At 74.6% G+C, this 57,671-nt stretch carries 26 protein-coding genes (1 of these 26 running past the window's edge); 16 read left to right on the top strand and 10 right to left on the bottom strand.

The features are described 5' to 3' along the window. Nucleotides 1–146 precede the first annotated feature (146 nt). From NUM_RS19565 to NUM_RS19590, 6 genes are read left to right on the top strand one after another with little or no spacing between them, the layout of a single operon-like run. Nucleotides 147–33,134, top strand: a complete 32,988-nt coding sequence (locus NUM_RS19565; RefSeq protein ID WP_207126344.1) for an NUDIX domain-containing protein — start codon at nucleotides 147–149, stop codon at nucleotides 33,132–33,134. Then, complete coding sequence (locus NUM_RS19570; protein ID WP_207126345.1) at nucleotides 33,131–33,637, top strand: hypothetical protein; 507 nt, start codon at nucleotides 33,131–33,133, stop codon at nucleotides 33,635–33,637. The genes NUM_RS19565 and NUM_RS19570 overlap by 4 nt, the downstream gene beginning before the upstream one ends. Nucleotides 33,638–33,684: 47 nt before the next feature. Next, on the top strand, nucleotides 33,685–34,233 hold the full coding sequence (locus NUM_RS19575) for a hypothetical protein (RefSeq protein ID WP_207126346.1): 549 nt from the start codon (nucleotides 33,685–33,687) through the stop codon (nucleotides 34,231–34,233). Continuing rightward, complete coding sequence (locus tag NUM_RS19580) at nucleotides 34,230–34,805, top strand: hypothetical protein (protein WP_207126347.1); 576 nt, start codon at nucleotides 34,230–34,232, stop codon at nucleotides 34,803–34,805. The genes NUM_RS19575 and NUM_RS19580 overlap by 4 nt, the downstream gene beginning before the upstream one ends. 2 nt (nucleotides 34,806–34,807) lie before the next feature. Then, complete coding sequence (locus NUM_RS19585; protein WP_207126348.1) at nucleotides 34,808–36,022, top strand: hypothetical protein; 1,215 nt, start codon at nucleotides 34,808–34,810, stop codon at nucleotides 36,020–36,022. Between the two features lie 33 nt (nucleotides 36,023–36,055). Continuing rightward, entirely contained in the window at nucleotides 36,056–36,703 is a 648-nt protein-coding gene (locus NUM_RS19590) for a hypothetical protein (RefSeq protein WP_207126349.1), read from the top strand. Between the two features lie 399 nt (nucleotides 36,704–37,102). On the opposite strand, the gene NUM_RS19595 is transcribed toward NUM_RS19590, so the two are convergent. Next, nucleotides 37,103–38,443: an MFS transporter gene (locus NUM_RS19595; RefSeq protein ID WP_207126350.1), complete on the bottom strand. Its 1,341-nt coding sequence runs from the start codon at nucleotides 38,441–38,443 to the stop codon at nucleotides 37,103–37,105. Between the two features lie 359 nt (nucleotides 38,444–38,802). Between NUM_RS19595 and NUM_RS19600 the strand changes: the two genes are divergently transcribed. From NUM_RS19600 to NUM_RS19615, 4 genes are all read left to right on the top strand, one after another. Further along, on the top strand, nucleotides 38,803–39,978 hold the full coding sequence (locus NUM_RS19600; RefSeq protein ID WP_207126351.1) for a metallophosphoesterase: 1,176 nt from the start codon (nucleotides 38,803–38,805) through the stop codon (nucleotides 39,976–39,978). Between the two features lie 13 nt (nucleotides 39,979–39,991). Then, the gene (locus NUM_RS19605; RefSeq protein WP_225918708.1) at nucleotides 39,992–40,945 is read left to right on the top strand and encodes a formylglycine-generating enzyme family protein; all 954 of its coding nucleotides are present in this window, start codon (nucleotides 39,992–39,994) and stop codon (nucleotides 40,943–40,945) included. A 160-nt stretch (nucleotides 40,946–41,105) separates the two neighbouring features. Then, complete coding sequence (locus NUM_RS19610; protein WP_207126352.1) at nucleotides 41,106–41,285, top strand: mersacidin/lichenicidin family type 2 lantibiotic; 180 nt, start codon at nucleotides 41,106–41,108, stop codon at nucleotides 41,283–41,285. 196 nt (nucleotides 41,286–41,481) lie between these two features. After that, nucleotides 41,482–44,787: a type 2 lanthipeptide synthetase LanM family protein gene (locus NUM_RS19615; RefSeq protein ID WP_207126353.1), complete on the top strand. Its 3,306-nt coding sequence runs from the start codon at nucleotides 41,482–41,484 to the stop codon at nucleotides 44,785–44,787. Nucleotides 44,788–44,830: 43 nt separating this feature from the next. Here NUM_RS19615 and NUM_RS19620 read toward each other — a convergent pair whose 3' ends face one another. The 3 genes from NUM_RS19620 to NUM_RS19630 form a co-directional block, all read right to left on the bottom strand. Next, the gene (locus NUM_RS19620) at nucleotides 44,831–45,829 is read right to left on the bottom strand and encodes a BTAD domain-containing putative transcriptional regulator (protein WP_207126354.1); all 999 of its coding nucleotides are present in this window, start codon (nucleotides 45,827–45,829) and stop codon (nucleotides 44,831–44,833) included. A gap of 125 nt (nucleotides 45,830–45,954) precedes the next feature. After that, nucleotides 45,955–46,857: an NADP-dependent oxidoreductase gene (locus NUM_RS19625; RefSeq protein WP_207126355.1), complete on the bottom strand. Its 903-nt coding sequence runs from the start codon at nucleotides 46,855–46,857 to the stop codon at nucleotides 45,955–45,957. Nucleotides 46,858–46,936: 79 nt separating this feature from the next. Further along, complete coding sequence (locus NUM_RS19630; protein ID WP_207126356.1) at nucleotides 46,937–48,160, bottom strand: L,D-transpeptidase; 1,224 nt, start codon at nucleotides 48,158–48,160, stop codon at nucleotides 46,937–46,939. 267 nt (nucleotides 48,161–48,427) lie between these two features. Here NUM_RS19630 and hpnH point away from each other — a divergent pair, with 267 nt between their 5' ends. Continuing rightward, a complete protein-coding gene (hpnH, locus tag NUM_RS19635) occupies nucleotides 48,428–49,426 on the top strand; it encodes an adenosyl-hopene transferase HpnH (RefSeq protein WP_207126357.1) in 999 nt (332 codons plus the stop codon). Nucleotides 49,427–49,975: 549 nt separating this feature from the next. On the opposite strand, the gene NUM_RS19640 is transcribed toward hpnH, so the two are convergent. Next, on the bottom strand, nucleotides 49,976–50,530 hold the full coding sequence (locus NUM_RS19640; protein ID WP_207126358.1) for a nucleoside/nucleotide kinase family protein: 555 nt from the start codon (nucleotides 50,528–50,530) through the stop codon (nucleotides 49,976–49,978). Then, nucleotides 50,527–50,925, bottom strand: coding sequence for a RidA family protein (locus tag NUM_RS19645; RefSeq protein WP_207126359.1), 399 nt, complete (start codon nucleotides 50,923–50,925; stop codon nucleotides 50,527–50,529). Before NUM_RS19645 ends, NUM_RS19640 begins: the two co-directional genes overlap by 4 nt. A gap of 129 nt (nucleotides 50,926–51,054) precedes the next feature. Here NUM_RS19645 and NUM_RS19650 point away from each other — a divergent pair, with 129 nt between their 5' ends. Then, nucleotides 51,055–52,164, top strand: coding sequence for an aminopeptidase P family protein (locus tag NUM_RS19650; protein WP_207126360.1), 1,110 nt, complete (start codon nucleotides 51,055–51,057; stop codon nucleotides 52,162–52,164). A 39-nt stretch (nucleotides 52,165–52,203) separates the two neighbouring features. Beyond that, nucleotides 52,204–52,644, top strand: coding sequence for a PPOX class F420-dependent oxidoreductase (locus NUM_RS19655; RefSeq protein ID WP_207126361.1), 441 nt, complete (start codon nucleotides 52,204–52,206; stop codon nucleotides 52,642–52,644). A gap of 91 nt (nucleotides 52,645–52,735) precedes the next feature. Here NUM_RS19655 and NUM_RS19660 read toward each other — a convergent pair whose 3' ends face one another. Next, nucleotides 52,736–53,404, bottom strand: coding sequence for a hypothetical protein (locus NUM_RS19660; RefSeq protein WP_207126362.1), 669 nt, complete (start codon nucleotides 53,402–53,404; stop codon nucleotides 52,736–52,738). A 92-nt stretch (nucleotides 53,405–53,496) separates the two neighbouring features. Here NUM_RS19660 and NUM_RS19665 point away from each other — a divergent pair, with 92 nt between their 5' ends. Continuing rightward, entirely contained in the window at nucleotides 53,497–53,958 is a 462-nt protein-coding gene (locus tag NUM_RS19665) for a MarR family winged helix-turn-helix transcriptional regulator (protein ID WP_207126363.1), read from the top strand. Between the two features lie 145 nt (nucleotides 53,959–54,103). On the opposite strand, the gene NUM_RS19670 is transcribed toward NUM_RS19665, so the two are convergent. Continuing rightward, on the bottom strand, nucleotides 54,104–55,099 hold the full coding sequence (locus tag NUM_RS19670) for a sigma-70 family RNA polymerase sigma factor (protein ID WP_207126364.1): 996 nt from the start codon (nucleotides 55,097–55,099) through the stop codon (nucleotides 54,104–54,106). A 175-nt stretch (nucleotides 55,100–55,274) separates the two neighbouring features. On the opposite strand from NUM_RS19670, the gene NUM_RS19675 reads away from it, so the two are divergent. Further along, the gene (locus NUM_RS19675; protein WP_207126365.1) at nucleotides 55,275–55,838 is read left to right on the top strand and encodes a dihydrofolate reductase family protein; all 564 of its coding nucleotides are present in this window, start codon (nucleotides 55,275–55,277) and stop codon (nucleotides 55,836–55,838) included. Between the two features lie 41 nt (nucleotides 55,839–55,879). Here the strand turns inward: NUM_RS19675 and NUM_RS19680 are convergent, their stop codons facing one another. Continuing rightward, on the bottom strand, nucleotides 55,880–56,251 hold the full coding sequence (locus NUM_RS19680) for a DUF4267 domain-containing protein (protein ID WP_207126366.1): 372 nt from the start codon (nucleotides 56,249–56,251) through the stop codon (nucleotides 55,880–55,882). Nucleotides 56,252–56,370: 119 nt separating this feature from the next. Here NUM_RS19680 and NUM_RS19685 point away from each other — a divergent pair, with 119 nt between their 5' ends. Next, nucleotides 56,371–56,946: a TetR/AcrR family transcriptional regulator gene (locus NUM_RS19685; RefSeq protein WP_207126367.1), complete on the top strand. Its 576-nt coding sequence runs from the start codon at nucleotides 56,371–56,373 to the stop codon at nucleotides 56,944–56,946. A gap of 42 nt (nucleotides 56,947–56,988) precedes the next feature. Here NUM_RS19685 and NUM_RS19690 read toward each other — a convergent pair whose 3' ends face one another. Further along, a protein-coding gene (locus NUM_RS19690) for a CASTOR/POLLUX-related putative ion channel (protein WP_207126368.1) crosses the window boundary here: on the bottom strand, nucleotides 56,989–57,671 show its 3' portion. The gene runs 1,219 nt beyond the window's last position; only the last 683 of its 1,902 coding nucleotides appear in the window; the start codon falls outside the window, past its right edge — the gene reads right to left on this strand; its stop codon occupies nucleotides 56,989–56,991.

Below are 57,671 nucleotides of genomic sequence, written 5' to 3' on the forward strand. Positions count from 1 at the left end.
CGGTGCGCCCGCAGGATGCGGACCCGGCGCACCGGCGGGCCAGCACGCTGTCCGCGCTGGCCGAGACCGCCGGCCGCGGTGAGCTGCCGGCGGAGGTACGGGACGCGGCCCGGCAGCGGTTCGCCGAGGTGGCGGCGGAGGGCGCGGTGGACCGCGGCGAGCTGCCGGCGGCCGCCCGCCGGCTGCTGGCCGACGGCGCCGATCGCGGCGCCACCGTCGAGGAGATCAGCCTGGCCGCCGAGGGGCTGACGGCGAACGAGGCCGCGTTCTTCGGCACCGTCCGCGAGCTGCTGCCGGATCTGGTCGGGCCGGACCGGCACGAGCTTGCCGCCGGGCTGCGGCTGAACGCCGACGGGTCGCTGGAGGTCACCCGGCATCGGGGCCGCACGACCCGGGTCGAGCTGTTCGACCGGGCCAACCGGGAACTGCCGGCCGACGACGCCGGGCGACGGGTCGCGGTCACCAGGGTCCTCGCCGAGGCGGTGGCCGAGGCCAGGCAGCGCCCACCGCGACTGTTCTCCCGGGTGGTCCACCCGGACCGGCGGCACGACCACATCCTGTGGAACGAGCCGTCGAAGGGCTGGCTGCCGCGTACCGTGCAGCGGCTGAAGTTCACCACCCCGCACGACGCGGTGCGGCTGGCCGAGCTGCGCGCCCTCGGCCGGCTGCACGAGACCGCCGACGCGGCGACCCGGGACCGCATCGAGGAGGCGCTGCGGGACCGGGCGCTGACCGAGGGCACCGACGGCGCCGACCCGCGGCGGGAGTGGGTGGCCGACCGGGTCAGCGACGAGACCTGGCGGCTGCTCGCCGAGGTGAACGACGGCCACGACCTGCCACCGCAGTACGAGGTCGTCCGGGTTCTCGGCGAGGGCATCGACGGCCTGCGGATCGCGCCGCGCACCGAGCGGGACCCGTCGCTGCCGCACTTGGCGGACGTCCGCGGCCCGCACGACCTGCTGCCCCAGCGCGCGGTGAACAGCCTGTTCAGCGTCCGACCCGAGCAGCACGGGATGAGCCGCCTGCTGGCGTCCATCGACCCCGGCATCGAGGTACGGGTCGAGATCGGGCACGTCGAGTCCGACGCGCTGTTCCACGGCGAGCTGGTCCGGTTCGACAGCGCGGAACGCGACGTGCCGGAGGCGCTCGCCGACGCCCGCCAGGTCTCTCCCGGGTACTTCAAGCTGACGGTGCGGGAGGACTGGCCGGGCGGCATCTCCGCCGAGCACATTCGGCGGGAGCTCAACCGGCAGCTCGCGGACATGCTCGCCACCGAGCGCACCCCGAGCCGGCTGCCGTCGGTCCGCAAGATGCTCGCGACCGAGATCGCCGGGCCGCTGGCCAAGGTGTCCGTGATGACCGGCGCGCTGCTGTCCGGCTATCTTCCGCTGGCCCAGGGCACCGGTTCGTTCACCGCGGGTCTGCTGGGCCTGTTCGTCAGCGGCCCGGTGCTGGTGCACTACCTGCGGCACACCATCGACAACGTGCAGACCATGCTGCGCGAGCAGCGCACCGGCTGGAGCGACCAGGACCCTCGGACCCACCTGCACCGTGACCTCGCCGCCCTGCGCGACGTCGCGGATCCCCGGCTGGCCGCCCGGGGGATGCGGGCCGAGCTGCCGGCCGGGACCGAGTCGGGCCGGCCGGAGCTGGCCGGAGCACGCCCGGACGGCGAGGCGCCGCAGCGTCCGGCGGCCGAAGCACGCCCCGACGGCGAGACCCGTCCGGATGGCGAGGCGCGGCCCGACGGCGAGACCCGTCCGGATGGCGAGGCGCGGCCGGATGGCGAGGCGCGGCCCGATGGCGAGGCGCGGCCGGACGGTGAGGCGCGGCCGGACGGCGAGGCGCGGCCCGACGGTGCCGCACATCGTCCGGATCCCGGCACCGACGTCGCACGACGGCCGGACGGCGAGCTGCTCACCCCGCAGGAACGCGAACGGCTCGTCGAGGCCGGCCGTACCGCCGCCGTCACGGCACTCGACGAGCACCGGGTGGAGCACGTTCGCGCGCACGCCGACCGGGACGGGACGCTCGTCCTGCGCCGCGACCCGGTCCGGTCGGACGAGCCGCGCCCGGCTGATGGCTGGGTGGACGCGAACACCGTCCGACCGCACGACCCCGCATCGGCGGAAGGCGGCTCCCGGCCGGACACCGCGGCCCACCCGGACGGTGCGGCCGGCCCGGACGGTGCGGCTCACCCGGACACCGCCGCGCGGCCGGACGGTGCGACGCACCAGGACGGGTGGCGGCATCGGCTGGTCAGCCGGGTGTCCCCGCGAGTGAAGGTGCGGTTCGAGGTGGCCGGGCCGGGCGATCCGGCGACCCGGCGGATCGGTACCAACGAACACGTCGTCTTCGTGCCGCGCGAGCTGCCGGCCGGCAAGACGATGGAAGACGTCATGCGCGACCGGCTGGCCGAGGTCATGTCGTCCGAGCGGCAGCTCGTGCAGAAGTTCCAGACCCTGCGCACGAAGCTCACCGTCAACTCGTTGTGGGGCGGGATCACCGGCGGTGCGCTGGCCGCTCTGCTGGTGCACGCGAACGCGCCGCAGCTCGGCTTCAGCCTGCTCGCGGCCGAGTTCGCCGGCCGGTGGGTCGGTACCACGGTCAAGCACTGGTCGGAGCGGATGTTCGAGGCGGCGGACATGTCCGCGGGCGCCCGCGAGGGCGAGCTGAGCCGCGCGGTCTCCCCGGAGGAGACGTCGAACGGCGCCACCGAACTGCGCGAGTACATCGAGAAGCTGGCCTGGAAGGCGGGCCTGGACGAGGACGCCATCCGGGTGCACACCGGCGCCGCGAGCGAGGCGTCGCTGCGTGGCCGCCCCGGTACCGACGTCGTGCAGGAGGCGAGCGACGCCTTCCGGCGCAACCTGGAGGAGCTGCCGGCCGGGGTGAAGCTGTCCGGTCCGCAGGTGCATCCGGAGCATCGCGACATCGTCAAGTACACGCTGTCCACCACGCGGTTGCGCAACCGCATCCCGGGGCTGCGCGGGTTCGTCCGGGCCGAGCGGCACATCGACGTCTACATCGTCCCCGAGGACTACCCGGGTACCGCCGCCGCGCGCGTGCTGGGCATGAGCGACGACGCGATGGTGGTCGGTGCGTCGCAGCAGGCGACCCTCAGCGAGATCCAGCACAGCTTCAGCGAGGCGCGCGACGTCGCCGCCCGCGCGCTCGCCCACAACAACCCCCGGGACCTGCGCAGCTACGTGTCGCGCAACCTGATCGGGCGGGCCACCGGTGCCGGCACCAAGTGGGCCGCCTCGGCGCTGGAGGGCTTCACCGAGAACTCCGCGATCGCGGTACGGATCGCGGCGGTCGACGCGTTCCCCGGCGTGCTGGCCGAGTACCACGCGAACCTGCACCGGCACTGGAACGACTTCTCCCGCGGGCCGGAGTCCGGCCTGGTCACCGACGCGGAGCAGCTCAAGAAGCTGAACACGCCGATCGGCCTGTCGATGTCCCGGCAGTGGGCGATGAACCGGCTGATGTCCAAGCACGACGCGGCACGCGAGCTGCTGCGCCCGCTGCTGGACCACCCGGAGGTGGGGGACGAGGCCCGTCGGCTGTGGACGGAGCTGGAGGCGCCGGACCCGATCGACACGGTGCACGACGTGTACCGGTCGCTGCTGGACCGCAACGCGACGCTGCCGGACGATCCGAACACGACCGTGCACGACCGGCTCGGCATCCGGCTGTTCAAGCAGACCGGGCCGCACATGTTCCGGATCGAGGCACGCCCGGACGCGGTGTCGGTGCTGCCGCGGCAGGAATTCACCATGGAGACCGTCCCCACCCGGTTCGATCACGACCCGGCGGCCGGCGACCCGGCCGACCGGCCGGCCGTGGACATGCGGGTCTCGGACGGCAAGCTGGTGGCGTTCGTCGACGTGACGCGGGATCCGGCCGAGATCACCCAGGCGATCTGGTCCGGGGTCGCCACCCACCTGACGGCGATCTACGGGATGTCGCCGCACGTCGCCGGCACCACCGACTACCTGCGCCAGCAGCTGATCAACTCGCTGCCCACGGTGGTCGGCCAGGGCGTCGGCGCACTCTACAACGGCCTGCACCCGGTCGAGGTGACCAAGCACCTGGCGAGCGGCGGTACGGCCAAGGTCATGCAGGCGCCGGGCTTCGACGCGAAGTCCATCAGCAACTACTCGCTGTGGGTCGTGGGTGGGCCGCTGCAGGGCGTCGCGGACGCCTATGGCGGGCACTACCACGACTTCGGCGCCGAGCTGAAGAAGGGCCGGGCCAAGGCGTACGTGTCCTGGCTGACCGGCGCGGCATCCCGTGACCTGGTCGGGAACATGGCGCAGAGCACCACCTCGCTGTACGAGTGGGACGGCCGCATCGACCGGGTGGTGTCCGAGGTGCTGGGGCTGCGCGGCGATCTCGGCCTCGGCGCCGGCGACTGGGCGGTGCCCGGCCGGCCGACCGAGCCGATCCGGCTGACCTGGAGCGGCGACGCGGACTCGCACCAGCCGGAGTCGGCCAGTACCGCCGCGCCGGAGGTCGGCCACGGCAGCGCCCGCGACCCGGACGTACCGCGGGATCCGGCGCTGCCGGAGCTGGACGAGACGGCGCTGCCGAGCAGCTTCTCGCCGACCGGGATCACCGCACTGGACCGCGGGGTGGCGCTGCTGACCGGCGGCGGGATCGGCGGTGACCAGGTCGGCGGCATCCCGGGCGCGATCGAGCACGCCACCGGCGGCCGGTACGAGACGGTGCCGCATCCGGCGCAGTCCGACATGTTCGGCGATGCGGTGCGCCGGCTCGGCCACGGCGCCACCGCCATCGTGGCCACCGAGCACCCCGACGGCGGTACCGCGCACTGGGTCGTCGGCAACCACGACGGCACGATGCAGGCCGTGCAGGTCCGGCCGCCGGAGTCGCCGGGGCTGGAACCGGCCCCGGACGCGTCCGCCGGTGGCACCGAGCTCGGCGAGGTGCGCAACGGGGCCGAGATCGGGCCGGACGGCCGGCTGGTCCGGGACCCGTTGCGGTCGCTGCTGGCCGAGTACGAGGGCACGCACGGCCCGGCCACCCGGGTTCGCGCGGTGTTCGTCGATCCGGTCGGGCACGCCTGGCACAGCACCGATCCGCTGCCGAGTACGGTCGCGCACCCGGATCCGGCCGCCCCGCACGGCGCCGCCCCGCACGGCGCCGCCCCGCACGGCGCCGCCCCGGACGGTGCCAGCCCGCAGGGCGCGGACCCGCACGGCGGCGGCCCGCGGGCCGCGGACGATCCGGTCGGTGCGTTGCACCTGGGCGACGAGTCCGGCATCCCGTTGGGCCCCCGCCGCGCCGATCTGGACGGTCAGTGGGCCGACCTGCGGGCGCTCACCGGCCGGCCCCGCACCGACGTGGTGGGCAGCGCGTACGGCGACATCCGGGAGCAGGACGGCTACCTGCTGCTGAACCGGGACCGGGTCGACGCGCACGGCGTCGTGCACCGCGCGGACCCGGTGCAGGTTCTTCCGGTGTTTGCCGACCTGCCCGGCGATCTGCGGGCGACCACCGTGCCGTCGGCGTTGCGGCACCTCGGCGAGCCGGTGGACGTGATCGTGCTGTCCAACCGGCTGGACCGGCTCGGCATCGGCGAGGCGTTCCACCAGCAGGCCGGCGCGCTGCTCGCCGGCCGGGACGCCGGGCTGCTGGACCGGCTCGGCCGGCTGGTCGGCGGCACCCGATCGGACGTGCTCGCCATCGGGTCCGACGGGCACGGCCGGCTGTCCGACACCGACGCCGGCAACCTGCAGCGCCGCTGGTTCCTGGCCGAGCGGGCCGGCGCGGTCGACGACCCGCTGCGGGCAGAGGCGGCGAACCGGCTGCGTGACCTGGACGCCACGCTGGGCCTGCGTCCCGAGGACGCCGAGTCGGCGGCCCGCTGGCACGCGGTCGAGCGGCACTTCCGGGCCCGCCCGCAACGGGTGGCGCCGGACGAGCTGGATCCGACCGGCCCGCGTCACCGGGGCGCCGGCGGCGACGGCCGCATCCACGACCCGGAGCTGCCCGGTACCGCGCTGGTGAAGGACCCGGCCAACCCGGAGCTGACCGACGCGGACCTGCTCGCCTCCGACGATCAGCTGCGCCGCGGCGACTTCGGTGCGCTGGTCGACGGCTTCGGCCGGGACGAGCACGGGGCGTGGTTCGAACCGGCCGTGGCGGATCCGACCCAGCCGCGGCTGGACCGGCAGTACTTCGACTACCGGATCGGCCGGGTGGAGGGGGACAACCTCGCCGAGCTCGACCCGCGGTCCGGTACCGCGGACGACCCGCACCTCGTCACGATCGACCCGCACACCCCGGCGAGGGTGCTCGGCTCGATTCGCATCCACGAGTTCTCCCACGCCGTCGACGAACTGCGGGCCCAGGCGCGCGCCGAGGCGCAGGGCGTCGGTCGGGACGAGCTGGCGGCGGCCCGGCGCCGCGACCATGCCGTGGACCAGGAGTGCCTGGTCGCCCGGAGCCGCGAGTGGAACCACGTGTCCCGCCGTTGGGCCGAAGCGCGGGACAGCGAGCAGCGCGACGTCTGGGAGCGCACGCTGCGCGGGATGGCCGAGGCGCTGCGGCGAGGCGGGATCGAGCCGCCGGAGTTCCCCTGGCGCGGTGGCCGGTTCTTCGCGGCGGACGTGCGGCCGGAGCCGCTGCGGCACCGGACCGACATCGTCGTGTCGACCGACTCCACCCGGACGCCGGACGGGCTGCCGCTGGACGCCACCCGGATCGCCGAGGTGACCGCCGGGTACCAGCCCGACCTGCACGGCGCGCGGTCGCCGTTCGGCGCGATCGAGGCTCGCGCCGATGTCGCGGTGTTCACGCCCCGCGGCGGGGATGCCGAGCCGATCCGGCTCCGCCCGGTGCCGGCGCGGCTGCCGGAGGGTGTCGACGCCATCCTCGGCCGCGACCCGGTCCCCGGCGCCGACGGCGACACCTTCCACGTCTTCGTGGCCGAGGGGGTGCACGAGCTCGTCGCGGGTACCGCGTTGCACCGCTTCGCCGCCGACCTGGCCGAGGCGGGCGCCGGTACCGGGGACCGGCTGCGCGAGACGTTCCGGATGCCGGAGCAGCATGCGCTCACTGCCGACGCGGTGCACGCCACCGACCCGCGCCGGGTGCACCTCGGTGCGGCGGACCACCGGGACGTGGTGCAGCCGCTGCGGTACCTGGCCGGCCAGGTGGTCCGTGGCGGCGAGGTCGGCGACGCGGCCCGCACCGAGCTGCGCACCGTACTGGAACGGGCCGGGCTGATGGAGTGGCAGCCGGGCGGTGACGCCAAGTGGGCGCGGGTCGGGGAGCACCTGCGGGGCGACGTGCTCGACGCGGTCCGGGCGGAACGCGGGCTCGACGCCGCGCCGCCGGCCGACCGGCTGCGCGGCACGATCCACACGCACGTGGCCGGGTTCGACGCCGAGCAGGTGGTGGTGACGCCGCGCGCCGAGCACGTGTACGAGCTGACCTTCGACAAGGCGTTCCAGCGCACCGAGGGGCCGCGCCACCCGTGGGTGGTCGAGTTCGGCGCCGACGAGCGGGCCCGGGTCCCGGTGGAGGACGGCCAGCCGCGGCCGTTCGAACCGGGCGACCGGATCGCCGAGGGGGTCGTGGTCAAGCACGCCGACGGGGCGCTGCTGATCGCCCGCGCCGACCGCACCTACCGGGTGTTGTTCGACCCGGCCGCACCCGACCACGCGGCGGTGACCCGCGCGGTCGACGACCTGCTGCGCGAGACGCGGACGCTGGAGCGCGACCACCCCGGCGGCTACGTCTCCTGGCGCACCAACGCCAAGCGGGCGGTGTTCGGCGCGGCGTTGAAGCTGGGCCTGTTCGAGGCCGCGATGGGCGGCGCGGGGCATCCGCTCGACGGGTACTCGGCCAGCATGATCGAGGGTGCCACCGCGAACACCGGCGCGTACGGCGTGCGACAGCACACCCGGCTGGTACGCCAGGTCGAGGCGAAGCGGGCCGGCGAGGCGTGGGACATCGAGCGCCGCGCGTACATCCGGGTCGACGAGCTGACCACCCGGACCGCCGAGGTCCAGGGTCGGGCGCGGGCACTGACCGAGGAGACGGCGGCCGAGCGGTGGGCCGAGCTGGACCGCAAGGCCGCCGAGAAGGCGGCGGAGGCTGCCGAGGGTGAGTCCGGGAAGCCGGCGGAAGGTGAGTCGGGGAAGCCGGCCGAGGGTGAGTCCGGGAAGCCGGCGGGCGAGATCACCGTCGAGCACCGCCGCGAGGTGCGGCAGGCGGTCACCGACGCCGTCGACGCGCTGGCCAGGCACCACCGCGAGGCGCAGGAGGAGCAGAGCGCGGAGCGGAGCGAGGAGCGCGCCGAGGAGCCGGCGTTCGACGGCTACGACCGGCTCGACCTGCGCCCGAAGGACGTGAAGGTCGGTGGCATCCGGTACGGCGAGTTCCGGTACCGGATGGAGGGGCCGCTGGGCGACGAGCGGCCGACGTGGAGCGAGCGCTGGCACGGTGCGTTGCGGCTCGCGCCGTCGATGCTGCGGGCCGACGTGCACGTCCGGGTCGGCGAGCTCACCGGGTCCGACCGCACCCTGGAGGTACAGCCGATCTCCGGCCGCGGCGGCCACTACCGGATGACGGTGTCGCCGAAGTTCCACGAGCTCGGCGAGCGGGAGCGGCAGGAGGAGCTGGGCAAGGCGTTCGCGGCGATCGCCGACGCCGAGCGGGGCTCCCGGGTCCGGGAGCTGAACAGCCTGGGCGACTGGTTGCGCGGGATGGTCCGGCAGCCGCTGCGGCAGGGCCAGCGGGTCGGCACCACCGGTGCGGTCGAGGACGCCATCATCTCGACCAGCGACGCCACCGGCGCCCGCCGGACCTCCATGGTCGAGCACGCGCACTTCCGTGAGGCGGCGTCGCTGGAACGGTTCCTGTACAGCTGGACCGACAGCGCCTACCAGGTGCTGCTGAACCGCAGTTCGGAGAAGGCGGCGCTGCGGGCCAGCCAGGAGCACTTCGAGGATCACTACGAGTTCGAGAACAAGCTCGACAAGAACGTGCAGAAGTCCTCGGCGGCGGAGGTCGACCGGGCGTTCAGCGCACTTGCCGACGCGGCGCACGAGCAGCGCCGGCAGCTGGCCGAGGACCTCGGCGACGCCAGCCTGTCGACCGAGCGGGTCGAGTTCGACGCGTTCGTCGACGCGCGGCCGGGCGACGGCAGCATCCGCGGCTACCGGGGCCTGGAGGAGACGCTCCGCAGCCAGGAGGCGTTCGGCGCGGACGCGGTCAAGCGGACGACGTTCAAGGTCCCGGTGCGCGAGGAGAAGGCGGAGGAGGCGCGCCCGGACGACGGCACGCGCTCGCCGGACGAGCAGACCGCCGCGCCGGAGCACCGCCCCGACAACCAGGCCCGGCCCGACGCCGAAGCCCGACCCGAGGTCGAGGCCCGACCGGACGCCGAAGCCCGGACCGAGACCCGACCCGAGACCGAGGCCCGACCCGAGGCCGAGGTTCGGCCTGATGCCGAGGCGCGGAACGAGGCCGCGGCCCGCGAGGGGGACGCGGAGGGACGGCCGGACCCCGAAGGCCGGCAGGACGGCGAGGCGGAGCGGCCGGACGGAGCGGACGCCGACGCGTCGGCAGGCCCCAAGACCAGGGAGGTCACCGGCTTCCGGATCAAGACCGAGCGCGGTTCGGTGCGCATCTACCTGGAGCACGGCCGGGACGGCGAGACCGAGCCGCGCTGGGCGCGGGTCGGCCACGGCAAGGTGCGCATCACCGTGCCGACCCATGCGGGCCCGGACGGTACCCGCACCATCGATCCGGAGGAGGCGGGCCGGATCGCGGTCCGGGTGGCGGAGAAGGCCATCAACTGGCAGCAGACCGGACGCCCGCGGCTGTGGGTCCGGTTCACCCAACGGATGTCCGGCTACGGCGCGTACACCGTGGTCGGCGGCGCCGTCGCGGCGCTGACCGGCCACATCGACAGCGCCTGGCTGACCCTCGCCGGGCTGGCGGTGCAGGCGCCGGTGGCGGTGGGCGACTGGGCCCTCGCCCGGGTGCGGCAGGCGCATCGGGTGAACAACCAGTACGGCGGCACCGACCCGAGCCACGTGACCGCGGAGCTGCTGCGCGAGCACCAGACCCAGGCCCGGACCGAGCTCGAACGGTTCACCGAGACGGTGCTCGACTCGTACCGGTCGATCGCGGAGCACGAGAACGCCGAGGACCTCGACCGGGACCGGCTGACCGCGGTGCAGACCCGGCTGGGCGAGATGCTCGGTGACGAGCACTCCACCCTCGGCCGCCGGCTGGTCTCCGACATCACCGAGCGGGGGCTGCCGGGCCCGACCCGGGCCGAGCGGCTCGGCGGCTCCACGTTCCGGGTGAAGTTCCCGGAGGACGGCGACCCGCTGCGGCGCGGCCCGGTCTCCCGGTTCGATGCGCTGCACGCCCGCGTCACGGTGGTACCGGCGGCGACGCTGGACGGCGCGGCCGCACGCGGCGCCCGGTTCTTCTACGACGAGACGCACCTGCACGTGCAGGTCTCCGACGACCCGTCGGTGCCGTACGAGACGAAGCTGCGCGCCGCCCAGGACGTGCTCCGGGAGTTCGCCTACGACCTGCGGCACCGGCCGGACCCCGCGTCGTTCCGGGAGCACCTGAAGGACGCGGTACTGCCGTCCGCGGTGGGCGTCACCGCGCAGGTGATCACCGCCGCGTCGCACGGCGCGCTGAGCTCGCGGTTGCTGCACGGCACTCTCGGCCAGGTCGCGATGTGGCCGGTCCGGGCGTACGGGGCCGACTTCGCCACGCGGGAGGCCATCACCGACGCGATCGCGTTCGGCCAGCTCGGCGGCCGGCTGGTGGGGCGCCCGTCGGCCGAGCACATCTTCGCGTCGGCCCGGGTCGCGGACAGCTTCCTGGACCACTACGAGCGGCTGTCCGAGCTGCCCGCCGAGATCGAACGGCGCTGGTCGGAGCTGGAGGCCCGGTCCGGCCGGGTCGGCGACGCGCGCGACCGCATCCCGCTGGACCGGTCCGGGGACCCCGCCGGCCGGCCGGAGACCGGTCCGGCCTCGCCCGACGGGGCGGCGCGGCAGCGGCCGCGGCTGACGTTCCGGCCGGCCCGGCACGACGACGCGTGGTTCGACGCGTACCGGGACCGGACCCGCCCGGCGGGCGCGTTCGACTCGGCGCTGCCCGAGCCGGTCCGGGCGCACGACCCGGAGCTGCCCGGTACCGCGTTGCTGAAGCATCCGGACAACCCGCGGCTCACCGAGGCCGCGCTGGCCGGCGAGGACACCCGGCCCATCGCGGCCGACCTGGCCGCGCTGGTGCGCGACGACGGTACGGCGGCCGGCTGGGAGGGCAACCGGGCCTGGTTCGACCCGGCCGATCCCCGGCTGGACCGGCAACACTTCGAGTACCGCACCGGCACCGTCGTGGGACGGGATCTGGCCGAGATCGACGTGCGGGCCGGCACCGCGGACGAGCCGCACCTGGTCACGATCGACGAGCACACCCCGCTCGACGTGGTCGCGTCGGTGCGCATCCACGAGCTCTCGCACGCGATCGACAAGCTGACCGCGCAGGCCCGTGGGGAGTCGCAGGGCGTCGGGCGCGACATCCTGGCCGACCCCCGTCGCGCCGAGGACCGGCTCTCCGGTGAGTGCCTCGTCGCCCGGGTGCGCGAGTGGCCGCACTTCGCCCGCAAATGGGCGGAGGCGACGGAGCCCGGTCCGCGGGAGCGGTGGGAGACGACGCTGCGCGGAATCGCGGCCGCGCTGCGCCGCGGCGGGATCGAGCCGCCGGAGTTCCCCTGGGCCGCGGACGGGGCGCAGCGCTCCGGTGGTCTGCGGTTCCACGGCGCGGACGGCAGCTACGAGCTGCGGTTCGGGGTCGACCGTGGGCTGGCCGACCCGGGCCCGGCGCACGCCGCGCTGCCGGCCGACGTCGCCGATCGGGTCAGCGAGCTGACCGATCTGGACGCGGCGGCCCGCGTCGCGGCGCACGACCCGGCGTCGATCGAGCGCGACCTCGCCGACCTGCAGCAGACCGTACGCAGCCGGTGGGAGCAGCTCGCCGATCCGGACCGGCAGGCGGTCGTCGAGCGGGCGCCGGAGCTGGTCGGCAACCTCGACGGCATCCCGGTCGCGGACCGTACGGCGGCCAACGAGGTGGCGATCGACCGGCTGCACCGGCAGGCCTGGCAGGCCCGCGACGACCTGCGCCGGCACCTGTGGCCGCACCGGTACCGCCGGGCCGAGCAACTGCTCGAACACCCCCGCTACCGGGCGATCGACCGGCTGGTGCGCACCCTGGACGAGTTCCGCGCACCCGAGCAGCGGCTGGTTCGGGACGCCAACGGCGTCACCCGGGTGGTCGAGCAGCGGCCGCGGTTCGCCGCGTTCGAGGGCACCGTCGACGGGATCGACCGTGCCGTCCGGATCCGCGGCGACCTGACCGGCGCGGATGCGGTCGGTGTGCTGGCCGGCCCGATCGACCGCCGGGCCGAGACCGACCGGTGGGCCGAGAACCTGTTCGACGCCGCCGACCGCCCCGGCACGGCGATCGTCACCTCGTCGGCCGGGCACGGCGGTGAACGCTCCGGCGCACCGACCCGGGAGGCGGTCGCCGAGCTGCGTTCGTTGCTGCTGGCGCTGCGGCGGGAGGCCGGCGGCGCCGAGACGACCCTGTTCGTCCCCGCCGGCGAGCACGCCGCGCCGCGGCACCTCGACGGGTCGGGCGCCGACCGGGTGGTGCTGCTGGGTGACGCAGAGCATGCGTCGATCCGCGGCGCGCTGGACGAGGGCACCCCGGCGCTGCGGCAGGCGGTCGAGGCGGTGACCGGCCCCGACGCCGAACGCCCGAGGCCGGCGGAACCGGTCGCCCGCGCCGGCGAACCCGCCGATCCCGCCGCCGCCGAACCGTCGCCGACCCCGGTGCCCGTCGAACGGGAACGCCTGGTGGCCGAGCACGAGCGCGGCGCCGCGCCGACCGACCTCGCCCGGTTCGCGCACGAGCAGGGCGCGGAGCATCACCGGCTGGCCACGCTGTACGCCCAGCCGGAGATCCACGCGCGGCTGGCGGACCGGTACGAGCGGTTGACCGACGCGGCCCTGGACGGCCCGGCGGGCGCCGCCGAGGCGCGGCGGCTGCACGAGCAGATCCGCGGCCTCGAGTCCCGGCTGCCCGACGCCCCGGCCGAGCCCGGGCCGCGCTGGCGGGCGGCCGGCAGCGAGCCGGTCGGTTACCACGGCACGCACGATCCGCAGCACGCCATGAGCATCGACCCCGGCCGGGCGGAACGGGTCCGGCAGCTGGCTCGGCAGGAGGCCGGCGAGCTGCTGCCGGAAGCGCAGCGGGAGCTGGACGCGGCGCGCGACCGGCACGCCGAGGCGGTGCGCAGCCTCGACATCTGGCGCGACACCGGCCGGGGCAGGCCGAGCAGCGCCGACCTCGCCGAGGTGGACCGGTCGCTGGCCCGCGAGGTCGACGAGCGGTTGCGGGAGGTGGCGGTCGCCCGGGAACGGGTGCAGGTGCTGACCGACTGGACCCGGCCGTGGCCGGTGCGCACCACGACCGACCTGCGGTACACGCCCCGGGCGTACGCGGAGATGAACCGGCCGGACGGCGCGACCGTGGAACAGTTCCGCAACGGCGTCACCGACCTGACGAAGCGGGGCGTCGACCAGCAGACGATGCCGCCGACGCGGGCCCGGCAGGAGCGGCTGGAGGCGCAGCTGACCCGCGAGCCGGGCGGCGAGTTCGCGCGCAGCGACCCGCGCGGCTGGTTCCGGCACGTGTCGGACGGCCGGTCCAACTGCGTCGAGGTGTTGCGTGCCGCGGTGCAGACGCTGCGCGGGCGCCCGACGGTCGCGCCGGAGGACACCGTCGCGCTGGTCCGCGGCACCCTGGACGCGAGCATCCCGGCCGCCCGGTACGCGACGGCCGTCGAGACGCTCGGCGCGCACGCCAGCGAGCCGACCGGCGCGGACCCGCGGTACGAGCTGGGCGGGATCCGCAACCGGGTCGCGACCGCCGAGCGCACCCAGGCGCTGGTCGACCCGTACCGGCAGCTCGGCGTGACCGGCGACCGGGCCGCCGACGCGGCGCGCGGCTTCGACCGGATCGAGCAGACCCTGCGGCAGGCCGCCGACGAGACCGGCACGTCGTACGCGACCGTCGGGTACGTGCGGGTGGACGGCCGCGGCCACGTGCTCCTCGCGTACCACGACGGCACCCGGACCACCTACTACGACGCCGAGACGCCGTACGGCCGGTCCCGGCCGTTCGAGGTGGGCGAGGGCGCCATCGAGCGGCTCGACGCCCAGGTGTTCGACGCGAACGACCGGGTGCGGTTGATCGAGGACGCGCCGCCGAGCCAGCTGGACCACTACCGGCAGCGGTTCGGCACCGGGGACGCGCCGGTCAGCCACGTCGACCCGTCGCCGGAACTGCTGGCCCACGAGCAGCCCGGGCCGCTGCGCGATGCCTGGGCGACCGGGCTCGCGGAGCGGGCCGAGCACGGCTTCGCCACGCACCGCCTCGCCGAGCGGGCGTTCGCCGACCGGGCCGCGGACCCGCGCCTGACCGAGGCGGAGCGGGCCGACCTCGTCGACCGCGCCGAACACGAGCGCCAGCTCGCCGAGTACCACCGGAACCGCGCCGAGTCGTACCGCGAGCTGATCGAGGCGGGCGACCAGCCGGTGCTGCGCGACCCGAGCCGCCCGGTCGAGTACCACGGTGCGCCGTCCCGTCATGCGGTGCTGGACTGGCTGGACGCCCGTACCACCGAGGGCGGCCACCAGCCTTCGCACCTGGACGCTCGGCCGGCCGAGCACGACACCCGGGCCGGCGCCGAGCCCGAGCTGTACTCGCGCGGGTCGCACCGTGCCAACCTGGACCTGCTCGACCACGGTGGTGGCGTCGAGCGCTCGCTGGAGACGGTGACCGACCTCGCCGCCCGGGCCGGGGTGCCGATCGATCCGAGCCGGCTGCGAATCGTCGACGACCGGGCAACCGCGCAGCGCATCGACGCCGAGGCCGCCGAGGCGACCGCCGTGCTCGGTGAGCCGGTAAGGCCCGCCGCGGCGCAGACCGTGCTGGAAAACGGCGAGCCGGCCGTCCACCTGTACCCGTCTGCGTTCGCCGACGCCGAGACGCTCGTCGCGGTGCTGGCGCACGAGCAGGCGCACGTCGAGCAGCGGCTGGCCGGCCGGGTGGTCGACTCGTCGACGGTGCACGAGTTGGAGGCCGAGGCGCACCGGGCCGAGGCCGTTGCGTTGGAGCGATTCCGGAGGTACGAGAGTGGTTCGGTTCTCGGTGCTGACGGTCGTGGACCCGCCGGACCGCGATGGCGTCCTGGCGTCGGGGAAGGTCCTGGCCGGCACGGTCCGGGAGGGATCGACGCTGCGGATCGAAGCGACCGGGCAGCCGGTGCGGGTCGTCGCGGTGGACTTCCCGACGCCGGCCGCGACGGCGTTGGGCCGCACGACCCTGGTACTGGATCGGCGGGACGCGGCGTCGGTGACGGTCGGGACGGTGCTGACCGACTGAGCCGCCCGGCGCAGTTCCCGACCGTCCGCGAGGTCGCCGAGCTGTTCGGGATCTCGTTGGCGGATCAGGGCACGCTGGCCAGGCTCAGTCGCGAGCACGCTGTCGTGTTCGACGTACGGCCGCCGCGGCAGCCCGGTGAGCTGCCCGAGATCGTCGATGCCCGCGCGGTCGACGGCAGCCGGTTGCCCGCCGACCGGTGGGCGATCCTGGAGATCGACCTGCCCGGTACCGAACTGCCCGGCCTCCGCTGGGACGTCGATCCGTGGCTGGTCGACCGGGTGGACGACGCGCCCGGGACGGCCGACCCGGTGCTGCGGGTCTCGCCCCGGTACGACCCGCGGATCGTCGACCGGTCCGACCCGGTCGACGTGGACGTGCGGATTCCGGTGCCGGGCGCGGACGGCGTGCAGCACGACGCCGGCGTTCCGTACGGCGAGCAGGCCATCCTGCTGGACTTCAGCCGCCGGTACGGGGTGACCGTGGATGTGCGGCCGCTGGACGGCCCGGCTCTGGATCAGGTTCGGCACGGTGCGGTCCCGGGCCCGCTGGGTGAGGCCCGGTGGGTGGCCACCCACGAGGACGTCGACCGGCTGCGGGCGCCCCGGCGGTCCGAGGGCCTTGCGGTGCACTACGAGCCGCGCCGCCGCTTCGGTGACTGGCCGATCGACGTGGCCGGCCGGGCCGCCGACCGGGCCCGGGATTTCGTCCGGTTCGATCCGGACCGCGGGGTCGAGCCACCGCGACACGACCGATCGACGTGGCGGACCCGGCGCGGCCTGTTCGAGTACGAGGGGCGCGAGGTCTACCCGCTCGACGACGTCGGGCGGCGCCTGGTCGCACCGCTGGACGTCGTGGGACTGCGCCGCACCGACGGCACGCTGTTGCCCGACGCCGACTTCCGCCGGCTGACCGACGAACTGTCCGACCTCGGCTTCCAGGTGCGCGTCGACGCGTGGCGGCACGCGATCCAGCCGGGCGCCGACCGCTTCGGCTACGACGACGTGCCGCGCCGCGTGGAGCTGGCCGACGGCACGGACCCGGAGCAGGGGCCGGTGGTGCGGTTCGACTGGCGCGACCTGCCTCGCCGGATCGAGCTGCCGCTCGGGGCGGGCCCGGCGGAGCTGATCAACCACGAACCGTTGTTCCCCGACGTCGAGCAGGTCCGGACCGGGTACGGGGTCTCCGAACGCGAGCAGGTCGTGCTGCGCATGGTCGCCCGCGAGTTCGGCGTCGCGATCGACGTGCGGCCGCTCGATGCGGCCGGGGACGGGCCGACCCGGTTCCCCGACGCCGCCCGGTACGACCGGATCACCTCCCCCGAGGTGGAGCACGACCTGCGCTGGCTGACCGAGTTCGGTGCCGCCGACGTCGACACCGCCCGGGGGCGGATCGAGCAACTGCTCGCCCGCGACCCCGCCGAGCACGCGGAGTTGCAGCGGCGGTTCCGGTTCCCGGACCGTTGGCGGGACGACTGGGAGGACGTGCAGGACGTCCGGGACGCCTGGAACGAGTGGCACGAGGGGCTGCCGCAGGCTCGGCAGCAGATGCTCGACGACCTGAGCCGCGCCGGCTTCCGGTACGACCCGACCACCGGGGACGTGCTCCGGGCACACGGCGACGACCTGGGGCGGCAGCCGTTGCCGATCGCCGACGTGCGGCTGGTGTCCGGTGCCGCCGACGTGCCCTCCCGGGCGATGCTGGAGGATCTGGTCGCCCGCCTCGGCGAGGAAGGGATCCCGGTCGACCTCGATGTCGACACGATCCGGCGTGGCGGCGACCGGTACGACGTGTGGCCGGAGGGCGACCGTCGGCTGCGGTTCAGCTGGCTGCACGAGCCGCGCGAGGTCGACCGGTCGGTACCGGTCGACGATGCGGGCCTGCCGCACGAGCCGGTCGACGTCGTGACCTCCGAGCGGCTCGGCGAGTACGCCGCAGACGGTCGCGCCCACGACGACCCGTTGTCCCGCGACGAGTACGTGGACGCGGTCCGGGAACTCCGCGACGAGGTCGAGACGTACTTCCCGGACGGCTCGGTGTGGCGCATCGTCGAGGGCCCGGACGGCATGGTGTGGGTGCACACCAGGGACTTCGGTTGGCAGCGGTTCGACGTCGATCCGCGACCGGCGCTGGGCGACCACCCGGCGCACACGGTGGTGTCCCGCACGGCCGGCGAGCCGGGTGGTACGCCGCACACGGTGCGGCCGAGCGAACTGCTCGACCCGGGGGAGCACGGTGGTCAGTACGCCCGCTCGTGGGTGCACGAGATCACCGACACGCTGCAGCGGCTCGCGGCGCTGGAACGCGGCGACGACCAGGGCGTGCTGCGTTCGCTGTTCCGGCGCGGAGCGCAGACCACCGTCGACGGTCGGGACGACTGCGCGGTCGCCCAGGTGCACGAGCGGGCGGTCGTCGACGACCGGTGGCGCAAGGCGGAGACCGACCAGGAGCGGGAACACTGGGCCGGCGAGATCGCCGCGATCGACCAGCGGCTGGTCGAGCACGGCCAGCAGCCGCCGGAGCACCCGTGGGAGACCGACCCGCCGGTACCGCCGGAGCCGCCGGCGCCCCTCACCCGGGACGAACTGCTCGACCTGTCGTACCGCGACCCGAGCCTGAAGTGGATCCGCGAGTGGATCGCGCCGGCGGGCTCGCCCGGACTGTTCGGCCCGTTCAGCCGGGTCGGGTCCGAGCACACCGGCGTGGCGCGCACCAGGGATCTGCAGACCGGCGACAAGGTCGCGATGATCCTGCGCAGCGCCGAGGTGTGGGGGCAGAAGTTCGACGGGCACGACGACCCGAAGCCGGAGGCGTACCGCGGCCCGTTGCGGGACGACCGCGAGGTCGGCTTCGAGTTCTACACCGACGTGTTGCCGATGCGCCCGCAGAACTGCATCCCCGGCCGGGTCGCCTGGGCGCACCGCGACTACATGGAGACGTGGTTGCCGGCCGAGGTGCTCGACCGGATCGAGATAATCGGGCTGCGGGACGAGGGCGGCAAGGACACCGGCATCCTGGACATCAAGGTCACCCGGGTGACCCAGCGCGTCTCGATTCCGGCCGAGGAACTGCGGTCGTTGCTGTGGCCCGAGCGGGTCGCGGAGCCGGTCGATGCGGAACCCGAGCCGGTCGTCGCGGAACCGGAGCCGGAGCCGGAACGGCCGGCGGACCCGTACCCGGATCCGGACACGATCGCGGCGCGGCACCAGGTCTGGCTCGTCGACCAGCGGCGGCTGCACGACGTCGCGGTGCGCTACGACGCTGACATCGAGGTACGGCGGGTCGACGGGCGGCTGCACGTGGTCGACGTGCGGCACCACGACGGCGCCGAGTGGACACCCCGCCAGCGTCGCGCGCTGCGCACCGCGTTCGCCAAGGACGCTATCGGCCGCCCCATGGTGCTGGAGCGGGCCGCGAGCGCCCGGCTCGACGGCGAGCCCACCACCGGTGCCGACCTGCCGCCGGGCGAGACGGTGCTGCGGTTCAGCGCGCACCACCCACCGCGGGTGACCGACGGCGCCGAGCTCGACCGAGCGCACCCCACCGACCTTCGGCCGAAGTCGGCCGGCGCGGACCCGGCAGAGCCGTCCGGGATGGACGGTGTGGCACCGCGGCATCTCGCGGCGGAGCCGGATCCCGACCCGTGGCACGGCGACCCGGCGAGCGAGGTGGCGTCCGCGCCGCGTACGGTCCGGGCCGCGCTGCGGTCCGCCGCGGACGACGTGCGCACGCTGCTCGACGACGGCCGGACCGAGCCGTCCGCGGAGCTCGACGCCGCGCTGCGCCGGCTCGCGAAGTACGTGGCGGCCACCGGTGAGCGACCCGCGGACATCGACCCGGCATTGCTGGCCGACCACCTCGACCGGGGGTTGCTCGACGATCCGCACCGGGTCGTCGACGTGATGCGGCAGACCCGGCTCGGCCACGACCGGTACGTCGCGTTCCTGTCGCTGCGCGACACCGCCCGGCAGGAGCTGATCGCGGGTGAGCCGAACGAGACGCAGGTCGTGGCGCACGGCACCGAGGACGGGCTGGTCGCGCTGCCGAATCCGGAGTTCGAGGCGCACCTGGACGCGGGTGGCGAGCCGGGCGACTTCACCGGCCCGCGTTCCTTCCTGGTCCGGCCGGAACTGTTCGCGCACGGGCTGGCGGTGCTGGAGCACGACGGCGCGATCCGCCTGGCCGGCCAGGAGCTGATCCACGGGCACTTCTGCCTGGGTGGTCAGCGGGCCGGCTTCGAGGCGATCTCGTGGCGCATCGCCCGGGTACTGGACGCCTCGGTCGCCGGGCACACCACGAGCACCGCCGACACCCACAGCGGCTCGCACTCGATCGATCGGCGCAGCGTCGGCTCGTCCCAGGTGGGCGATGCGCTGCTGCACGGCGGCCGGGACGCGCACGGGATGATCCGGGTGTTCACTCCGCGCGACCCGGTGGGCCGGCCGATGGAGTGGGAGCTGCCGGCCGGCTTCGACCGGGAACTGTTCGCCGACGGTGTCACGCCGCCGGCCGTCCGGGCCATCCACACGACCGTGCCCAGCTTCCTGCCCGCGCACCTGCTGCCCGAGATGGCGCCGCACGAGTACGTCGGCGTGTTCGAGTCCCGGCCCGCCGCGGTGGGCGGTGCGGTCGAGACGCACAGCATCCACTTCGGCGTGGACGGGCGGTGGCGACTGACACCGGGCTCGGACGCGCCGGAACACACCCTGGTCCAGGTCCTCGCCCGCAACGGCGAGCTGGTCACCGCGGTCGAGGAGCGGCTGCCCGACGGGGACGCCCGCTACACCCCGGTGGCGGCGGCGGAGTACGGCGCCGACTGGCTGCCCCGGGACGCCGCCGTGCATCCGGTGAGCGACGGGACGCACTGGCGGGTGCCCGACGACGCCGAGCTGCCTCGCTGGCGCAGCCCGCGGGAACGGCACAACTTCGCGTTCGCCCGGGACCACCACGCCGAGCTGGAGACGCTGTACCGGCGCACGATCCGGCACCTCGGGCCGTCGGCCGACCGGGTGCGCCAGAACGTCGAGTGGATCGGCCCGGCGCGCGCGGACCTCCGGGTGGCGAAGGCGCTCGGCGCCGATCCGTCCGTACTGACGGACTACGCGCACCGGCGTGCGGTGGTCACCGACAGCTTCCGCGACCAGTTCCGCTCGCTGTACTCGCTGGCCCGGCAGGGGAACGAGGCGGTGGGCGGCCTCGCGGCGCTCCATCGGCAGCTGGGCCGCACCGGGCCCGACGCCGAGCTGCACCGTCGGCTGGCGAGCGCGTACGGCGAGCTGGGCGCGGAGTACAAGCGGCTGTTCGGCCTGCACCTTCGGCACCGGCTCGCGGTCGAGGCGGTGTCGAGGTCGGACGCCGAGCTCGAACTGCGCCGTCGGCTGGACCAGGAGCCCGGCCGGCTGGCGAGCGAACGGGCCGCGGTGGCCCGGCGCGCGCTGGCCGCGGTGGAGAGCCGGATCGACGCGTCGCTGCGCACCCTGGGCGAGCTCGACCGGCGGGTCGAGACGACCGCGCACGGCGGCGGCGAGGGTTCGGACGGTGCTCGCGCCGACGGCGTCCCGACGGCTGCCGGCCGGACCCGGATCGAGGTACGCGACGAGCTGGTGACCGAGTTCCCGGTGCAGGCCACCGAGCCGACCGGCCGGCCGGGCTCGGGGCTGGCGGTCCGGGTCGACAACCCCACCCACCAGGCGAACTCGGCGAGTGCCGGTGAGCGGCTGTCCGTCGTCGCCCGCTCCCGCGGAGCCGACGCGAACTCGACTCGCGTGGTCCGGGCGTTCGAGGGGCTGGACGCGGCCGGACACGCCGACCCGACCGAGACGCTGCTGGATCGGCTGGCCGAGACGAACTCGTCCTTCCGGCCGTCGGACGACGGGCACGGTGCCGAGGTCTCCGCGCTGCTCGTCTCGGACGGACGGTTCGGCCTGGTCGCCGCCGGCGGCGACGCCTACCTGCTGCGCGACGGTGTGCTGCACCAGCTCGCCGGTGCGGCGCTCGAACCGGCCGGCGACCGGTGGATCGACGGGAGCAGCTCGGCCCCCCGGATCGCGCACGGGACGGTCCGCCCCGGCGACCGGTTCGTGCTGGCCGCCGGCCTGGACCGGGTGGCGCCGGAGCGGATCGAGCAGGTCCTCACCGAGGCGGCCGATCCGCAGCAGGCCGCCCGGCAGCTCGCCGAACTGGGCGGCGCGGACGACGTCGCGGTGACCGTGACGCACGTACCACCGGCTGGTACGGACGCGGGTGGCCTCCGGGACGCGGTGACGGTGCTGCGGGACCAGGTCTACTCCCGCACGGCCGAGCTGCCGCCCGGGGTCGAGGCCGACGTGCTGCCGGCGCAGACCGTCGGCGTGGTGCGGGCGCGGTTGGTGACCGAGCACCTGGCGATGTTCGGCGACGGGTCGACCACCCGCCTCTCGGAGCGGCATCCGGTGCTCGCCGACTTCGCCGAGCACCGCGGCGACCTGCACGAGGCGCTGGCGGACGCCGGTGCGGCCGGCCCGCACCGTGACCTCGCCAGGCTGTACCGGGAACTGGCCGACACGGCGACCGAGACCTCGCGTACCGACGGTGTCGCCGGCGAGGACCGGTCCGGGTTCGCCTGGGACGTGCGGACCAGGGCGGTCGCCGGGCCGGACGCCGTCGATCGCCTGCACGTGCTGCACAACCGCATCGCCGAGGCCGAGTCCCGTTGGGCCCATGCGGACGAGTCCGGAGCCGAGCCCGACGTGCGGGCCGGGGACGACAGCGCCGCCAGCCAACCGCGACACGCGGCGGACCCGGCCCGGACCGACAGTCTGCCCACCGCCGAGGACCGCAGGTTGCGGGATCCGTGGCACGGTGACCCGGCGCGGGAGGTGGCGCCGCCGCCGCGGCACCTGTCCGAGCGGCTGGACGACGCGATGGAGGAGTTCTGGCGCCGGCAGGACGCGCTGGACCGGTTCGGCATCTTCGACTCGGGCACCCCGCACGATCAACGCGCGTACGAACGGGCGCTCGACCGGGTGGTGCGGCTCGCCGAGCAGACCGGGGAGCGTCCGTACGGGCTGCCGGAGGTCGCCCGGCGGGTGAGTTTCCGGATCGTGGAGGACCCCGTCCAGGCCGTGCAGGCGATGCGGCGGGCGTTGACCGGATCGCCGCAGGCGCCGGTGTTCATGACCCGCGACGACGCGGCCTACCCGCGGCAGCTGCCGGAGCCGGAGGCGGGGCGGCTCACCGTCACGATGCACGGGAGCAGCCACGGCCTGGTCAGCATCGGCAGGTCGGTGCTACGGCCGGAACTGTTCGCGCACGGGCTGGCGGTGCTCGCCGCCGAGGGCCTGCTGGAGTGGCGCCCTGGCGACACAGTCGACCTGACCTCCTGCCACGGCAGCCGCTTCGGAGCCGATTCCGCTGCCTCCCGGGTGTCTCGGGTGTTGCGCACGCCAGTGCTGGGTCGCACCCACCTGACGTGGGACGTCGGCTCGCACACGGTGGCTCGTACGGCGCTCCGCGACGCGTTGGTGGCCGGTCACCGACCGTTCCCCGAGGTCCGTCTCTTCACCCCGGAGCTGCCGACCGGCCGGACGGTGGAGACGGAGGTGCCGGCCGGGCTGGAACCGGTACGAGACGAGAACGGTGAGCTGCCGCAGGCGTTGCAGGGGATCCGCTCGACCGGCCCCGGCTTCCTGCCGGAGTCGCTCGTGCCGTCGATGGCGCCGCACCGGTACGTGGGAATGTTCGAGGTCCACCACCCGCTCGGTGGGCCCGAGCGGCGCTACGAGGTCGCGATCGACCGGTACGGTGACTGGCGGCGCACCGAGGTCCGGCCGGAAGGCGGGCTGCAGCAACTGCTGGGCCTGGACGGTCGTCCGGTGACCGTGTACAGCGACGGTGCCGGGCGGTACACGCCGGTCGGTTCGGCGCGGTACGGCCTGGACTGGCTGCCGCGTGATTCGGCGGTGACGGCCGAGAGCGCGGGCGCGGCGTGGCGGACCCCGGCCGGTCTCGGTGAGGGAGGCGGTCACACCAACTTCCGGTTCGTGCGGGACCACCGGGTCGAGGTCGAAACGATCTGGCACCGGTCGCTGCGGCACCTCGACCCGGTCCTGGAGCGGGTCGGTACGGCGGTGGACTGGCTCGGCCACAGCAGCGCCGAGATGGCGGTGGCGCACACCGTGCCGAGCCTGGTAGGCGCGGACCGCAGCGACTTCCGCACCTCGGCAGGGCGCGACGAGTTCGAACAGCGCGTCGATGCCTCCGCCTGGGCGCTGAGCAGCCAGCACGAGGCGCTCCAGTCGTTGATCCGGACCGGTACGGCGGCCGTACGCGGGCTCCACACGCTGCACGAGGTGGCTGCGCGAACGGACACCGGCAGCGACGTGCACGCCCGGCTGGCAGCCGAGTACGCGCGGGCGACGCGGACGTTCGAACGACTGTCCGCCGCGGCGACCAGGCTGGAGGAAGCCGCCGATCGGCTGGCCGGAGCGCGGGCCGCCCAGGAGTACCTGGAACGCACCGGGACGCGAGTCGGCGACCACGACGTCGCCCCGCCGATGCCGGTCGACGAGGCCCGCGCGCTGGAGCGGCAGCGGGTCGCCGCCGAGGAGCGGCGCTTCGCCGAGATCGCCTGGGAGATCGACACCCTGCAACGGGACCTGGCCCGGCACGAGGTGGCGGTGGACCTCGCCTCGCACGCGGCGGACGGCGAGCAGGCGGCCGCGCCGGCCGACACCGCTCCGGCGGTGCCGGGCCGCGACCGGATCCTGATCGACCCCAAGCTGACGACGGAGGTTCCCGGCGACCCGCAGGCGGCCGTGGGGCCGCTCGCCACCGGGCTGCACACGCAGGTCGGCGCCTCCGCGACCATGCGCAACGCGGCGGTGGTCGGCGAGCGGGGCATCATGGTCGCGCATTCGGTCGGCGGCCGCCGCACCGGCGCGGACCTCGCCGCCCGGCTGTTCGACCGGCCGGCGGAGCCGTCCGGCGAGCCGCTGACCGGACTGGCCGAACGGGTGGCCGATGTCAACTATCTGCTCGGCACGAGCCGTGCGGGTGTCCGGCTCGCGGCGCTGCACGTCGACGGGACCCGCTTCGCCGTGATCGGTTCCGGCGCCGACACCTACCTGCTGCGGGACGGCGAGCTGCATCGGTTGACCCAGACCGAGGCGCTGGCCGTCGACGACCCCTACTCGTACCCGGCGCCGCGGATCACGCTCACCGAGAACGACGGCTTCGCCGGCCGGGTGGTGCGGCCGCAGGCCGCGCACGGCGCGGTGCGGCCCGGCGACCGGTTCGTCGTCGGTACCGGTCTCGACCGGCTGGAGCCGGGCGAGATCACGCGGATCCTGACCGAGACGCCCGACCCGCAGGAGGCGGCGGCCCGGTTGGCGGAGGCGGCGACCGGTGGCGACGAGTCCCGGTCGGAGGTGGCGACCGTCGCGGTCGCCGGCGTGCCGACGGCCGGGGAGTCGCTGGGTGGGCTGGATCTCCCGATCACGCAGCTCAGCCGGCAGGTGTACACGCCGGTCGGTGACCTGCCGGCCGAGGTGACGATGTCGGTGCTCGGCAGCGACACCGCCCGGGTGATCCGCGGCGATCTGGTCGCCCAGCTGACCCGCCCGGGCCAGCCGATCGACCGCATCGCGCACGCCGGAAGGTTGGCGGAGTTCGCCGAGCAGCAGGCCGAGCTGCATGCCGAACTGTTCGCCTCCGGTGCGGGCGAGCGGCACGATGCGCTGGCCGATACGTACCGGCAGCTCGCCACCGCTGCGACCGAGGCGGCCGAGCTTCGTGTCGGCTTCGGCCTGCTCACCGCGGACCGCGTTCGGGGGCTGCACGAGCAGCTGTCGATGCTGGAAGGGGACGGGGCGACCGCCGTGCGCGCCGCTGCGCACGGCGAGTACCCGGCGGATCTCGGCGCGGCCGACCGGTTGCCGAGCGGCGCCGCGGACGACGCGCCGCACCGTACCGGCGGCCCAGCGCCCGACGAGGTGGACCGTCCGCGACCGCTGTCGTCCGAGGATCCGGCGGCTCGGCTGGAGACCGGCGGCACCGAGTCGGTCGACGGCGTGCCGCGCGAGATCGTCGAGAAGGAGCTGGAGTACGAGCGAGCCCGCGCGGACGAACAGCGGGCGTTCGGCGAGTACCTCGGCGCCAGCGAGGCCTCGGCCCGGGCCGACACGATGGGGCATCGCAGTGCCGTCCGCTTCTCCGAGAAGGCGGAGAAGGACGTCGCCCGCATCCGGGCGGCCGGCGACCCGGACGTCGAGCACACCACCGCCCGCACCGACGCTGCCCGGGCCGAACACGAGGCGGCCCGGGACCGCCGGGCGCGCTGGGCGCAGGACGTGGCGGAGGAGTGGCGCGCCACCGCGGCGACGACCGCCGACGAGACGCTCGCGGCCCGCCACCGGCAGATCGCCGAGGCATGGACCGCACGGCAGGAACTGCTCGACCAGTGGCACGCCGCCCGGCTCGGCGAGGTCACCGCCGACGCCACGGTGACCGCGGCGGACCGGACGCTGCAGCGGATGGCCCGGTTCGACCGGGCCGAGGAGACCGGCACCGACATGGTCGGGATCCGTGGCCGGGCGACGGGCGCGGCGTTCGACCACCGGCTGCGGGCCGAGCTGCTCGCCGCCCGGTACGAACGGCTGGACGGGTGGCTCGGCGGCGACCCGCTGCACACCGATCCGGCGGGCGGGGAGATCGCGGAGCGGATCGTCGACACCCTCGGCGCGGTGCTCGACGCCGAGCAGGCTGTCCGGTCCGACGCGGCCACCGCCGAGCCCGGCGAGGGGTACGACGAGGCGAGTGCGACCGCGGCGGCGCGCGAGACGTACGCGCGGCTGCGGGAGCGGCTCGCCACCACCGCCGCGACGATCGACGGCCCGGCGCTGTTGCCGCGCGCACTCGACGCCCTCGCCGCGCACCTCGACGAGACCCGGTTCGACGATCTGTGGCAGTCGAACCGACCGCCGCGAGCCTGGTACGCGTGGGGGGCGCCGCCGCGGCACCTGGACGCCATCCGGACCGCGACCGACCGGATCGTGCACTCCGACGAGGTGTTGCTGGACCACGTGCACACGGTGCTCACCCTGGCGGGGCTGCGCCCGGAGGCGGCGCCGGCCCGGACGCCGGGTGAGGTGCTGGCCGATCTGGTCGACGGGCACGAGGCGTTCCGGCACCAGCTGGCCGCGCTGCCGGCCGATCCGGGCCGGCTGGCCGACGGCCTGCGCGGCGTGCTGGAGCGGCTGGAGTCCGATGCGCAGCAGCAGTCGTCCTGGGGCGAGCGGCGCCGGTTCGGCAAGGCGCGGTCCGTGGTCGCGGAGTGGCACGACGCGCTGTCCGAACGGCTGGAACGGCGGTCGGCGGTCGATCGCCTCACCGCCGTGGAGGCCGAGCGGACCGCCGCGTTGTGGCGCGAGTTCGACCGGTCGGTGGCCCACCTCGCGGCCCGGGAACACTGGGGCGCGGGCCGTTCCGACGAGGCGATCAGCCGGATCGTGGCCGATGTCGCCGACCGGTACGCCGGCTACGAGGCGGCGACCGGCGCCCACCTGGAGGGCGCCGACCGCGCGGCGGAGCGGCAGCTGGCGGACGAGACCGTCACCGCCATCGTGGACGAGCTGGGCCGGCTCGGTACCCCGCAGGCGCGGGCCGTGGCGGAGCTGGTGGCCCGGCTGCGTCCCGACGCCGACTCGTCGTTCGACCCGGCGCACGACACCGGCCGGGACCCCCAGGCCGAGTCGGAAGGTCGGCTCGCCGGTCACGCGCTGGACATCGAGCGGGTGGGCCGGCAGCTGGACACCGCCGCCGACGGCGGCCCCCGTGTCGAGCTGATCACGCCCGCCGCCGACGGCGGCCCCCGTGTCGAGCCGATCACGCCCGGCGGCGACGGCGGCCCCCGTGTCGAGCCGATCGCGCTCGGCGGCGAGGGCGTGGTCACGTTCACCGACATCGACGGCGGGCACCGGTCGGTGGCGGCGGGCCGCGACGCCGCCGGGATCCGGGCCGACCTCGACGTGCGCGAGGTGCCGGGTACCGACTGGGAGATCCGGCCGCAGCACGGCGGCGGCCTGTGGCAGCCGGCGGGCCGGGACGCCCGCGGCGTGTTCTGGGTGCACACCCGCGACCACGGCACCATCGGGTTCCGGGAGTCGACCGACACCCCGCTGGTGCCGGGGCGGGCCGGGCAGACGCACACCGATCGCCGCGAGGTCCTGGAGTGGGTGGACGGGAAACCCGTCTTCCACACCCGGATCGGGCCGCGGGTGCTGACCGCCGACGTGGCGCGGGTCCGGATCCACGAGATCACCGACACCGTCGACCGACTGACCGCGCGGGCCCGCGGCGAGGAGCAGGGCACGGTACGCCGGTTCCTCGGCCGCCGGACGCCCCGGCTGGCGGGCGGTACCGGCCAGCCGGAACCGGAGCACGGCAACGACTGCGTCATGGCCCGCGCGAACGAGCGGCTGTTGCTGCTGGATCGGCTGCGCGCCACCGATCCGGTGCTGCGCGGCCAGGCGTACCGGGACCTGCTCGACGTGGACGGGTACCTGCGTCGGCACGGTGTCGAGCCGGTGCCGCCGACCCCGCCCCCGCCGCCCGAGCTGGTGTCGCGTCCGGGTGGCTGGGACGTCCGGGCCGAGGCGCCGTGGGGTGTCGCACGGCCCGCCGGTCACAACCTGCCCGCCGGCTGGACGGTGAGCCACGAAGCGCCGGGTACGGCCCCCGTTGCCGAGCGGGTCGACCCCCCGTTCGCCGGTCACTCCCTCGGCGAGGCGACACCCGCCCCGGCCGACCGCCTGCCGGTCGACTCCGTCCCGGCCGACCGCCTGCCGGTCGACTCCGTCCCGGCCGAGGGCCCGCCGGCCGAGCCGTCGGAGTTCCGGGTACTCACCGAGACCGGCGACGACGGCAGCGGCTCCCTCGGCGCGGGTCAGTTCGGCCGGTACGGTGCGGCCGGCGCGCTGGTGCGCCACGACGGCCGGTTCCTGCTGGTACAGCGGGGCGAGGGCCTGACGACCAACACCGGGAAGTGGCAGCTTCCCGGTGGCGCGATGGACTCCCGGGAGACGGCACCGCAGGGCGTGGCGCGTGAGATGCGCGAGGAAGTGGGCATCTCCGACGACGACCTCGCCGGCCTGCGGCTCGTCGGCAGCCACGTCCGATCCGGTACCCGCGGCTGGGCCTACACGACGATGGCCGTCGACGCGGCACACTCGTTCGAGCCGCGGATCACCGACCGGGCCGAGGTGGGCGACGCCCGCTGGGTGACGCGCGACGAGTTGCTGGCGATGGCGGACCGCGACGAGTTGCACCCGTCCCTCGCGGCCGACCTGGACCGGGTGCTCGACCTGTTCGACGGGGGCGGCAGCGCGCCGGAGCGACCCGAGACGATGGACGACTACGTCAAGGTCGGCGGTCAGGGCGGTTCGGTCGACGCCGCCGAGTACGCCGACGGGGCAGGGCATCGGCGATACGTCAAGGCGCCGGCGACCGAGCTGCACGCCCGGGTCGAGTGGCTGGCGAACCGGCTGTACCAGGCGGCGGGCACCCGGGTCGCGGAGGTCGACCTGGTCGACGTCCGCGGGCAGTTCGAGGGCAAGCAGGTCGGGCTCAGCTCCCGGATGCTCGACGGGGACACCGCGCTGACCCGCTGGCTGCCGCAGCAGGACTTCGCGGCCCGGCTCCGCCGGGACTTCGCGGTCGATGCCTGGCTGGGCAACTGGGACGTGATCGGCACGGCGTACAACAACGTTCTCGTCACCGGCGGCGGGGAGCCGGTGCGGCTGGACACCGGCGGCGCGCTGCTGTTCCGGGCGCAGGGGACTCTGAAGGGCGACGACTTCGGTACCGAGGTCGGCGAGCTGCGCTCGATGCTCGACCCGGCGATGAACGACTCGGCCGCGCGGGCGTTCGAGGGCCTGACCGCGCAGGAGATCCGCGACGGGGTGGCCCGGATCCGCGACATCACCCCGGAACGGATCGACGCACTGGTTGACCGGGCGCAGCTGCCCGCGGCGGAGGCGCAGGAGCTCCGGTTCGTGTTGCGGGCCCGCCGCGAGTTCCTGATCGACCGGTACCTGGGCGACGGTGCGGCGGTGCACGGCGAGCCGGCCACGTCGGCGGAGTCGCGGTACGAGTCGTTCGATTCCGACGCCCGGCGGGCGTTCGACACCCAGGTCGCATCCCGGCTCAACGCCGACCATCCCGTCGAGCACATCCACGAGGTGCTGCGGCATGCGCTGGCCGCCGGGCCGCTGACCGGCCGCGAGCTGACCGTCACGGACGCGGCGGCGCTCGTCGATGTGGCGCAGGTCCGCCTCTTCGGCTTCGGCAACACGCACTCGTTCGAGAACCGGATCGCCGACTGGCTGGGTACCTCGGAGGGCCAGACCGCCGACCGGGCGTGGGACGGGTACGACCCGAGGGACGTGTCGGCGCAGCCGAGCCCGGCGGCGGTGCGGCAGCTCGTCACGGCGCTGCATGGGATCGAGCGGTACTCCTCGGCGGTCGACCACGACGCCTGGTCCAGGCAGCTGTACGACGGGGTCATGGCGGCGATCCGGGAGCGCGCCGGTGCTGCCGCCGAGTACCCGGTGCAGCCGCTGGACGTGGTGCGCATGCTGGACGCGGCGCGCGCTGACGGAGGCGTCGACGACCACCACTTCGAGCAGGAACTCGTGCGGTTCCTCACGACCCCGGAGGGGTCGGCCCACGCGGCGGGGCACGCCGCGCTGGATGCGGAGCTGGTCGATCCCCGCCCGCTGCCGGACAGCAGCGCCCGCTTCCCGGAGAGCACCGAGTCCGCCGACATGGATCGGGTGCACGCGGCGCAGGGTGGTGAGTGGCCGACCGAGGCGCGGGAGGCCTACCGCACCTACCTCGACGGCAACTACGAACGGGTCAACGGCTGGCAGCGCTACCGGCTGCCCCGCTACGCCGACCAGGCGCCGGTGTGCGAGGCGATGGACCGCGGCATGCGGGAGAGCACCGAACACCTGCTGCTGCGGCGCGGGGTGACCCTCGCGGCGCTCGGCATCGACAGCCCCGCCGAACTGGCCGGGCTGCTCGGCCGGGAACTCGCCGACCCCGGGTTCATGCCCACCTCCGCCGCGGAGCGGGCCGGCTTCCAGGCCGAGAAGATCCAGCTGGAGTTGGAGGTGCCGGCCGGCACCCGGCTCGCCTGGCTCGGCCGGTTGAGCCCGCGGCCGGAACAGGCCGAGGTCCTGCTCGCGGCCGGCACCCGGATCGTCGGGCTGCGGCTGGAACAGCGGCACTTCCAGGGCGAGGTGCAGTACGTGCTGCGGGCCCGGGTGACGGGTCAGGGAGAGACCGGCGAGGTGCACCCCGACGTGGCGCCTCGGCCGGAGCCGACGCCGATCGCGCCGGAACCGGTACCCGACGGTGCGACGGTTCCGGCCGAGTCACCCGTGCCGGGCGCCGAGTCGTCGGTGGCTGCGCTCGGAACAGGAGATCACGATCGGGCCGCCGGCTGGCGTGACCAGGCGGTGGCCGAGCGGCAGCTGGCGGACGAGGAACGGTCGGCGGCGACCTGGCACCGCATCCGCCTCGCCGACCACCAGCGTCGGGTCGCCTCCGTCGAAGAGGACCGTGCGCAGATACTGGCCGAGCACCGGGACGTCTCGAACCGGCTCGATCGGATCGACCACGATCTCCGCCAGTGGGAGCGGGAGGCCAGCGTTGCTGCCGATGAGCGGGACCGGTCCGTCTCGACGGCCGCAACCCGCGACGATGCACTGCGCCGCCTCGCCGGACACGAGCAGCGGCTCGCGGCCCACCTGGAGCAACTGCGCCGGCACGCCGAGCGGCCGCCGGACGACTGGGCGCGGTACGCGGACGACTACCACCGGTCGCAGGCCGAGGTCGAGCGCACCGCCATGCAGGCGGCCCGCGCCGAGGTGGCGGAACTCGACCGGACGCTGGCCGAACACCGGCACGACGAGCAGCGGCTCACGCGGGCGCGGCAGGCGGTGGCGGAGCTCCAGGGCCGGTCCGCGACGGACCGTCAGTTGCTGGCTGACCTCGATGCGCGACGCGCGGCGGTGGAGCAGGCGTACCACGCTGCTGCTGAGGACGTCGTCCGGACCGAGCGGGAGGCGCTGTCGGCGGAGTCGGGCGCGGCGGCCGCCGAGCACCGCGCCCAGGAGCTGGTCGAGCGGGCGGAGGAGGCGGAAGGCGAGTACCCGCGCCGGGTCGAACAGCACGTCGAGCTGTTGCGCCGGGACCTGTCGCGGTTGGTCGAGGAGACCGACTCGCTGCGGCGAAACACCGCGCTGTCCGTTGGCCCGGAGGCCGAGCAGGCGGCGGAGCGCCTCGGCCGGTCCGAACGCCGGGCGGAGCTGCTGACCGCGGCGATCGAGCACTACGAGGTGGCCGCCACGCTGCAGCGGGCGGTGCCCGGGGCGGACGGTGCCACCGACACCGCGGTACGGCGGGTCCGCGCGGAGCTGGCCGCGGTGCCGGACCGGATAGCCGAGCTGACCGCGGCGGCCGAGCAGGCGGACCGCGAGGCAGCCACCCGGTTCGAATCGGCCGAGACGTTGCGCCGGTCGGGTCTGGCCGACCCGGCGCAGGTGACCGAGGTGCTGCACGAGGCGAGCCGAGCCGAGGAGCGCGCGGCGGCCCTGCGCGCGGACGCGGACCGGCTGGGCCGCCGGGCCGAGCGGCTGACCGCGCTGGTGGAGTCGTTCGCGGACCGCTGGCAGCGGCACGAATGGGCCCACGACGCGGCGTTCGGGGCCGATCAGGTGCGCGGCTGGGCCGGTTGGCACGACTTCCGTGCCCGGCGGTTCGAGCAGCTCGCGGCCGATCTCGCGGCCGGCGGCGACGGGGTGCCGCCCCGGTCACCGGAGGTACTGGCCGTCGCCGCGGCCCGAGCGGAGTTGGCCGGTGAACGGATCGACCGGCTGGAGGATCTGGCCGCCGGAATGAAGAGCGGCATCAACGGCACGTACCGCGCCCTCCACGACGACCGGGTCGTGGGTGCTTTCAAACCGGCGGAGGCCGAGGTCTTCGTCAAGGACGGGCAGGTGATCCGACCCGGTATCCCGCAGGTGCCGGGCCAGCTCGCCGCCCGGGAGGTGTCCGCCTCGGACTTCGCCGAACTGCTCGGCTCCGCCCTGGTGCCGCCGACCGTGCCGGTCGAGATCCGGGGCATGGCGGGCTCCATCCAGCGGTGGGTCGACGACGCGCACGCGCACCGTCCGGTGGAGGAGTACCCGCGGCGGGAGCAGCAGGAGGTCGCGGTCATCGACTACGTGTTGGGCAACACGGACCGTAACCAGTTCAACTTCCTCACCCGAGGCACGTCGGTGGTCGCGATCGATCACGGCCTGGTGTTGTCGGAGTCCGCCCAGGACCAGATCATGTCGCCCTTCGTCGAGGCGCACCTGCGGACCAGGCTGAACGCCGAGCTGCTGGCCCGGCTGCGGCAGGTCGACCCGGCCGAGTTGCGTGCGAGGCTGGAGAGCCGGGGGATCGGGGCGGCCGCGATCGACGCCGCCGTCGCCCGGCTCCGGGAGGTTCAGGAGAACGGCATGATCGTGTTCGCGGAGCGGGACGAAACCGGGGAGAGCGTCGAGACCGCGAGGTTGGGCCGATGAGTGACGATGCGCCGACGAAGGTCGGTTTCTGGTCGTACGCCACCGGTGTCGGGCGCAAGGTGGCGGAGTTCACCAGGCAGCCGGACGGCTCGGTGCGCTTCCGGGAACTCGATCGGGACTGGGCCGCTCCGGCCCGGGACTACTTCGACAACGGGGTGCCGCTGCTGGCCGGTGGCGGTCGAGTCCCGGCGAGCGCGGGGGACGAGTTCCTGCGGGCGTTGTTGCAGCCGTTCCGGACGACCTACTACGGGTTCCTCGACGAGAGCGGCCTCGCCGGAGCCGCACCCAGTGGCGGGGAGGCGGAGCATCGGGCCACGAGAGACCAGGCGGCGGACCGAGCGCCGACCGGGGTGAGCGACCCGGACGCGATTCAGCTGCGGCCGATCGGGCCGGCCCGCGGGCTCTCCGTGGAGGACGCGTACCGGGTGCTGTCCGGCCTGCCGCCGGGGCCGGTCGAGGTGCCGCCGCTGCCGGACGAACCCGAACGGCGGGACCGGCCGTGAACGAGCCGGCCCGGGGCGGCGTGGCGGGGTCGAACTAGGGTTGGCGAATGGCTTTGCGGCTTGCGCGGACGCGGGACGAGGCGCACCTGTACATGGATCTGCATCCATGCCAGCGGTGCGGCTCGGTCGAGGTGGAATGGAAGAGCGCCCTGGTGGACGCCGAGGGCGAGCTGGCCCGCAGCTACTCGGGGACCTGCTCGTGCGGCGCGGTGCGGGAGTTCGTGTTCCGGCTGCCGGCGCCCGGTTCGGTGCCGGCGTCGGGTGACCGGTACCACTTCGGCGGGGACCAGCCGTCGGAGCTGCTGGACGCCGGCGAGTGGCTGTGGGTCGCGGACCTGACCGCGAGCGACGTGCCGGCCGACGACCCGACCGCCGGGTTGAACGCCCTGTCCATCGCGGTGGCGGCGATGAACGAGATCCTCAAGTTCATCCCGGCCGGTGCCGAGACGGTGCCCGACGAGGCGTTCTGGTCCGAGCGCGGCCGTCGGGTGCGCGACCAGGAGCCGGGTCGGTTCGACCGGGAGCGGCTGCTGGTGGTCCGGGACAGCTACTGGTCCTCGCTCGCCGAGCGCCGGGCCGGCGGCGACGGTTCGTGACACCCGACCGCCCGGCGCTGGCACGGACCCCGGCGGAGGCCCGGCTGCGGCTGGAGCTGACCGCGTGCCCGGTGTGCTTCGAGCGGGAAACCCGGTGGCGGTTGGTCTCGACCGGCACCGTCGCCGGCGTCGCGCTGGAGCGGTACGCGGGCCGTTGCGGCCGGTGCGGCACGGCCCGGGAGGCGGACTTCCGCAGCCCGGACGAGGTGCCGTCGGATGAGCCGGGCGGCACCGAGCCGCCGACCCGGTTCGGTGCCGGGCGGCCCTCGGAGCTGCTGGACCCGGCGGAGTGGCTGGAAGCGGCGACGCTGACCGAGGCGGCGGCCGAACAGCGCCTCGCGGTCGAGTCGGTGCAGCAGCGCCGAGCTGGGCTGGAGTACGCGCGGGACGCCGTGGTGGAGGCGATGCGGTTCCTGCCCGTCGACGGTGACCGGGTGCCCGACGAGAGCGTCTTCTCGCCCCTGGGCCGGCAGGTACTCGCGGTCGACCCGCGGCGGCTGACCCGGGGCTGGATGCAGGCGATGCGAGACGGCTACGAGGCGTTGCTCGCCGAGATCGACGACCGGAGGTGAGCGTGACCGTGGCTCGCGGTGGTGGCCAGGTGCCGGCCCGGCAGGCGTTGCGCCGGACGCTGCTGGACGTGGCGGCGGCGGCGTGCCCGGACTGCGCGCCGGTGGTCGAGCGGGAGCGTGGACCGTTCCCGGACGACCCGAAGCCGCCGGACGGTGCCGGCCGGTGGGTCTGCACGGCCACCGTGGCGACCGCCCCGCCCGGCATGTCGTGGACCGCGTCCGAGCTGGTCCGTACCGCCGCCGAGGTGCTCACCGCGCACGGCTGGTCGGTCGGGGCCGAACCAACGGTGACCGAGGCGCGCCGGTACGAGGTGATCGCGGAGCGTCCGGGCGGGCGCGTGGTGGCGTCGGTGCGGGCCGACGAGGGGATCCTGCGGTTGGCGGGGCGCGCTGAGGTGCCGTCGCCGGAGCCGGCCGCGCCGCGGTCGCGCGGGCCGCAGCCGGGTGGCTGGCAGCCGGCCGGCGACGTGCAGGCGGCGCTGCGGCTGGCCGTCGAGCGCGGCGACGACCGCGGCTATCTCGACCTGCTGCTGGACACCCCGCTGTACCTGCCGTCGGCGGCCGATTCCGGTGCGGCGGCGCGGTTCGCCACGGTCGCGGTCGACGACCAGGTACACCTGGTCGCCTTCACCGCGGCGCCCACGCCGGCACCGCGCGGCGGCGGCTGGCGGGTGACGAGCTACCTGGACCTCGCGCAGCGGTGGCCGGACCCGAGCTGGCGGCTGGTGGTCGATCCCGGCACGCCGATCGAGGCGTACCTGCCGGCGCCGTCGGCCGAGGCGGTCGGTGGCGCGGTGCGGCTGCCGGCCCGGCCGGCGCCGACCGAGCCGGCAGCCGAGCCGTTCCGCCCGCTGAACGCGCTGGAGACGGCGCTGTACGAGGCGGTCGCCGCCGACGACCGGGATGCGGTCTTCGCGGCGCTCGCGGCCGACGGCGCGGTCGTCTGGATGGCGACCGGCACCGGCGAGCTGCGCCCGACCGATCCGGGTTTCGCCTGGCCGGTGGCGCCGGTCGACGACGGCCTCGGCGTCCGCGTGTACACGGCGCCCCGGCGGGCCGCCGACGCGCTCGGCGAGGCGGTCGAGGTGGTGGCCGTCGAGCTGGCCGAGGTCGCGGCGGCGTGGCCGGACCGGACGTACCGGCTGGTGGTCGATCCGGGCGGGCCGCTCGCGGTGACCGTGCCCGGTTTCGTGCTTTCCACGCTGGTCCGACGCTGATGGCCGATCGACCGTGCCCGGTATGGTGGCGGCATGCCGATGCCGCGCGCCCGCACCAGAAGCGAGGCACACGTCTACATGGATCTGGTGCCCTGCCCGTGCGGCGAGAACGAGTTCGATCCGGACGTCGACGTGCTCGATCCGGAGCCGCCGCGGGTGCTGCGGTACTTCGGTGAGTGTCCGCGCTGCGGTCGGTCCCGGGAGTTCGTGTTCGAGTTGGCGGCCCCGCCCGCCGGGGAGCCGTCGGGGTTCGTGCTCGGCCACGGCGACGAGCCGTCCACGATCATCGACGCCGGCCAGTGGTTGCTGGTCGCGGAGATGAGCCGGCGGGTGCTGGAACATCTGGCCGAGTCGGGCGAGTCGCTGACCGCGGCGCAGATCCCGGCCGTGCACGACACGGTGCTGCTCGCGGCGGCCGCCGTCGACGAGATCCGCAAGTTCCTGCCGGCCGGCGCGAGCGAACTGCCGGCGGACGCGTTCTGGACCGAGCAGGGCCGCGCGGTGCGTTCGGTGGCCGGCGAACTGCTGCGCCCGGACGAGCTGGCGGCGGCGCGGGCGCGGCGGTGGGCCGCGGTGGCGGAGTTCGAGGCGCTGTACGGGATCGATGAGGACGACGAGGACGAGACGGCGGTACCGCCGGCCGGGCCGTCGCCGGCGCGAGGAGACGTGAGCTTTCGATGAGCCTTCGGCTGGCCCGGACCGCGTCCGAGGCGTACCTGTACATGGCTCGCCAGCCGTGCGAGCACTGCGGCGCGGGCGGGTTCGAGCCGGAGCGGTCCGCGTCGGAGGTGGTCGACGGGACCCTCGCCCGGCGGTACTCCGGTGCCTGCCCGTCCTGCGGGATGTGGCGCGAGTTCGTGTTCCGGGTGCCGGACGACGCCTCGGCGCCGCTCGACGACGGGAGCAGCTTCGGCGACTCGACGCCCTCGGAGCTGCTCGATCCGGGCGAGTGGCTGGAACTCGCCGACGCGATGTTCGCCCAGGTGCCGGACAGCCCGGTCGGGCTGACCGACGAGCAGCGCCGGGAGGCGTACGGCGCTCTCAGCGCGGGTGTCGCCGCCCTCGCCGAGGTCGTGAAGTTCATCCGGCCGGGGGCGGATTCGGTCTCCCCGTTCGCGTTCTGGACCGAACGGGGTCGCCGCTTGAGCCTCGACTCGCGCTGGCGGTTCGATGCCGAGCGGTTGCGCGGTGACCTGGCCGACGCGCGCGCGGTGCTGTCCGGCTTCGCCGACTGACTCCGGGCCGGTGCCGGGCGCCGAGGGCGAGCAGGAGCAGCGCCGGTACCAGCGCGGCGGCACCGGCGAGCGCCTGGGTGGCGGCGACCGAGGTGCTGGTGAGCAGCACACCGGCCAGCGGGCCGCCGATCGCGACGCCCACGTTGTTCGCGGTGTTGACCCAGGTGGTGCCCTCGGTGCGGTGCCCGGCCGGTACCACCTGGTCGGCGACGAGGTAGGCGACCACGAACGTCGGGGCCAGGGTCAGCCCGGCCACCAGCAGGACCGCGGCCAGGACGACCAGGTTCGGCGCCAGGCTCGCCGCGGCGTACCCGACGGCGGCGGCGGTGAGCAGCCCGACCAGGTGGGTGTGGTGCGACCGGGTGTGGTGCCGGCGTCCCCAGAGCAGCCCGCCGAGCGCGCTGCCCACCGACAGTGCCGCCATCAGGTAGCCGGCGGCGCCGTTCTGGGCCCGTCCGGCGACGGCGATCTCCACCATGCTCAGCGCGAGGCCGACGCCGAGCGCGGCGACCAGTACCGGCCGGAACGCGGCGAGCCGCAGCGGCCCGGCGCCGAACCGGAGCGGGCCGCGCGCGGTGCCGTCGCGCTGTGCCCGGGCGGCGCGACCGGCCGCCAGCGTCACCGAGCCGACCAGCGCGGCGGCCGCGCCGACCAGTACCGCGAGCTGCGGCCCGCGCAGCGCGACGAGGGTGCCGGTGAGCGCCGGGCCGACGGCGAGCGTGACCTCCTCGGTGACGGCGTCGAGGCTGAACGCGCGTTGCCGGGCGGCACCCGGTTCGGTGGCCGACGACCAGATGGCGCGCATCGCCGAACTGGCCGGCGGTACGGCCAGCCCGGCGAGCACCGCGGCGGCCACCAGCGGCGGTACCGAACCGGGCAGTGCGACGGTGACGGCGAGGAGGCCGAGCAACGCCACCGGGTGCGCCAGGCCGAGGGCGAGCAGCACGCGGGGCAGCCCGTACGTGTCGGCCAGCCGGGACTTGAGCGGCAGCGCGAACGTGGTCAGCGCGTACGCACCGGTGACCAGGCCGGCGGTGGCGAACGAGCCGGTGCTGCGCTGCGCGGTGAACAGCAGCGCGAGCGGCGTCGTCCCGTACGAGAGGCGCACCGTGCTGGCCGCGGCGAACGCCGGGAGCAGGTGCGGGACGCGCAGCACGGCACGGTAGGAAACGGTGGGACCGGACATGGCAGCAGAGACCCATCACGATCGGGCAGGCGGTCGTACCGCCCGCGAACGAAAGCCGTCACGAGATCCCGGTGCCGCGCCGCACGGCGCGCTGCGACCGGGCCGGCGGCGCACGGAGCGCGCCGGACGGGTCTCGGCCTAATCGTTCACGACTGCCACCCGGGCACGCTAACACGTCCGGCGCGCCGGGTCCGGCCCGGCGAGCGGCCGATGACCGTCCCAGAACCGGCCCGATGACGGTCCCGGAGCGGTCCTGAGGCCGGGTACCGCGGGCGTCGTGGGCTGGTCTCAGGTTGGGGTGTCATGCTCGTGCGGTGCGCGGCGGGCGGGCGCCGCACGAGACGGATACGGAGTGTGCAGTGGCGGCAACCGAGGATGTACGGACCGAGCCCGGCAGACGGATCGGCCGGCTGGTGGCGTTCGCTGCCGTGCTGGTGGCCGTGGAGGCACTGCTGTTCGGGCTCTCGTGGTGGACGCTGGTGCTCGCGCCGGGCTGGCCGACCGGCGTCGTGGTCGTCGGTACGGTCGTGTTCGTCGCGGCCGCGATCGGGTTCCCGGTGCTGATGAACCTGGGCCACCGGCGCGCGAACGACCCCGCGGCCCGCACCAGCGACGTGCTGCTGGGCGTGATCGGGGTGCTGTTCGTCTGGTGCACCCTGGCGCAGCTGGTGCGGCTGCCGCTGCTCGCCACCGACCTGTCCGGCACCGCGGTCTCCCGGATCGTCGCCGCGGTCGGCCTGGTCGTCACCATCGCCCTGCTGGCCTGGGGGTACGTGGAGGCGATGCGGCTGCCGCGGGTGGCCGAGGTGACCGTCCGGCTGGACCGGCTCGGCGCCGGCCTGGACGGGCTGCGAGTGGTGCTGATCACCGACACGCACTACGGCCCGATCGACCGAGCCGACTGGTCCCGCCGGGTGATCGACGTGGTCAACGAGCTGGACGCGGACATCGTCTGCCACACCGGCGACATCGCGGACGGTTCGGTGAACGCCCGGCTGGCGCAGGCCGCGCCGCTCGGTGACGTCCGGGCCAGGCTCGCCCGGGCCTACGTGACGGGCAACCACGAGTACTACGGCGAGGCGCAGGCGTGGATGGACCACATGGCGCGGCTCGGCTGGTCGACCCTGCACAACGAGCACCTGGTGGTGGAACGCGGCGGCGACCGGCTGGTGGTGGCCGGGGTCGACGACCGCACCGCCGGCTCGTCCGGCACCGGGCACCGGGCCGACCACGCCGCGGCGCTCGCCGGCGCCGACCCCGACCTGCCGGTACTGCTGCTGGCGCACCAGCCGCAGCAGATCTCGCTGGCCGTCGAGCACGGGGTCGACCTGCAGCTGTCCGGGCACACCCACGGCGGGCAGATCTGGCCGTTCCACTACCTGGTCCGGCTGGACCAGCCGTCGGTCGCGGGGCTGACCCGGCACGGCGACCGTACCCAGCTGTACACCAGCCGCGGCACCGGCTTCTGGGGCCCGCCGTTCCGGGTGTTCGCGCCCAGCGAGATCACCGTGCTGACGCTGCGGGCCGCCGCGTAACGTACCTGGGGTCATGGCAACGAGAGTGCAGCCGCCGGATCCGGCGATGGTGTGGGTGCCGGGCGGCACCTTCACGATGGGGTCGGACCTCGCCGACTACCCGGAGGAGGGCCCGCCGCATCCGGTCACGGTCGGCGGGTTCTGGATCGACCCGACCCCGGTGACGGTGGCGCAGTTCGCCCGGTTCGTCGCGGACACCGGATACGTCACGGTGGCGGAGCGGCCGCTCGACCCGGCGCAGTACCCGAACGTCGACCGGCGGCTGCTGCTGGCCGGTTCGCTGGTGTTCACGCCGACCGACAAGCCGGTCGACCTCACCGACCTGCAGCAGTGGTGGCGGTACGTGCCGGGGGCCAGCTGGCGGCATCCGGAGGGACCGCGCTCGGACGTCACCGGGCGCGACAAGCACCCGGTCGTGCACGTGTGCTGGGAGGACGTCGAGGCGTACGCCGCGTGGGCCGGCAAGCAGCTGCCCACCGAGGCGGAGTGGGAGTTTGCCGCGCGCGGTGGGCTGGACGGCGCGCCGTACGCCTGGGGCGACGAGTTCCTGCCCGGCGGCAAGCGGATGGCCAACACCTGGGTCGGTGAGTTCCCGTGGCACAACCTCAAACCGGCGCGGCGGCAGCGCACCACACCGGTGCGGTCGTTCCCGCCGAACGGGTACGGGCTGTACGACGTGGCCGGCAACGTCTGGGAGTGGACCGCGGACTTCTACCGCAGCAACCATCCCGCCACCCACGCCTGCTGCGTGCCGCCGGTCAACCCGCAGGTCGACGACGCCGAGGGCAGCTACGGCGACCAGGAGCAGGGCGGCGCGCACGTCCCGCGCCGGGTGCTCAAGGGCGGCTCGCACCTGTGCGCGGAGAACTACTGCCGGCGGTACCGGCCGGCGGCCCGGCAGGCGCAGCAGGTCGAGTCGGCGATGTCGCACATCGGCTTCCGCTGCCTGGTCAGGCCCGGGACCTAGGTCCTGTCCCGGTGCCCCGGCCGCATCCCGGTCGTCGGTCTCACCTCGGCGAACGGTGCGGTACGGCAATTTCCGTGAGCGCAACGCCCAACGGAACACCAACCACCGTGCGAATACTGGGCGCGTACCGCACCCAACTGTTCGTCACGAGGGAGGTTCCATGTCGGCAGAAGAACTGGTCCGCGCCTGGCGGGACGAGGACTTTCGGCTCGAGTTGGAGTCCGCCGTAGCGCATCCGGCGGGCGACGTCGACCGCGAGTTGTACGTGTCCACCGGCGCGGCGTCCACCTGCAACTACGCGAGCGTCACCTGCTCGCACATCTGCAGCTGCGCGATCTGACGGCGCACCGGGACCGCGGGATCGGCTCGTCCGATCGAGGTCCCGACGGCTCCCGCCGGTCCGGCGGGTGACGCGCACCGCGTCACCCGCCGCAGGCGGGAACACCCGATCGGCGATCGCATCCGATTCGCCGACTGCGCACGGACTAAGAGGTCCCGACAGTCCCTTCTGCCGGGACCTCTGGGCGGGAGGGCTGGTGGAGGCGGATCTGGCGGCGCTGCGGCGGGCCATGGCACAGGCGTTGTCCGCGGTGGAACGGGGCAAGGTGGCGGTCGTCGACCCGGACCGGGTGGCGCGCGCGGACCGGATCCTCGCCCGCTGGCGCGCGCAGATGCCCTTTCACAAGGCGGGCTGGTTCGACCGCCGGCTGGCCGCGGACGGGCTGACCGTGGAGATGGTGCGCGACCAGCTCGCCGAGCCACCGGACGCGCTGGCCGCCCGCGTCGCGGCCGGCGAGGCCGGCGCACCGGCCGGGCCGCTGGCCGAACGTGCCGGTGCCGGCGACGAGTGGGTGGACGAGCTGGTGGCCGCGTACGCCACGCCGGCGTCGATCGAGCTGCCGGCCGAACACGACCTCGCCGCGGTGGCCGGGCCGCTGCTGGCGGCGGCCGCCGGCCGGCTGCGCGCCGCGCTCGCCCCGCTCGGTGACACGCCGTTCGGGGATGCGGACGCCGCCGTCGCCTGCTTCCTGCCGTCGCTGACCGGGCACGCGTACCTGCTGGCGCAGCGCTCCATGGTGCTCGAGGTGCAGGTGGCGAAGGTGACCGGCGCGCTCACCGCGGACACCCCCGCCGGCCGGTACGAGCAGTTCCTGGACCGGCTGCGGGATCCGGGGATCGCGGCGGGGCTGCTCGCCGAGTACCCGGTGCTGGCGCGGCGGCTGGTGACCGTGTGCCGCAACTGGGTGACCGCCAGCTCGGAACTGGTGCACCGGCTCGTCGCGGACCTGCCGGAGCTGTCCGCCCGGTTCGCCGACGGCGCCCCGCTCGGCGCGGTGACGCGGCTGGAGACCGACCTCGGCGACCGGCATCGGGGCGGCCGCACGGTGGCCCGGCTGCACTTCGAGCACGGCGTACGGATCCTGTACAAGCCACGCTCGCTCACCGTCGACGCGCACTACCAGCAGCTGGTGTCGTGGCTCAACGGGTACCTGCGGTGGCCGCTCGCCGAGCTGCCCTGCCTGGCGCGGGACTCGTACGGCTGGGTGGCGCACGTGCAGGCCCGGCACTGCCGGGACACCGCCGAGCTGCACCGGTTCTACCACCGGGCCGGCACCCTGATCGCCCTGCTGTACCTGCTGGAGGCGACCGACTGCCACGCGCAGAACCTCATCGCGGTCGGCGACCAGCCGGTGCTGATCGACCACGAGACGCTGCTGACCCCGCGACTGCGCGAGGACCTGCACGAGCTGTCCGCCGCCGAGCTGGTGGCCAACACGGCGATCGGCGGTTCGGTGCTGCGCTCGGGCATGCTGCCGTACCGGGCCTGGGTGGAGGTCGGCAACGGGGGCGCCGACGTGTCGGCGCTCGGCTGGGATCCGCGCGAGCTGCCGCCGCGGGAGATCCCGGAGCTGCTGGACGCCGGTACCGACGAGGTCCGGGTCGGGTACCGGCGGGTCGGCATCGGGCAGGTCGCGTCCCGCCCGCTGCCGCCGGGCGAACCGTTGCGGCTGGCGGACTTCCAGGCCGATCTCGACGCCGGCTTCACCGAGGCGTACCGGATCCTGGCCGGGCACCGGGACACGGTGCGCGAGCTGCTCGGCGCGTTCGCCGACGACGAGATCCGGGTGCTGTGCCGGGAGACGATGGAGTACCGCACCCTGGTGGTGGCCGGGCTGCACCCGGACCGGCTGCGCGACGGGCTCGCCGCCGACCGGCACCTGGACCGGCTGTGGGAGCTGGTGCCGCGGCTGGAGGTGGTCGCGCCGCTGCTGGCGTCCGAGCGCGCCGACCTGTCCGCCACCGACGTACCGGTGTTCACCGCGCGGCCGGCCGGCACCGCGCTGTCCGATGCCGCCGGCCGGCCGATGCCGGCGGTCGCCGACGAGCCGGCGCTCGCCCTCGCCCTGGCCAAGCTCGACGCGCTGGGCGAGGACGACCTGGCCGCGCAGCGGTCGCTGCTGCGCTGGGCGGTCGAGTCGGCCCGCACCGATCACGTACCGCAGGCCGACGGCACGGTCGCCGCGACGGCGCCGGCCGGGCCGCTGCCGGCGGCCGACCGGGTCGCGGAACGGGCGCTGGAGCACGCCGGGCGGGCCGCCGACCGGCTGCTGGCCCTCGCGTACCGCAAGGACGGCAGCCTGGCCTGGGCCGGTCCGGGGCTGCTGCCGGGCGGTGCCTGGGCGCTGGCACCGCTGGGCGCCGACCTGTACTCGGGTACCGCGGGTGTCGCGCTGTTCCTGGCCCGGCTGGCCGAGGTGACCGGCGACGCGGACCACTGGGCGGCGGCCGCGGGAGCGCTGGACACGCTGCGCGCGCAGGTGCTCCGGCTGCCGCGGAACCTCGCCGGCGGCCTCTGCGGGTACGGCGGGGTGCTGTACGCGCTGGCCCACCTGCACGCGATCCGGCCGGACCAGGAGCTGGCCGCGCTGGCCGACAACATGGCCGTGGGTGTCGGCGAGCTCGCCACCGACGACGCCGAGTACGACACGGTCAGCGGCGCGGCGGGCTCGATCGCCGGGCTAGTCGCCTGGCACGCGGTACGGCCGTCCGGCGCCGTCCGCGACGCGGTGCGTGCCTGCGCCGACCAGCTGTGCGCGCGGGCCGAGCGGCAGCCGGTGGGGGTGGGGTGGCGGGCGGCGTCGATGGCCGACGTGGCGCCTCGCCCGCTGGCCGGCTTCGCGCACGGGGTCGCCGGGCAGGCGTGGGCGCTCGCCCGGGCCGCCGCGATCACCGGGGAGCACCGGTACCTGGGGACCGCGGTGGCGGCCCTGGCGTACGAGCGGTCTCTGTTCGACGCCGACGCCGGGAACTGGCCGGACGTGCGTACCGGCGTCCCGCACGAGGCGTCCTTCCCGGTGCTGTGGTGCCACGGCGCCGTCGGCGTCGGCCTGTCCCGTACCGGCCTGCTCGCCACGGCGCGCGAGCTCGGTGTCACCGACCTCGCCGGCGGCTCGGATCCGGGTGTGGGCGGCGGCGTGGGTACGGTCGCCGAGCTGACCGCCGACCTGCACACCGCGCTGGGTACCGCCGCGGCCGCCGGGTTCGGCTGGAACTTCTCGCTGTGCCACGGCGATCTCGGCGCGCTCGACCTGTTCTGCACCGCGCCCGGGGTACTCGACGGTGCGGCGGGCGCTGCCGCCGGCGAGACGGCGCTACGGCAGACCGCGGCGATCCTGGACCGTCTCGACGAGCGCGGCTGGGTCTGCGGGCTGGCCGGTGGCGGCGAGAACCCGTCGCTGCTGGTCGGTCTCGCCGGTATCGGCTACGGCCTGCTCCGGTCCGCCGCCCCCGACCAGGTGCCCTCGGTGCTCGCCCTGCACCCGCCCCGAACGAAGCCCTGACGCACCGACACCGCGGGCGGGTCGGTGTTGCCGGGCCGACTGGCTAACCGGGTGGTGGCGGGTCGGCGGCGCCGCGCAGTACCCGCAAGCGGGCGTCGGTCAGCTCCGGCCCGGGGGTCAGGCCGAGCTGGTCGGACAGCCGGGCGCTGATCTCCCCGTACACCCGCAGCGCCGCCGCCTGCTGGCCGCCGCCGGCCAGGGCGAGCATCAGCCGGGCGTGCAGCGCCTCGTGCAGCGGCTCGGCGTCGGCGAGCAGCCGCAGCTGCGGCACCGGCTGGTGCCGGCCGGTCCGAGCGGCGGCCTCGGCGTACCGGATGGCGGCGGCGACGCGCTGCTCGACCAGCGTGGCGACCGGCGCGCTGCCGCGCAGCAGGTCGACATCGGCCAGCGGAGTGCCGCGCCACAGCCGCAGCGCCGCCTCGTAGCGTTCCCCGGCGAGCTGGTGGTTCCCGGCGCCGGCAGCGGTACGGGCCTGCTCGGTCAGCCGGCCGAACCGCAACAGGTCGAGCCCGTCCGCGCGGATCCGCAGCCGGTAGCTCGCCCCGGTCGACTCCAGCACCGATCGCCGCCGCTCCGGCGGGGCGTCCGGCAGGAGCAGCCCCCGCAACCGGCTCACGTACGCCTGCACGAGGTGCACCGCGGTCGCCGGCGCGGCGCGGGCCCACAGCCGGTCGATGATCTCCTCGCGGTGCACCAGCGTGTTCGGGTTGAGCGCGAGCAACCCGAGCACGGCACGTTGCCGGGGCGGGCCGAGCCGGACCGGCCGGCCGCCGACCCGCAGCTCCAGCGGGCCCAGTACCCGCAGCACGAACCGGCGGGCGGCGCCGGGATCGGCCGACGACGGCGCGGGCAGGCCGAGCGCCGCGCCGAGCCGGCGGGCGGTGCTGCGTCGCGGTGTGCGCCGTCGGCCCTGCTCCAGGTCGCGCACCGCACCGACGCTCAACCCGGCCCGGTCGGCGAGTTCCCGCTGGCTGAGCCGGGCCGTGGTGCGGTAGGTGCGCAACACGTCGGCGAACCGGAGGTCCAGATGCGTACCGTCCATCTGCGGCTCCCGCTGTGCCCTCGTTGGCGTAACCAGCACGATAACGGGCAGGGCTGATGAAACCCCTTGTGATTGTGCGCACAGCGATGCGTGACGGCCCGGTGACTCCGCGCCGGGCCGTACGTTCAGTCGACGGTGAGGACGATCTTGCCGCCGGCGTGGCCGCTGTCGCTGAGCCGCTGTGCCTCGGCCGCGTCGGCCAGCGGGTACCGGGCGGCGATCGGCACGGTCAGCTCGCCCGCGGCGACCTGCCGTGCCAGCTCCGCGACCGCGGCCGGTTCCACCATCACCTCACCGCCGCCGGTGAACAGGACCCCGTAGTCGGCGGCGTTCGGGTCGGCGATCGTGACGATGCGCTCCGGGCCGCCGCGCAGCGCGATCGAGTCCGGCAGCGCGCCCCAGCCGGAGGCGTCGAACACCGCGTCGATGCCTTGCGGCGCAACGGAACGGACCCGGTCCACCAGCCCGTCACCGTAGCCGATCGCGGTCGCGCCGAGCCGGTCGATCCGGTCCCGGCCGGCCTCGCCCGCGGTACCGATCACGGTGACGCCGCGCTGCCGGGCGAGCTGCACCGCGAGCACGCCGACGCTGCCCGACGCGCCGTGGATCAGCAGCGTCTCGCCGGCGGACACGTCGAGCAGTCGCAGCACCCGCAGCGCGGTCTCGGCCACCACCGGTACGGCCGCGGCGACGTCCCAGGCCAGGCCGGCCGGCTTGGCCACCATCCGGTCCGACAGCGCGAACTGCGCGTACGACCCGGTCAGGGTGGGGCCGAGCACCTCGTCGCCGACGGCCAGGCCGGTGACGTCCGGGCCGAGCGCGTCGACCACGCCGGCGGCCTCGACGCCGGGGATCGACGGCAGCTCGATCGGCCAGCCGCCGCCGGACCGCAGCTTGCCGTCGATCGGGTTGACGCCGGCCGCGCGGACCCGGACCCGTACCTGGCCGGCGCCCGGCTCGGGCACGTCGACCTCGGTGTCGCGCAACACTTCCGGACCGCCGTGGCGGTCGAACACGATTGCCTTCATGATCCCCATCCTGTCCTGCGACCGGGATCATCGACCACCTGGACCGGCCGCCACGTTCGCCGACCGGGTCCGGGCACCCTTACGGCTCGTAGGCCTTCGCGTCGCGGACCGAGGCGGGCACGGGCAGCGCGCTGCCGGCGAGGAAGTCGGACCACGTCATGTTCCAGTCCGTCCAGCCGTTGCCCTCGGCGAGCGGGGTACCGGTGCCGGACACCGTGACGGGATCGCCGATGTGGGTGCGGGCGAACAGCCACGCCGCGTCCGGGTCGGAGATGTTGACGCAGCCGTGCGACACGTTGTTGTGCCCCTGGTCGGCCACCGACCACGGCGCCGCGTGGATGAACTCGCCGCCCCAGGTGAGCCGCTGCGCGTTGTCCACCGGTGCGACGTAGTTCTCGCCCGGGATGCCGCGGGTGTCGAACACGGTGTGCGCGGCCTTGTCCATGATCACCATGTGCCCGGACGAGGACGGTGCGTCGGCCTTGCCCAGGCTGACCGGCATCGTGCGGGTCAGCTTGCCGTTCTGGTACACCCGCAGCTGCTTGGGCTCGTTGGTGATCCGCAGCTCGACCCGGTCGGAGCCGATGCGCGCGGTGGCGGTGCGGTCGGTGTCGCCGTAGCCGCCGTGGCCCAGCGGCAGCCCGCCGAGCGCCATCCGTACCGTCAGCTTCGTGCCGGGCTGCCACCAGGTCGCCGGGCGGTACTCGACGCGCTGCGGGCTGAACCAGTGCCAGGCGCCCGGCTGCGGCGGATCGCTGCGGACGAACAGCCGCCGCTGCACCGCCGCGCGCAGGTTCTTCGGTACGTCGCGCAGGATCTCGACCGCGATCGGCATGCCGACGCCGTAGGTCTGCCCGTCCTGCACGTACATGCCGGTACCGACGCGGTTGCTCGGTTCGCGCATGGTGGTGAACGTGGTGCTGCGCTCGACGTGCTGACGCCGGGCGCCGACCGCGACGACGGTGGCGGTGTAGCGCCGGTGGTACGCCAGCGGCTCGGCCGGCACCCAGCTGGTGCCGTCCGGGCGCAGCGAACCGGCGACCCGGTCGCCGTGCGCGTCGACCAGCCGCACCTGATCGACCGATCCGCCGACGACCCTGGTGCCGATCTCGGTACTGACCGGCAGATCGGTGCTGTCGGCCCGCGGCCGCACCGTGAGCGACAGCGGTGTCCGGTCCGCCGCCGGCGTCGGACCGGCGATGGTGTCCTTGGTGTTCGCGCCGTCGCCGGTGCACCCGGCGGTCGTGGCGATCGCGGCGGTGAGTACCGCGAGCGTGGCGATGGCCCTGTGAAGCCGTGTCACCGTGCCCTCCCGTGTCCGGACTGCCCGGCATGACGGTGTACCCGGCCCATCGTGCCGTGCACCGGACGGGCCGGCGGCGGCTTCGGCGGTACCTGCCCGGATTCGCGATCTGCACGGTCTGCGGATCCACCGTTCGGTGGTGCCGGGATCGCGCTTCTTCTGCGCCGCACCGGTTTGCTGTGGTAGTCCAGATCTGACCGCTTCGGGTGGTCCGGTGCGTGGTGCGCGCCGGGCCGAGGACCACGGAAGCAAAGGAGTCGCGCGGCGATGAGTATTCCGTTCCGGCAGGCGGCGAAGATCGGCGCGTACCTGTTCCGGCAGAAGCTGGCCGGTCGCAAGAAGTTCCCGATCACGCTGGAGCTCGAACCGCTGTTCGCCTGCAACCTCGCCTGCGAGGGCTGCGGCAAGATCCAGCATCCGCACGACGTGCTCAAGCAGCGGATGCCGGTGGAACGGGCGCTCGCCGCCGCCGACGAGTGCGGTGCTCCGGTGGTGTGCCTGGCCGGCGGCGAGCCGCTGATGCACCCGCAGGTCGAGGACATCGTCGAGGGGCTGATCCAGCGCAAGAAGTTCATCTACCTGTGCACCAACGCGTTGCTGATCCCGCGCAAGATCGACAAGCTGCACCCGTCGCCGTACCTGTCGTTCGCGGTGCACATCGACGGGCTGGAGGAGCGGCACGACGAGTCGGTCGCGAAGAAGGGCGTCTTCGCGCAGGCGGTGGACGCCATCAAGATGGCGCAGGACCGGGGATTCCGGGTCACCACCAACACCACGTTCTTCAACACCGACACCCCGCAGACCGTCATCGAGGTGCTCGACTTCCTGAACAACGACCTGAAGGTCGACGGGATGATGCTCTCCCCGGCCTACGCGTACGAGAAGGCGCCGGACCAGGACCACTTCCTCGGCGTGGAGGAGACCCGCGAGCTGTTCCGCAAGGCGTTCGCCAACGGCCGCCGGGAGAAGTGGCGGATCAACCACTCGCCGGCGTTCCTGGACTTCCTCGAGGGCAAGCGCGACTTCGCCTGCACCGCCTGGGGAATCCCGTCGTACTCGCTGTTCGGCTGGCAGCGGCCCTGCTACCTGATGGGCGACAGCTACGCCAAGAGCTACCGCGAGCTGGTCGAGGAGACCGACTGGGAGAAGTACGGCCGGGGCCGGGATCCGCGCTGTGCCAACTGCATGGCGCACTGCGGGTACGAGCCGACCGCGATCATGGCCACGATGTCGTCACTGCGCGAGTCGATTCGCGCCGTGCGGTAAGGGAAAGGCGCCACCTCTACCCGCTGAGGTGCGCCCCAAGCGGCGGTGCAAAGGCCACCTCTGTTCGTCGCTTTGACCCCGCGTGGGGGAATGCGAGGAGAGGGCTTCGCCCCCTCCTCGCGCTCCTTCCCCGCCAAGGGGGCCGCCCCCTTGGCCATCCCCGCCCAGCCCCCGGAACGGCTGCCCATCGACGCCGAGTGCCCTACGAAGAAGAACGGGGCACGGCCCGGCCTACCCATCACGGCAACGCTCGCTTCGCTTCGTGTCGCGCTGCACACGAGGGTTGGTCGTGGCGGACACGGCGGCGTGGCAAATGCCGCACCGGCTCCCCGTAGTTCCGAAGCGGCCAGGCGGGGTCCTGCCTGATCACTGATTCCCGTGCAGGGGATGTCAAGGGGGCGACTGCCCCCTTGATGGGGAGGGGTGTGGGGAGGGGCGAAGCCCGCTCCCCACGTTCCCCCACGGGGGGTGAAAGCGGCGCACAGAGGTGGCCTTTACCACCCCAGCAACAGCGAACCCAGAGCCGACACGAGCGCTTCGGGCAGCACCTCAGCGCAAAGAGGTGCCCGCAGCCCAGGCCGTGAGGCCGATGATCTCGGCGGCGATCTCGGTGACGGTACGGCCGTCGGTGCCGATGCGGTGCACCCAGCTCGGGGCGTCGCGGTCCAGGCGGACGGCCATCTGGGCGCTGCGGTGGGTGTGCAGGTCCAGTTCGCTGCCGATCTCGCGGGCGGCGAGCCGGCCGTGGGTGGTGTCGTCGGACGCGGTCAGCAGCACCCCGATGCAGCGCACCGCGCCGGTCGCGCGCCGGACCAGCGCGGCGTCGAGTACCGCCGCGGTGTTGGTGTAGATCAGCCGGTGCTGGCCGCGGGCGGCGAAGTTGCGCCACAGCGCGTGCAGGTTCTCCTCGGTGAGGGTGGCGAGCGTCGGGTCGCCGGCCGGCTTCGGCCAGGTCTGGTCCAGCGTGTCGCCCTCGACGTAGGTGTGCGCCACGTCCGCGGCCTTCAACAGCGCGGCGATCTCCCAGCCGACGCTGGACTTGCCGACGCCGGAGCGGCCGCCGATCAGCAGCGCCTCGGTACCGGTACCGTTCGCTGCGGTCACGACAGGGCCGCGGTGAGGTCGATCTCGACGAGCTGGCCGGCGTAGCCGAGGGCGGTGACGCCGAGCAGGGTGCTCGCGGTCGTGAAGGCCGGCGCGAGCGGCGAGTCCTGCAGCCGCTCCCACACCGCGGCCAGGACCGGCTGCTCGTCGCTCGCCACGTACACCACCGAGCGCACCACCTGGTCCGGCTCGGCGCCGGCGGCGCGCAGCGCGAGCAGGCAGTTCGCCACCACCTGATCGACCTGGGCGAGCACGTCGCCGACACCGACGAGCTGGTCGTCGGTGTCGACCGGACACTGCCCGGCGAGGTACGCGGTGCGCCCCGCCTCGGCGATCGTCACGTGGTGGTAGCCGTCCGGCGCGTGCAGGGTGTCGGGATTGCTGCGGGTGATCACGCCGGGCAGTATCGCCGCCGGAACGCCCGCCCGCATCCGCATTTGGCACCCGCGCGCCGACGGTCCTCCTGCCCGGGCCGGTCAGTACCGTTGCGGTGGGGCGGACAGCGGGCGGGAAGCGGGGGAACCATGGCGGTGGCGTTCGGTGCCGAGGTGTACCGGCAGCGGTGCGAGCGGGCGGTGGCGGCGGCGCGGGAGGCGGGGCTGGCCGCGCTGGTGCTCACCCCGGGCCCGGACCTGGCCTACCTGTCCGGCTACACGCCGCCGGCCGACACCGAGCGGCTGACCGCGCTGGCGCTGGCCGCGGACGCCGCGCCGACCCTGGTGGTACCGACGCTGGAGCGGCCGGCCGCCGAGCTGGCGCCGGCGGCGCTGACGTTCGCCGACTTCACCGACGACGTCGACCCGTACCGGCTGCTGGCCGGCCTGCTGCCGGCCACCGGCCGGCTGGGCATCTCCGACTCGGCCTGGTCGCTGCACCTGCTCGGGCTGCAGCGCGCGGTGCCGGAGCTGCGCTGGGCGGGGCTGTCCGAGGCGCTGCCGATGCTGCGCGCGGTCAAGGAGCCGGACGAGCTGGCCCGGCTGGCGGCGGCCGGTGCCGGCGCGGACGCCACGTACGAGCAGATCCTGCGGGTGCGGTTCGCCGGGCGGCGGGAGGTCGACGTCGCCGCCGATCTAGCCGCCGGGCTGCGCGAGCACGGCCACGAGCGGGTCGACTTCACCATCGTCGCGTCTGGTCCGAACGGGGCGAGCCCGCACCACGAGCCGACCGACCGGGTCATCGGCGAGGGCGACACGGTGGTGCTCGACTTCGGTGGGCTGCGCGACGGGTACGGCTCGGACACCACCCGCACGGTGCACGTCGGCGAGCCGAGCGCCGAGGTCCGCGACGTGCACGAGGTGGTACGGGCGGCCCAGCAGGCGGCGTTCGAGGCGGTGGCGCCGGGCGTACCGTGCGAGCACCTGGACGCGGTCGCCCGCACGGTGATCACCGACGCCGGTTACGGCGAGTTCTTCATCCACCGCACCGGCCACGGCATCGGGATGACCACGCACGAGCCGCCGTACGTGGTGCCCGGCGAGAAGCAGCCGCTGGTGCCGGGGATGTGCTTCTCGATCGAGCCGGGCATCTACCTGCCGGGCCGGTTCGGGGTCCGGATCGAGGACATCGTCACGGTCACCGGTTCCGGCGGGCGGCGGTTCAACGACAGCAGCCACGCCCTCGCCGTCGTGCACTGACGTTGACTTCGACCCCGCTCGAAGTCGTACGGTCGGCGCATGGGTGACGAGATCTTCACCGCCGTGGAGCGGGAGTTCCTGAGCGGTCAGGGGTTGGCGCGGCTGGCCACGATCGGGCCGGACGGCGGGCCGCAGGTGCGACCGGTGGGGTTCGTCCTCGACGCCGCCGGTGGGACCGTCGACATCGGCGGGCCGCGCCTGGCCGAGAGCCGCAAGTACCGCAACGTCGAGGCGAACCCGCTGGTGTCGCTGGTGGTCGACGACATGACCCCGGACGAGCCGGGCGCGGTGAAGCCGGGCTGGGGGCGCGGCGTCGAGATCCGCGGCTGGGCCGAGACGCTGACGCTGGCCGAGCCGCCGATGGCGGCCGGCTTCTTCGCCAACGAGGTGATCCGGATCCACCCGGTTCGCATCATCAGCTGGCACCTGGATTCCGACCGCCTCCAGGACGCCCGCACCGTCGGCGAGCCGCCCAGCTAGCGGCCTGCCGTCGACCGGCGCCGAACTGGCGGGTTCGGGCCGGTACGGCGTTGCCGGCGGGCGTGGTCCGCCGAGCGGCGCGGGGCCAGGGTCAGCCGTCGTGCCGCTGGGTGCTGACCTGCTCGACGGCGGGCAGGCGGTCGTCGGCGGCCGTGGCCGGTGCGAGCCGGGTGACGGCGTCGGGCAGCGGGCCGACGGTGAACACCCGGACGGCCGGGCCGACGGTGACTCCGGCGAAGGAGGCCGTGTCCGGCACCCGGTCCGGCAGCCGCACGGGGTGCGGGCCGGCGCCGAGGTCGCCGTCGAACACCAGCATCGACGTGCTGCGCGGTTCCGGCGGCACGAACGAGGTCATCCACCACGCCTGCACGGTGACGTGGCCGGCTTCGGCGAGGGTGAGCCGTACCGTGCGCCGGGCCGCGTCGTAGCCGATCTCCCCGGTCGGTGCCTCGGTGCCGGTGGCGGCCCGTACCTGGGCCGCGATGAGGCCGGGGATGCCGGCGAGCCCCTGGACGAAGGACACCCGCGGGTTTCGGGCGCGCACGCCGGCGCGCAGCTGGTCTTTCGTGTCGGCCGGGACCATGCCCCCGAAGACCAGGACGTCGAGCTCGGTGACGTCGTGGTCGTCGAGGACCCGGTCGAACCGGTTGGTCGCGTCGGCGGCGTACCCCTGGGCGCGCAGAGCCTCGACGGTGTCCAGGAGCACCTGCGGGCTGCGGCCGACGACGAGTACGCGTCCGGGCCGGTTCTCGATGTGCACGAGGGATCTCCTTGCCGGTCGGTTCAGCATTCAATGTTGGTCATGCCAACATAGCGAGTGTTGGTGTTACCCACAACTGGTACGCTCGGCGGGTGCCTCCGCGACATCGCGACACCGACCGCGTACCGAGCCGGCTCGAAGGCCGCGCGACCTGGCTCGTCAGCCGGGCGTACGCGCGCTCGTCCGGGCTGCTCAACGCCGGTTTCGGGGCCGCCGGTGGCGGGCTGCGCGGCTACCACTACCGGCTGCTCGCGGCGCTTGCGGAGTGGGGACCGGCGAGCCAGGCGCAGCTGGGCCGGCAGACCGGGATCGACCGCAGCGACGTGACCGCCGCGCTGACCGAGCTGGAGTCACGCGACCTGATCGAGCGCACGGCCGATCCGGACCACGGGCGGCGGAAGATCGTCACGATCACCGCCGCCGGGGTCGACCAGCTGCACCGACTCGACCAGGTCGTCGACGGCGTCCAGGACGACTTCCTCGCGCCGCTGACGCCCGCCGAACGGGACCGGCTCGTCACCCTGCTGACCCGGCTCCTGGACACACCGCACTGACCCGAACCGGCTCGGCTGGTGGCCGCACCGCGCTGACCCGGCTGGTGGCCGCACCGCGCTGACCCGGCTGGTGGCCGCACCGCGCTGACCAACGTCGGCTCGTGGACGCAGCGCGGCCTGGCACCGGGCGGCCGGGAAGCACCCGCTAGCGCGGTGGCAACGACCGCGGCAGGCCGAACGGCGCGAGCGTACCGGCGTCGAACCGGGTCAGCGCGGCGATCCGGTCGCCGGCGAGGCCGAGAACGAACAGGCCGGTGCCGTGCCGGGTGCCGTCCGGGCCGCACAGGTAGGCGCCGAACGCGGGCTGGCCGTTCGCCCGCGTCGGCACCAGCTCGAACCGTCGGCCCGCCCCGAACAGCAGGCCGCAGAACCGGCCCACCACGTCGCGCCCCTGGTACTCCAGCGGCAGCGGCGGCATCGACATGAACACGTCGTCGGTGAGCAACCCGACCAGCGCGGCCAGGTCGGCCGACTCCCAGGCGGCGACGAACCGGGCCACGATCGCCCGTTCGGTCGGTGCGGTCGGTGCCGCCGCCGTGCCGGTCTGCTGCCGCTCCCGCAGGCCGGACCGGGCCCGCTTGAGGGCGCTCTTCACCGCGTCGACGGTGGTGTCGAGCATGGTCGCCACCTCGTCCGCCCGGAACCCGAGCACGTCGCGCAGCACGAGCACGGCGAGCTGGCGCGGTGGCAGCGTCTGCAACGCGGTCACGAACGCGAGCGAGATCGCCTCGGCCTGCTCGACCCGTACCTCCGGGCCGGGCGGCGCGGTGTCGGGGTCGGCGAGCAGCTCGTCCGGGTACGGCTCCAGCCAGACCACCTCGCCGAGCCGGGTCGGCTCCGGTGGTTCGACGTTCGGGATCTCCCAGCGGGCCGGGTTGCGGCGGGCGGCGGCCCGGCGCGCGTTCAGGCACCGGTTGGTGGCGATCCGGTACAGCCAGGTGCGCAGTGACGCGCGGCCCTCGAAGCCGGCGAAGCCGCGCCAGGCGGACAGCAGCGTGTCCTGCAGCGCGTCCTCCGCGTCGTGGAACGAGCCGAGCATCCGGTAGCAGTGCACCTGCAGTTCCCGCCGGTACGGCTCGGTCAGTTCGCGGAACGCCTCGCCGTCGCCGGCCCGCGCGCGGGACATCGGTTCGGTCGGCATCGTAGCCACCCCCGGGTCGTCTCGATGGTCTCGTCCTCGGCGGTACGGACACCGCCGGTACCGGAAAGGGGGCGCCGGGCGGCTGTCGGTCTTGTCACGCCGCGGTGGCGCCACGTGCGCCGCGCCGCGGTGTCTGCCCCGGTGACAGTCGAGCAGGTGACCCTGGGAGTACACCATGGCAAGGATCGTGATCAGTGAGAACGTCTCGGTCGACGGCGTCGTCGAGGTCGGCGACGGGTTCGACCGGGGCGACTGGTACGCCCGGATCGGCGTGGCCGACCGGGAGGCCTGGGCGAAGCTGGAGTACGACGAGGCGCTCGGTGCGGCCGCGCTGCTGCTGGGCCGGCGGACGTACGAGTGGTTCGTGGCGCAGGGCTGGCCGTCCCGGTCCGGCGGCTGGGCGGACCGGTTGCGCGAGCTGCCCAAGTACGTCGTGGCCGGTGGCACCGACCCGGACCGCTGGGCCAACACGACGGTACTGACCGGGCCCGTCGCCGACGCGGTCGCGGCGCTGAAGCGAGACATCGCCGGCGAGATCGTGCTGTACGGCAGTGGCCGGCTGGCGCGCGCCCTGCTCGCCGCCGACCTGGTCGACGAGCTGCGCCTCGTGACGTACCCGTTCGTGGTCGGTGCCGGCGAGCGGCTGTTCGGGGGGACCGACGCGGTGCGGCCGCTGTGCCTCGCCGAGAGCCGGACGGTGGGGGAGGGTCTCGTCCTGCTCACCTATCGCCCGGCCTGACGCTCGTGGCCCGTCGGGGGCCGGTGCGGCCCCCGACGGTCTCAGCCGAGCAGCAGGAGCAGACCGCCGACGACGGCGAGGACGCCGGTGCCGGCGTGCACCGCGTACGCGGTGATCTTCGGGCCGCCACGCCGCAGCACGGTCAGGCAGTCGGCGAACGCGGCCACGCTGCCGGCGAACAGGATCCAGCCGGCGACGGTGTGCGCGCCGAGCAGCAGCGGCACCGCGATCATCAGCGCGCAGGCGAGGTCGCGGTTGCCCTTGACCGACAGGTAGGTCCCGGCGTCGCCGTTCGGGTCGGCGTGCACGCCGTAGCCGGCGGCCGCGGCGCGCGGGGTGACGAGGAACCGGATGGCGATCCACACCAGTCCGGCGGAGATCACGGCGGCGATGACGGTACCGGCGATGGTCATGACTTCTCCGAATCGTGGGGTCGGGCCGTCCGGCCCGACCAGTGAATCTAGCAGTGCTAGTAATGCGGTCAGCGAAAGAGTAGCACTGATTCTGAATCTAGCAATGCTAGGATCGGGGCATGAGCATCCAGTCCCGTCGCGAACGCGAACGCGCCGAGCGGCACCAGCTGATCGTCACCGCCGCCCGCGAGCTGGCCGAGGCCGAAGGCTGGGACGCGGTCACCACCCGCCGCCTCGCCGCCCGGATCGAGTACAGCCAGCCGGTGCTGTACAGCCACTTCCGCGGCAAGGAGGCGATCATGAAGGCCGCCGCGCTGGAGGGCATCGGCGAGCTGGCCGAGCGGCTGCGCGCGGCCCGGCAGGGCGAGCCCGACCCGGCGGCGGCGATGCGCGCCTTCGCGGCCGGCTACGTCGAGTTCGCGACCCGGCAACCCGCGCTCTACGCGGCGATGTTCACGCTCACCAGCGACCTGTCCTTCGGCACCGCGGACAGCCCGGACACGCTGCGCGCGGCGTTCGCCGAGTTCACCGCCACGGTACGGCCGTTCGCCCGGCCCGGCGTCGACCTGGAGACGCTGGCCGAGACGTTCTGGGCGGCGCTGCACGGCCTCGTCGCGCTCGACGGCAGCCACCGGCTGCGCCCCGGCCGTACCGCGGACCGGCTGACCCTGCTGGTCGACCGGTTCCTGTGCTGAACCCCGGCGGCTGTCGGGCGACCGTGGCCCGGCGCGGCCGGGTCAGTCCTCGGCGAGCACGATGATGCTGTCGCCGGGTCGTACGGTCAGCGGCTCGGCCTTGTCCGGGTTGAGCACGATGCCGAACGTGGGCGGCTGGTGCGACTGCGCCGCGACCCGGTAGCCGATCGCCGACTCGCCCTTCGCCCGGGCCGCCTCGACCACCGTCTGGTAGTTGATCGGCACCCCCGGCCGCACGTACCGGCCGGCCGGCTTCAGGTAGATCTCGCAGCCGTCCGCGTCGAACAGGTCGTCGAACAGCCGGGCCAGGTGCGGGTTCTCCGACACCTGCGTCATCATCAGGGTCAGCAGCTTGTCGCTGACGATGAAGTCGTCGGCCTGGGTGACCTGGGCCAGCGCCCGGTTCCGGTCGTCGGCCATCTCGCTGACGATGGAGAACCGGTCGCCGAGCTGCTGTTCCATGTCGCGCAGCTGCAACAGCGTGGCGAGGGTACGCGAGTCGGCGAGCTGCGGATCGACGTCGTCGCCGCACAACACGATGATGTGGTCGAAGTTCTGGATTCCCAACGACTCCAGCACCGCGCGGTCCGAGCTGTCCTCGGCCTTGAAGTCGAGCAGCATGTTCTGCACGCTGAGCTTGCGCATCGACGGCTCGGCGTCCGGGTGGCTCGCCACCACGTGCGCCTCGGACCCGGGCGACACGTACTGGTCGAGCTGGCGCAGCA

Source organism: Actinocatenispora comari, assembly GCF_017312725.1.
In the GTDB taxonomy this organism is placed as follows: Bacteria; Actinomycetota; Actinomycetes; order Mycobacteriales; family Micromonosporaceae; genus Actinocatenispora; species Actinocatenispora comari.

What these genes read in the sequence shown, in the direction of transcription:
- NUM_RS19570 (WP_207126345.1), top strand. Translation starts at nt 33,131, where the DNA reads ATGAGTGACGATGCGCCGACGAAGGTCGGTTTCTGGTCGTACGCCACC.
- NUM_RS19575 (WP_207126346.1), top strand. Translation starts at nt 33,685, where the DNA reads ATGGCTTTGCGGCTTGCGCGGACGCGGGACGAGGCGCACCTGTACATG.
- NUM_RS19590 (WP_207126349.1), top strand. Translation starts at nt 36,056, where the DNA reads ATGCCGATGCCGCGCGCCCGCACCAGAAGCGAGGCACACGTCTACATG.
- NUM_RS19595 (WP_207126350.1), bottom strand. Translation starts at nt 38,443, where the DNA reads ATGTCCGGTCCCACCGTTTCCTACCGTGCCGTGCTGCGCGTCCCGCAC.
- NUM_RS19605 (WP_225918708.1), top strand. Translation starts at nt 39,992, where the DNA reads ATGGCAACGAGAGTGCAGCCGCCGGATCCGGCGATGGTGTGGGTGCCG.
- NUM_RS19610 (WP_207126352.1), top strand. Translation starts at nt 41,106, where the DNA reads ATGTCGGCAGAAGAACTGGTCCGCGCCTGGCGGGACGAGGACTTTCGG.
- NUM_RS19620 (WP_207126354.1), bottom strand. Translation starts at nt 45,829, where the DNA reads ATGGACGGTACGCATCTGGACCTCCGGTTCGCCGACGTGTTGCGCACC.
- NUM_RS19625 (WP_207126355.1), bottom strand. Translation starts at nt 46,857, where the DNA reads ATGAAGGCAATCGTGTTCGACCGCCACGGCGGTCCGGAAGTGTTGCGC.
- hpnH (WP_207126357.1), top strand. Translation starts at nt 48,428, where the DNA reads ATGAGTATTCCGTTCCGGCAGGCGGCGAAGATCGGCGCGTACCTGTTC.
- NUM_RS19650 (WP_207126360.1), top strand. Translation starts at nt 51,055, where the DNA reads ATGGCGGTGGCGTTCGGTGCCGAGGTGTACCGGCAGCGGTGCGAGCGG.
- NUM_RS19655 (WP_207126361.1), top strand. Translation starts at nt 52,204, where the DNA reads ATGGGTGACGAGATCTTCACCGCCGTGGAGCGGGAGTTCCTGAGCGGT.
- NUM_RS19670 (WP_207126364.1), bottom strand. Translation starts at nt 55,099, where the DNA reads ATGCCGACCGAACCGATGTCCCGCGCGCGGGCCGGCGACGGCGAGGCG.
- NUM_RS19675 (WP_207126365.1), top strand. Translation starts at nt 55,275, where the DNA reads ATGGCAAGGATCGTGATCAGTGAGAACGTCTCGGTCGACGGCGTCGTC.
- NUM_RS19680 (WP_207126366.1), bottom strand. Translation starts at nt 56,251, where the DNA reads ATGACCATCGCCGGTACCGTCATCGCCGCCGTGATCTCCGCCGGACTG.
- NUM_RS19685 (WP_207126367.1), top strand. Translation starts at nt 56,371, where the DNA reads ATGAGCATCCAGTCCCGTCGCGAACGCGAACGCGCCGAGCGGCACCAG.